General features: G+C 59.7%; 50 protein-coding genes (2 of these 50 cut by a window edge). 25 read left to right on the forward strand and 25 right to left on the reverse strand.

Going from position 1 to position 57,671, the window contains the following annotated elements; genetic code table 11:
• The 6 genes in view from NHU87_RS03910 to NHU87_RS03935 are tightly spaced (at most 3 nt apart) and all read right to left on the reverse strand, a layout consistent with a single transcriptional unit that may run on beyond the window.
• Positions 1-594 carry the 5' end (the start) of a glycosyltransferase family 4 protein gene (locus tag NHU87_RS03910; protein ID WP_253545813.1) on the reverse strand. Its footprint begins 774 nt before the window's first position, so only the first 594 of its 1,368 coding nucleotides appear in the window; it begins with the start codon at positions 592-594; the stop codon falls past the left edge of the window.
• Entirely contained in the window at positions 591-1,844 is a 1,254-nt protein-coding gene (locus NHU87_RS03915) for an ABC transporter ATP-binding protein (protein ID WP_253545815.1), read from the reverse strand. Before NHU87_RS03915 ends, NHU87_RS03910 begins: the two co-directional genes overlap by 4 nt.
• On the reverse strand, positions 1,844-2,641 hold the full coding sequence (locus NHU87_RS03920) for an ABC transporter permease (protein WP_253545817.1): 798 nt from the start codon (positions 2,639-2,641) through the stop codon (positions 1,844-1,846). Before NHU87_RS03920 ends, NHU87_RS03915 begins: the two co-directional genes overlap by 1 nt.
• The gene (locus tag NHU87_RS03925) at positions 2,642-4,084 is read right to left on the reverse strand and encodes a mannose-1-phosphate guanylyltransferase/mannose-6-phosphate isomerase (RefSeq protein WP_253545819.1); all 1,443 of its coding nucleotides are present in this window, start codon (positions 4,082-4,084) and stop codon (positions 2,642-2,644) included.
• Between the two features lie 3 nt (positions 4,085-4,087).
• A complete protein-coding gene (gmd, locus tag NHU87_RS03930; RefSeq protein ID WP_253545821.1) occupies positions 4,088-5,059 on the reverse strand; it encodes a GDP-mannose 4,6-dehydratase in 972 nt (323 codons plus the stop codon).
• A complete protein-coding gene (locus NHU87_RS03935; RefSeq protein ID WP_253545822.1) occupies positions 5,056-5,970 on the reverse strand; it encodes a GDP-mannose 4,6-dehydratase in 915 nt (304 codons plus the stop codon). The genes gmd and NHU87_RS03935 overlap by 4 nt, the downstream gene beginning before the upstream one ends.
• 428 nt (positions 5,971-6,398) lie before the next feature.
• Between NHU87_RS03935 and NHU87_RS03940 the strand changes: the two genes are divergently transcribed.
• The 7 genes from NHU87_RS03940 (at position 6,399) to NHU87_RS03970 (ending at position 15,741) form a co-directional block, all read left to right on the forward strand.
• Positions 6,399-7,964, forward strand: a complete 1,566-nt coding sequence (locus tag NHU87_RS03940) for a glycosyltransferase (protein ID WP_253545824.1) — start codon at positions 6,399-6,401, stop codon at positions 7,962-7,964.
• Entirely contained in the window at positions 7,958-9,262 is a 1,305-nt protein-coding gene (locus NHU87_RS03945; protein ID WP_253545826.1) for a glycosyltransferase, read from the forward strand. Before NHU87_RS03940 ends, NHU87_RS03945 begins: the two co-directional genes overlap by 7 nt.
• Positions 9,259-10,152, forward strand: coding sequence for a class I SAM-dependent methyltransferase (locus NHU87_RS03950; RefSeq protein WP_253545828.1), 894 nt, complete (start codon positions 9,259-9,261; stop codon positions 10,150-10,152). Before NHU87_RS03945 ends, NHU87_RS03950 begins: the two co-directional genes overlap by 4 nt.
• The gene (locus NHU87_RS03955) at positions 10,149-11,303 is read left to right on the forward strand and encodes an acyltransferase family protein (RefSeq protein ID WP_253545830.1); all 1,155 of its coding nucleotides are present in this window, start codon (positions 10,149-10,151) and stop codon (positions 11,301-11,303) included. The genes NHU87_RS03950 and NHU87_RS03955 overlap by 4 nt, the downstream gene beginning before the upstream one ends.
• Complete coding sequence (locus tag NHU87_RS03960) at positions 11,297-12,133, forward strand: class I SAM-dependent methyltransferase (RefSeq protein ID WP_253545832.1); 837 nt, start codon at positions 11,297-11,299, stop codon at positions 12,131-12,133. The genes NHU87_RS03955 and NHU87_RS03960 overlap by 7 nt, the downstream gene beginning before the upstream one ends.
• Positions 12,134-12,422: 289 nt before the next feature.
• Positions 12,423-13,619 carry a DUF3142 domain-containing protein gene (locus NHU87_RS03965; protein WP_253545834.1) on the forward strand — a complete coding sequence of 399 codons (1,197 nt, stop codon included), beginning with the start codon at positions 12,423-12,425 and terminating at the stop codon, positions 13,617-13,619.
• Entirely contained in the window at positions 13,606-15,741 is a 2,136-nt protein-coding gene (locus NHU87_RS03970) for a hypothetical protein (RefSeq protein WP_253545836.1), read from the forward strand. The genes NHU87_RS03965 and NHU87_RS03970 overlap by 14 nt, the downstream gene beginning before the upstream one ends.
• On the opposite strand, the gene NHU87_RS03975 is transcribed toward NHU87_RS03970, so the two are convergent.
• On the reverse strand, positions 15,742-16,371 hold the full coding sequence (locus tag NHU87_RS03975; protein WP_253545838.1) for a LysE family translocator: 630 nt from the start codon (positions 16,369-16,371) through the stop codon (positions 15,742-15,744).
• Between the two features lie 145 nt (positions 16,372-16,516).
• Here NHU87_RS03975 and NHU87_RS03980 point away from each other — a divergent pair, with 145 nt between their 5' ends.
• On the forward strand, positions 16,517-16,990 hold the full coding sequence (locus tag NHU87_RS03980; protein WP_038980472.1) for an Lrp/AsnC family transcriptional regulator: 474 nt from the start codon (positions 16,517-16,519) through the stop codon (positions 16,988-16,990).
• A 74-nt stretch (positions 16,991-17,064) separates the two neighbouring features.
• On the opposite strand, the gene lpdA is transcribed toward NHU87_RS03980, so the two are convergent.
• Positions 17,065-18,465, reverse strand: coding sequence for a dihydrolipoyl dehydrogenase (gene lpdA, locus NHU87_RS03985; RefSeq protein WP_253545839.1), 1,401 nt, complete (start codon positions 18,463-18,465; stop codon positions 17,065-17,067).
• A gap of 202 nt (positions 18,466-18,667) precedes the next feature.
• Between lpdA and hflK (NHU87_RS03990) the strand changes: the two genes are divergently transcribed.
• From hflK (NHU87_RS03990) to cfaB, 5 genes are all read left to right on the forward strand, one after another.
• The gene (hflK, locus tag NHU87_RS03990; protein ID WP_253545841.1) at positions 18,668-20,632 is read left to right on the forward strand and encodes a protease modulator HflK; all 1,965 of its coding nucleotides are present in this window, start codon (positions 18,668-18,670) and stop codon (positions 20,630-20,632) included.
• Complete coding sequence (hflC, locus tag NHU87_RS03995; protein ID WP_253545843.1) at positions 20,629-21,678, forward strand: protease modulator HflC; 1,050 nt, start codon at positions 20,629-20,631, stop codon at positions 21,676-21,678. Before hflK (NHU87_RS03990) ends, hflC begins: the two co-directional genes overlap by 4 nt.
• Positions 21,675-22,733 (forward strand): protease modulator HflK, encoded by a 1,059-nt coding sequence (gene hflK / locus NHU87_RS04000; protein ID WP_253545845.1) that lies wholly within the window; start codon positions 21,675-21,677, stop codon positions 22,731-22,733. The genes hflC and hflK (NHU87_RS04000) overlap by 4 nt, the downstream gene beginning before the upstream one ends.
• A complete protein-coding gene (locus NHU87_RS04005; protein WP_253545847.1) occupies positions 22,730-24,640 on the forward strand; it encodes a heavy metal translocating P-type ATPase in 1,911 nt (636 codons plus the stop codon). Before hflK (NHU87_RS04000) ends, NHU87_RS04005 begins: the two co-directional genes overlap by 4 nt.
• Before the next feature lie 200 nt (positions 24,641-24,840).
• Positions 24,841-26,028 carry a C17 cyclopropane fatty acid synthase CfaB gene (gene cfaB, locus NHU87_RS04010; protein ID WP_253545849.1) on the forward strand — a complete coding sequence of 396 codons (1,188 nt, stop codon included), beginning with the start codon at positions 24,841-24,843 and terminating at the stop codon, positions 26,026-26,028.
• Here cfaB and cls read toward each other — a convergent pair.
• On the reverse strand, positions 26,025-27,464 hold the full coding sequence (gene cls / locus NHU87_RS04015) for a cardiolipin synthase (RefSeq protein ID WP_253545851.1): 1,440 nt from the start codon (positions 27,462-27,464) through the stop codon (positions 26,025-26,027). The two genes, cfaB and cls, sit on opposite strands and share 4 nt — an antisense overlap.
• Positions 27,465-27,595: 131 nt before the next feature.
• Here cls and NHU87_RS04020 point away from each other — a divergent pair, with 131 nt between their 5' ends.
• Entirely contained in the window at positions 27,596-28,117 is a 522-nt protein-coding gene (locus tag NHU87_RS04020) for a DUF3617 domain-containing protein (RefSeq protein WP_253545853.1), read from the forward strand.
• 98 nt (positions 28,118-28,215) lie between these two features.
• Here the strand turns inward: NHU87_RS04020 and NHU87_RS04025 are convergent, their stop codons facing one another.
• From NHU87_RS04025 to NHU87_RS04060, 8 genes are all read right to left on the reverse strand, one after another.
• Positions 28,216-29,118: a His/Gly/Thr/Pro-type tRNA ligase C-terminal domain-containing protein gene (locus tag NHU87_RS04025; RefSeq protein ID WP_253545855.1), complete on the reverse strand. Its 903-nt coding sequence runs from the start codon at positions 29,116-29,118 to the stop codon at positions 28,216-28,218.
• Between the two features lie 34 nt (positions 29,119-29,152).
• On the reverse strand, positions 29,153-30,490 hold the full coding sequence (locus NHU87_RS04030) for a dihydroorotase (RefSeq protein ID WP_253545858.1): 1,338 nt from the start codon (positions 30,488-30,490) through the stop codon (positions 29,153-29,155).
• 2 nt (positions 30,491-30,492) lie between these two features.
• Positions 30,493-31,053: a DapH/DapD/GlmU-related protein gene (locus NHU87_RS04035; protein WP_030132513.1), complete on the reverse strand. Its 561-nt coding sequence runs from the start codon at positions 31,051-31,053 to the stop codon at positions 30,493-30,495.
• Entirely contained in the window at positions 31,050-31,925 is an 876-nt protein-coding gene (locus tag NHU87_RS04040) for a metal ABC transporter substrate-binding protein (protein ID WP_253545860.1), read from the reverse strand. The genes NHU87_RS04035 and NHU87_RS04040 overlap by 4 nt, the downstream gene beginning before the upstream one ends.
• 11 nt (positions 31,926-31,936) lie before the next feature.
• Positions 31,937-32,803, reverse strand: coding sequence for a metal ABC transporter permease (locus NHU87_RS04045; protein ID WP_253545862.1), 867 nt, complete (start codon positions 32,801-32,803; stop codon positions 31,937-31,939).
• Positions 32,803-33,471, reverse strand: a complete 669-nt coding sequence (locus NHU87_RS04050; protein ID WP_253545864.1) for a metal ABC transporter ATP-binding protein — start codon at positions 33,469-33,471, stop codon at positions 32,803-32,805. Before NHU87_RS04050 ends, NHU87_RS04045 begins: the two co-directional genes overlap by 1 nt.
• Entirely contained in the window at positions 33,468-34,364 is an 897-nt protein-coding gene (gene folE2, locus NHU87_RS04055) for a GTP cyclohydrolase FolE2 (protein ID WP_253545866.1), read from the reverse strand. The genes NHU87_RS04050 and folE2 overlap by 4 nt, the downstream gene beginning before the upstream one ends.
• Before the next feature lie 163 nt (positions 34,365-34,527).
• Entirely contained in the window at positions 34,528-34,905 is a 378-nt protein-coding gene (locus NHU87_RS04060) for a glutamine synthetase (RefSeq protein ID WP_253545868.1), read from the reverse strand.
• A gap of 126 nt (positions 34,906-35,031) precedes the next feature.
• On the opposite strand from NHU87_RS04060, the gene dksA reads away from it, so the two are divergent.
• The 3 genes from dksA to NHU87_RS04075 are packed head-to-tail and all read left to right on the forward strand — an operon-like array spanning position 35,032 to position 37,323.
• Entirely contained in the window at positions 35,032-35,436 is a 405-nt protein-coding gene (gene dksA / locus NHU87_RS04065; protein ID WP_253545870.1) for an RNA polymerase-binding protein DksA, read from the forward strand.
• Positions 35,437-35,464: 28 nt separating this feature from the next.
• Entirely contained in the window at positions 35,465-36,673 is a 1,209-nt protein-coding gene (zigA, locus tag NHU87_RS04070; protein ID WP_253545872.1) for a zinc metallochaperone GTPase ZigA, read from the forward strand.
• Complete coding sequence (locus NHU87_RS04075) at positions 36,673-37,323, forward strand: DUF1826 domain-containing protein (protein ID WP_253545874.1); 651 nt, start codon at positions 36,673-36,675, stop codon at positions 37,321-37,323. The genes zigA and NHU87_RS04075 overlap by 1 nt, the downstream gene beginning before the upstream one ends.
• Positions 37,324-37,327: 4 nt before the next feature.
• On the opposite strand, the gene NHU87_RS04080 is transcribed toward NHU87_RS04075, so the two are convergent.
• Positions 37,328-37,684 carry an NADH:ubiquinone oxidoreductase gene (locus tag NHU87_RS04080; RefSeq protein ID WP_095052326.1) on the reverse strand — a complete coding sequence of 119 codons (357 nt, stop codon included), beginning with the start codon at positions 37,682-37,684 and terminating at the stop codon, positions 37,328-37,330.
• Positions 37,685-37,711: 27 nt separating this feature from the next.
• Between NHU87_RS04080 and NHU87_RS04085 the strand changes: the two genes are divergently transcribed.
• Positions 37,712-38,674 carry a CobW family GTP-binding protein gene (locus NHU87_RS04085; protein WP_253545876.1) on the forward strand — a complete coding sequence of 321 codons (963 nt, stop codon included), beginning with the start codon at positions 37,712-37,714 and terminating at the stop codon, positions 38,672-38,674.
• 127 nt (positions 38,675-38,801) lie between these two features.
• Here NHU87_RS04085 and NHU87_RS04090 read toward each other — a convergent pair whose 3' ends face one another.
• Complete coding sequence (locus NHU87_RS04090) at positions 38,802-39,215, reverse strand: DUF3301 domain-containing protein (RefSeq protein ID WP_095052328.1); 414 nt, start codon at positions 39,213-39,215, stop codon at positions 38,802-38,804.
• 120 nt (positions 39,216-39,335) lie between these two features.
• Here NHU87_RS04090 and pdxY point away from each other — a divergent pair, with 120 nt between their 5' ends.
• Positions 39,336-40,208: a pyridoxal kinase PdxY gene (gene pdxY / locus NHU87_RS04095; RefSeq protein ID WP_253545878.1), complete on the forward strand. Its 873-nt coding sequence runs from the start codon at positions 39,336-39,338 to the stop codon at positions 40,206-40,208.
• Between the two features lie 94 nt (positions 40,209-40,302).
• Here the strand turns inward: pdxY and NHU87_RS04100 are convergent, their stop codons facing one another.
• Positions 40,303-40,785, reverse strand: coding sequence for an acyl-CoA thioesterase (locus tag NHU87_RS04100; RefSeq protein ID WP_007896533.1), 483 nt, complete (start codon positions 40,783-40,785; stop codon positions 40,303-40,305).
• Between the two features lie 198 nt (positions 40,786-40,983).
• Between NHU87_RS04100 and NHU87_RS04105 the strand changes: the two genes are divergently transcribed.
• On the forward strand, positions 40,984-42,747 hold the full coding sequence (locus NHU87_RS04105; protein WP_253545880.1) for a cation:proton antiporter: 1,764 nt from the start codon (positions 40,984-40,986) through the stop codon (positions 42,745-42,747).
• Between the two features lie 153 nt (positions 42,748-42,900).
• Here the strand turns inward: NHU87_RS04105 and NHU87_RS04110 are convergent, their stop codons facing one another.
• The 3 genes from NHU87_RS04110 to uvrD all read right to left on the reverse strand — a co-directional run bounded on the left by NHU87_RS04110 (position 42,901) and on the right by uvrD (position 46,804).
• The gene (locus NHU87_RS04110) at positions 42,901-43,308 is read right to left on the reverse strand and encodes an SMI1/KNR4 family protein (RefSeq protein ID WP_008073570.1); all 408 of its coding nucleotides are present in this window, start codon (positions 43,306-43,308) and stop codon (positions 42,901-42,903) included.
• A 136-nt stretch (positions 43,309-43,444) separates the two neighbouring features.
• On the reverse strand, positions 43,445-44,320 hold the full coding sequence (locus NHU87_RS04115) for a Tim44 domain-containing protein (RefSeq protein WP_253545882.1): 876 nt from the start codon (positions 44,318-44,320) through the stop codon (positions 43,445-43,447).
• A gap of 300 nt (positions 44,321-44,620) precedes the next feature.
• Positions 44,621-46,804: a DNA helicase II gene (gene uvrD, locus NHU87_RS04120; protein ID WP_253545884.1), complete on the reverse strand. Its 2,184-nt coding sequence runs from the start codon at positions 46,802-46,804 to the stop codon at positions 44,621-44,623.
• A gap of 258 nt (positions 46,805-47,062) precedes the next feature.
• Here uvrD and NHU87_RS04125 point away from each other — a divergent pair, with 258 nt between their 5' ends.
• The 3 genes from NHU87_RS04125 to NHU87_RS04135 all read left to right on the forward strand — a co-directional run bounded on the left by NHU87_RS04125 (position 47,063) and on the right by NHU87_RS04135 (position 51,537).
• Entirely contained in the window at positions 47,063-49,936 is a 2,874-nt protein-coding gene (locus tag NHU87_RS04125; protein WP_253545886.1) for an EAL domain-containing protein, read from the forward strand.
• Positions 49,937-50,207: 271 nt separating this feature from the next.
• Complete coding sequence (hexR, locus tag NHU87_RS04130; RefSeq protein ID WP_038980535.1) at positions 50,208-51,074, forward strand: transcriptional regulator HexR; 867 nt, start codon at positions 50,208-50,210, stop codon at positions 51,072-51,074.
• Between the two features lie 250 nt (positions 51,075-51,324).
• Entirely contained in the window at positions 51,325-51,537 is a 213-nt protein-coding gene (locus tag NHU87_RS04135) for a PA3496 family putative envelope integrity protein (protein WP_253545888.1), read from the forward strand.
• Here NHU87_RS04135 and NHU87_RS04140 read toward each other — a convergent pair.
• Complete coding sequence (locus NHU87_RS04140; RefSeq protein ID WP_253545890.1) at positions 51,479-52,441, reverse strand: LysR family transcriptional regulator; 963 nt, start codon at positions 52,439-52,441, stop codon at positions 51,479-51,481. The two genes, NHU87_RS04135 and NHU87_RS04140, sit on opposite strands and share 59 nt — an antisense overlap.
• A gap of 190 nt (positions 52,442-52,631) precedes the next feature.
• Here NHU87_RS04140 and NHU87_RS04145 point away from each other — a divergent pair, with 190 nt between their 5' ends.
• Positions 52,632-54,047 carry an acetyl-CoA carboxylase biotin carboxylase subunit gene (locus NHU87_RS04145; RefSeq protein ID WP_253545892.1) on the forward strand — a complete coding sequence of 472 codons (1,416 nt, stop codon included), beginning with the start codon at positions 52,632-52,634 and terminating at the stop codon, positions 54,045-54,047.
• Between the two features lie 11 nt (positions 54,048-54,058).
• Positions 54,059-55,882, forward strand: coding sequence for a sodium-extruding oxaloacetate decarboxylase subunit alpha (gene oadA / locus NHU87_RS04150; RefSeq protein WP_253545894.1), 1,824 nt, complete (start codon positions 54,059-54,061; stop codon positions 55,880-55,882).
• 105 nt (positions 55,883-55,987) lie between these two features.
• On the opposite strand, the gene NHU87_RS04155 is transcribed toward oadA, so the two are convergent.
• Positions 55,988-57,671, reverse strand: partial view of an autotransporter outer membrane beta-barrel domain-containing protein gene (locus tag NHU87_RS04155; protein ID WP_253545896.1) — the 3' portion only. 368 nt of this gene lie beyond the right edge of the window; only the last 1,684 of its 2,052 coding nucleotides appear in the window; its start codon lies beyond the right edge, outside the window; the stop codon is at positions 55,988-55,990.

Below are 57,671 nucleotides of genomic sequence, written 5' to 3' on the forward strand. Positions count from 1 at the left end.
GTCGAACCATTCGTTGAAAATCTGCACCAGTCGCGTGTCGTAGAACTGCGGGTGGGTCAGGGGAATCAGGTCGTAGATCACCGAGACAATGCCCACGCCTTCGCGTTTGAGCTGTTCGGCCAACGGGAAAAAATCGGCGTGCCAGGACGAATCCAGCAACACCAATTGATCGCCCGGTTGATGCTGCAGCGGCGAGCAACGTTTGGGCAGGTGATATTGGTTGATCCGGTCGATCACACGCAACGGTACGCTGAAGCCCGCCAGTGCCGTAAGGCGGTAGGCTACATACAACGCACGCCGGGTCCATCGCGATGCGCAGCGCTTGTCGAGGCGCTGGTGCAGTTGCCAGCAACGATGGGCCAATCGCTCCAGGCGCCCACCGAACTCCATCAGCCCGTTGAAAAAAGGGATGCCCGAAGGGCTCAGTTTCAGAACCCGGTAGAGCTTGCCCTTAAGCATCACCACCGGGATGCACTCGACGCCGTCGACGCGTTCAGGCAACTGATTGATGACGTTGCGCACCACCCGTTGAATGCCCGAATTGACCTTGGGGTGCTGGAACACGTACGTGCATTCCACCAGCAGACGGGTCATGGCGTGTTCTCCGAAACAATCGATTCGGCTGTGCGAGTAATGGTGGTTTTTGCCCCCAGCCACGAGCAGCCAACGAAGTCTTCGTGTCGGTTGTTGATCACGTGGAACACCAGACCGTAATCGCGCCACTCGAAATTGCGGTCCAGGTGCGAGTCCAGCCGCGACAGGCTCAGGGCCACGGAGTAGTTGCCCTTGCCCAGGCCCATGACGAAGGCAAAGCGGTAAGTCACCCGCTCGCCGGCCTGCAGGTCAGTGAGGGCGAGGTCCTGGCGATGGGTATTGATGCCGTACATGGCCTGGCCCAGGCGATCCTTGATCATGAAACCCAGCACCAGGCGTTCGATGTCCTGGCGCACTTCGACTTGCACCTCAAGCACCACCGGCTGGCCGACTTCGGCGGCATCGATGGCGCGTTCGCGCTCATCGAGCATGCGCACGCTGAGGATCCCGGCTTCACCGGTGCCGGAAACGGTTTGCACTTGGCCGTCCGCGAGTATTTCCTGACGCACCGTCTGGCCTTCGCGCTCGGCGAGCAGGGCGTTGTAGTAATCCATGACGGCTTCGGGCTTGCCGTGCATGGCCATGCGGCCGTTTTCCAGGAGGATCGCCGAGTCGCAGATCGACTGGATCGCCGAGCGATCGTGGGACACGATCAGCAACGTGGTGCCGGCCTTGCGGAAGCTGCGGATGCGATCGAAGCTCTTGTGCTGAAAGTAGGCGTCGCCCACCGACAACGCTTCGTCGACGATAAGGATATCCGGGCGCCGCGCGGTGGCCACGCTGAACGCCAGGCGCATCTGCATGCCGCTGGAATAGGTGCGCACCGGGTGGTCGATGGCTTCGCCGATTTCCGCGAAGTGTTCGATTTGCGGCATCAGGGTTTCGATTTCTTCGACCTGCATGCCCAGCAATTGCCCGGCCATGACCGCGTTTTGCCGGCCGGTGAAATCGGGGTGAAAGCCCATGCCCAGTTCCAGCAGGGCGGCAACGCGGCCTTCGAGCTGGATCTGCCCACAGGTGGGTTGGGTGGTGCCGGTGATCATCTTCAGCAAGGTACTTTTGCCGGCACCGTTGACCCCGACGATGCCCACCGCTTCACCGGGAGCGATCTCGAATGCCACGCCTTGCAGCACCCAGTGCTGGCGATGGCGGATCGGTGCAAACGGGATCAGCCACTCGGCCAGTCGGCTCCAGCGTGTGGGGTATTGCTTGTAGGCCTTGCCCAGGCCGGTCACGCGTATGTGTCCCATCAGAGTTCATCCACCATTTCGCCGACCCGCTGACGAAACAGCCGCAGCCCGATCACGCAGAACAATAGACCGATCACGAAGACCGGCAGCAGGGAACTCCAGACCGGCCATTGGCCGTAGAGGAAAAGGTTCTGGTAACTGCCAATCAGGTTCGTCAGCGGGTTGAGTTGCAACAGCCGCTGGACCCACTCGGGCAGGATGCTCATCGGGTACACGATCGGCGTCAGCCAGAACCAGAATTGCAGGCAGATGCCGAAAAATTGCCCGACATCGCGAAAGAATACGTTCAGCACACCGAGGATCATTCCCAGCCCGGCGCAGAACATCACCTGCAGGGCCATCAGCGGCAGCAACGCGAGCAGGGCCATGCCCGGCAGGCGCCCGGTGATCAGCAGAAAGCCCAGGAACAGACCGATGATGATGGCGAAGTTGATGCCGGCATTGAACAGCACAATCACCGGCAGGCAGATTCTCGGGAAACTGATTTTCTTCAGCAGGTTGGCGTTTTCCAGAAACATGTTCTGGCTGCGCAGGGTGATTTCCGAGAAGAGGCCCCAGGTCAGCAACCCGGCGCAGAGGTAGATGCTGTAGGCCATGCCGTCGTCCACACCCGGCAAGCGTGCGCGCATGATGTGGGAAAAAATCACCGTGTAGACGACGATCATCGACAGCGGGTTGAGCACGGTCCACAAGGCACCGAACAGCGAATTGCGATAACGCGCTTGAAACTCTCGCTTGACGCTACCGAGGATGAAACCTCGATAGCCCCACAGCGAGCGATACAGGGAAAGCAGCATTCAAACCGTCCTGCCGTATTGGTCTTCGAAGCGAACGATATCGTCCTCCCCCAGATATTCGCCGCTTTGCACTTCGATGATCACCAGGTCGATCACGCCGGGGTTTTCCAGACGGTGCCTGTGCCCGGCGGCAATGAACGTCGACTCGTTCTTGGCCACCAGATGCGACCCGGAACCGTTGTTGGTGACTTTGGCCATGCCTTCGACCACCACCCAGTGTTCGTTGCGGTGGTGATGCATCTGCAACGACAACTTGGCCCCGGGCTTGACCACGATACGTTTGATTTTGAAGCGCGGACCTTCCTCGAGCACGGTGTAAGTGCCCCAAGGTCGGCTGACTGTGCGGTGCAGGCGATAGGCTTCGTGCTTTTCATCCTTGAGCTGCCGGGCCACCCGGCGCACATCCTGGGCGCGGTCGGCGTGGGCCACCAGCACCGCGTCGGCGGTGTCGATGATGATCAGGTTATCCACACCCACTGCGGCGACCAACCGGTCTTCGCTCTGGATGAAGTTGTTATGGCTGTCGATGAAGATCGCATCGCCGCTGGCGCGATTATTCTGCGCATCGGCCGGCACCAGTGCCGCCACGGCGCCCCAGGAACCGATGTCGCTCCAGTCGAAAGAGGCCGGCACCACGACCACTTTGTCGGAGCGCTCCATCAAGGCGTAGTCGATGGAGATGTCGGTGATTTCGGCGAAGTGCGTTGGCGACAGTTCCTGTTGTAGGCAACCACCGGTTTCCACCGGTGCACTGGCGGCCATGCAGACGCGGGCTTGTTCCAGCAGCGCGGGGGCGTGAAGGTGCAATTCAGCCAGCAGTGTGGCGATCGAGAAGCAGAACATCCCCGAATTCCACAGGAAATTACCGCTCTCCAGATAATGCGTGGCGGTTTGCAGGTCGGGTTTCTCGACGAAGCGCTGCACCTTGGCCGCGCCTTTGTCATCCAGCGGTGCACCGGTTTCGATGTAGCCGAAGCCGGTTTCCGGGGCTTTCGGTATTACGCCGAACGTCACCAGATGACCCGCTTTGGCCAGCGTCACGGCGTGCTCGACCGCGCTGTTCAAGGCGTCTTCGTTGAGAATCAGATGGTCGGCAGGCATCACCACCATGATCGCTTCGTCGCCGTGCAGGGCTTGTAGCGAAAGGGCGGCCGCCGCGATGGCCGGGGCTGTATTGCGGCCCGTCGGCTCGAGCAGAAAATGCCCGCGATGGCGCTCCAGGCGCGCGTCCTGATAGTGATCCTTGCTCTGGAAGTAGTAGTCGCGGTTGGTCACCGTGACGATATCGCCCCAGCCATCGAGCAAACCGGCCGCACGCCGATAGGTCTTGCCCAGCAGCGATTGACCGTCGGGCAGGGTCATGAACGGCTTGGGATGGCCTTCGCGGGACACCGGCCACAAACGGGTCCCGGCACCGCCGGAGAGAATCACAGGAATCAGCATGGCCTACTCCTTGGCAACGCGTTTCATGTCCGCATCCATCATCATGCGGATCAAAGTGTCCAGATCGGTTTTTGGCTTCCAGCCCAGTACGCGCTGGGCCTTGGCCGGGTTGCCAAGTAGCACCTCTACCTCGGCCGGGCGGAAAAACGCCGGGTCGATCTTCACGTAGTCGCGGTAGTTGAGGCCTATGTGATCGAAAGCGATGCGGCACATTTCGCGCACGGTGGTGGTCACGCCGGTGGCGACCACATAATCATCAGGCTTGTCTTGTTGCAGCATCAGCCACATGGCTTCGACGTAGTCGCCGGCAAATCCCCAATCGCGTTTCGCATCGATGTTGCCCAGGCGCAGCTCCTGCTGTTTGCCCTGCTTGATGCGAGCGGCGGCGTCGGTGACTTTACGGGTCACGAACTCGATGCCGCGCAGCGGTGATTCGTGGTTGAACAGGATGCCGCTGCTGGCGTGCAGGTTGAAGCTTTCGCGATAGTTCACCGTGATCCAGTGGCCATAGAGCTTGGCCACGCCGTAAGGGCTGCGCGGATAAAACGGTGTGTTTTCGTCTTGCTGCTCGGCCTGAATCAAGCCGAACATTTCGCTGGTGGACGCTTGATAGAAGCGGGTGTGCGGACTGAACTGGCGGATCGCTTCGAGCAGGTGAGTCACGCCCAGGCCGTCGACGATGCCGGTGGTCACCGGTTGATCCCAGGAGGCGGCGACAAAGCTTTGCGCCGCCAGGTTGTAAACCTCGTCCGGCGCCGATTTGATGACCGCGCGCTGCACCGAGCAGGCATCGGCCATATCGCCATCCAGATAGACAATATCGCCCTCGATCCCCGTCTCACGCAGTCGCCAACGTGAATCGCTGCTGCGCCGCGCCACCAGGCCGTAGACTTTATAACCTTTGTCGAGCAGCAACTTGGCCAGATAGGCGCCGTCCTGACCGGTGATCCCTGTGATCAATGCACTTTTTGTCATTCTTGTCGTACTCGCGTCTCCCAGTCGGACAGGATCGCCCGCAGGGATTGTTGTGTTGTGATTTCAGGCGTCCATCCTGTGGTCTGGGCAAGCTTGGCATGGCTGCCACAAACGCGACGCTGATCCGCGCGGCGAAGACGCGCCGGATCCTGAATCAGTTGCATACTGACCTGGGCGATGTCCCCCAGCTGTTCGATCAAACTGCGAATGCTCTGCTCGCGCCCCGAGCAAATGTTGTAGACCTGCCCCGGAGTGCCTTTTTCCAGCAATGCGAAGTAGGCCGACACCACGTCGCCCACATCGAGGAAATCGCGAGTGACATCGATGTCACCGACTTCCAGTTGCGGTGCTTGCAGGCCTTGCTTGATCCGGCTGATCTGCCGCGCAGCGCTGGCGATGACGAAGCTATCCTTCTGCCCGGTGCCGATGTGGTTGAACGGGCGCGCGACCAATACTGGCCAGCCCTCGCTCAGACCCCATTGCAGACTCAGGAACTCCGCCGACAGTTTGCTCACGGCATAAGGATTGCGCGGGCAGGGTGGCTGGAGTTCGGTGATGGGTAGATCGGTTTCGTTGACCTGACCATAGACGTCACCGGAGCTTACGTACAGGAACGTACCATTGAAGCCACGGGCCTTGAGGGCTTGAAGCAGGTTGAGGGTGCCGAGCAGGTTGATATTCAGCGTACGTGCCGGATCACGGAAGGCTTCGGGGACGAAGGTCTGGCCGGCCAGATGAATAACCGCATCGGGCATCTCCGGCCATAGGTCTTCAAGGCTTTGCGGGGATGCGAGATCGTACTGGGAGGGGACAGGCAGCAGCTCCCATTCCGAGGCATCGGCCTTCAGTCGGGATTGGATGTGTTGTCCCACGAATCCACTCAGACCCGTCACGAACAGATGCTTTTTCAAGCAGCGACCCCTTGATTCATAAAACCTCGTCCATTCCCCACAGGCTTGACGGAGATGTCTGACAGACCGGGTGGATTACGGGGTCGAAAGACAGGCGAAGTCGTTGTTGTAGTTATTTGGTAGCCAATCTGTGCCAATTGCGCAGCAATTTCAACAGGTCCTGCCGTGACTGGTCAGTTCTCGTTTTGCACGCCTATTTATTCTCGCCGAGCGGTTCACGAACCCTTAACGTATGTGTTTAGAATGCCCCTCGTCACGATCGCCCAAGGTTCGGCAGGGTTATTTTGAAACTCCGCGAAACTGACTACTAAAACAAGAACGTAGACGGACACGAAGACTATAGACGAGGGTGGTACACGCCGACTCGATCCGTGGCTTCGCCGTCATAGAGTGAGGTCGCCGGGATGGCGGCTTCATCGTGGGATGCCATGAATTTTATTCTTTACTCGGACGTCAACGACAGTTCCATCAGCCAGAGCCTCGGTCGCCCCGAATACAGTTATTACTTCGTGCTCAAGGCCTATCGCCCGGTGCTCGAAAGTCTTGGGCGGGTGCATGTGGTGTCCTCCACCACCGAGGTCGATCCTCTCTACAGGCAACTGCTTGCCGCCGGTGAAGACAGCCTGTTCCTGTCTTTCACCCCGCCGCAGAAAACCCCGAACGACCTTGAGTGCCCGACAATCTGCGTGGTGGCCTGGGAGTTCGATTCGATTCCCGATGAGCAGTGGGACAACGATCCCCAGCAGGACTGGACTCGCATGCTGGCGCGCCAGGGCCGGGTGATCACGCTTTCCAGCCATACCGCCCGGGCGATCCGTCGGGCCATGGGCGAAGACTTTCCGGTGTTGGTCTTGCCGACCCCGTTGTGGGAAAACTTCGCTGCCATCCGTAGTCGCCATACCAGCGTGCCGGTCAATGCTGGCTCGACCCTCGACATCAAGGGCTGCATCCTCGATACCCGCACGCTCGGGCTGTCCGCCGACTCGCTGATTCCACCGCCGCTGACCCCTGAGCAACAGGCGGAACTCGAGGCTTTGCGTCCGCCGCCGCTAACCCTGAAGCGGCGCTTCGTCATCGCCAGGCACTACTTGCGTTTGTGGGCGCTGGACTTGGGCAGGGCGCAACCGGTGCCGGTCCATCGCACTCATTTTCTGAGCCAGTGGTACTGGGAGGGGATTCGCGATCTGTTGTCTGACCCGGCTCACTCCAGGCTCGCAAAATACTTCCCGGCCATTGCCGGTCCACAGTCGCTGCCGGTCCACGTACCAGCACCCGTGGACCTTCCGGACACTACGGAGCAGGTTCAGACCCAGGTCGATGGCGTGGTCTATGTCACCGTGTTCAATCCCAGGGACGGGCGCAAGAATTGGCATCAACTGATCAGCGCATTCTGCTGGGCGTTCCGGGACACCGTGGACGCCACGCTGGTGCTGAAGATTACCCAGAGCGATCTGGCGTCCTATTACACCGAGCTGATGACCTTGCTGGCGCAACTGTCACCGTTCGCCTGTCGGGTGGTGGTGATGCACGGCTACCTGGACGATCCGCAATATGCACGGCTCTATGAGGCGGCGAGTTATTATGTCAATGCCTCGCGCTGCGAAGGCTTGTGTCTGCCGCTGATGGAGTTCATGGCCAGCGGCAAACCGGTGATCGCCCCGGATCACACAGCCATGGAGGATTACATCGATGAGCGCGTGGCGTTTGTGGTCAAGTCCAGCGAAGAGCTGACCATCTGGCCTCAGGACACCCGCATCATCTATCGGACCCTGCGTCATCGACCGGACTGGGGGTCGTTGAAAACGGCCTACGAAAACAGCTACCGCATCGCCAAGGAACAACCGCTGGAGTATCAGCAGATGTCTCACGCGGCGGTCGAGCGCATGCACGATTACTGCGCATTCGCTGCGGTGCAACAACGCTTGGCGGACTTTTTCGGGCTGGCGCCACACGGTGTGTCGGCAGCGACCGTCACGGATAACGCCTCATGCTGATCATCATTTATTCAGAAACCAACCAGCACACCATTGCGCAAAACCTGGGCCGTTCGGAGTACAGCTATTACTTCGTGCTCAAAGAGTATCGACCGGTGCTGGAGAGACTGGGGCGGGTAGTGGAGGTCAGCGATCCGCAGACCGAAGTCGACGCCCTGTACCTCGATTGTCTGTCACGTGGCGAAGACTGCGTGTTCCTGTCGTTCTCGCCGCCGCATCGCACGCCGGTGCATTTTGCCTGCCCGACCCTGGCAGTGTTTGCGTGGGAATTCAGCACCATTCCCAATGAGCCGTTCGCCGGTGAACCGCGTAATGACTGGCGCACGGTATTGCGCGCGAGCGGTGCGGCAATCACCCATTCCAGCTACACCGTCAATGCCGTGCGCGAAGCCATGGGCGCCGACTATCCGATTGTCGCGGTACCGGCACCAGTGTGGGATCGCTTTGCCGCACGCGGTGCGCAATTGCAGCGTCAGCCATTGGCCCGCCAGGTGCGCTTGAAAATCAAAGGCTTGCTCGCGGACAGTCGTCAACTTGATCTTCGGGCCTTCGGTCCTGCGCATTTGCGTGGCGGCAAGGGCATCGACTTTCAGGCGCCCGCTGGTGAACAGGAGTTGGTGCTCGACGGTGTGATCTACACCTCGGTGTTCAACCCCGGTGACGGGCGCAAGAATTGGGAAGACATGCTCAGTGCCTTTTGCGTGACTTTCCGCGAGGTAGAAGACGCCACGCTAGTGCTCAAGCTGACGCATCACAATGCCGAAGAAGCGCTGACCGATATCCTTCACCACTTGTACAAAAACCAGTCCTACCGCTGCCGTATCGTGTTGATTTACGGCTACCTCGCGGATGCGGACTACGAACGTCTGGTGCAGGCCACGAGTTACGTGGTGAATACGTCCTACGGCGAAGGCCAGTGCCTGCCCCTGATGGAATTCATGTCATGCGGCAAGCCGGCAGTGGCGCCGCGCACCACGGCGATGATCGATTATCTGGATGCGGACAATGCTTTCCTCATCGACTCCACGGATGAGCTGACGGCCTGGCCCCACGACCCGCGCAAGGCGTTTCGCACCCTGCGTTACATCACCAACTGGGCCTCGTTATGCACGGCCTATCGGGCCAGCTATGACGTGGCCCAAAACGACCCGCAACGCTACGCAGGAATGTCCGCCCACGCGGTGACCAGCCTGCAAAACTTCTGCAGCCAGGCAACCGCTGAACAGCGTCTGAAAGAATTCCTTGCACGGCTATTCGAAACCCGCGCTGCGTCAGCCGTGGAAACCCCTCAGGGATGATCCGCGCATTGATGAGGCGGCTGCGTCCAGTGGCGGAACCCAAACCTGTGCCTGCACCGGTTGCGCAAGCCAGCGTGTCACCGCGCGATGTCGGCTTGCACGACGCCATGCTCGATGGCTGGTTTTCGGGCGACAGCGGCGAATTGCTCAAGGGCTTTGCAATTACCGCGGACGACACCTTGCTGGATGTCGGTTGCGGTGAGGGTGTTGCGACGCTGTTTGCGGTGCGTCAGGGTGCCTCAGTGATTTTCACTGACAGTGAACACGACAAGGTCCGAGACCTGGCCCGGCAGGTGGACGCGCAGACGGACAAGCCAAGCCTGGGGCTGGTCAGCAATAGCCTGCCGTTGCCGCTGGCCGATGGCTGCGCGAGCAAAGTTGTGTGCATGGAAGTGCTCGAACACATCGATCAGCCCGAGCTGTTCATGGCCGAGTTGGTGCGCATGGGCCGTCCGGGTGCGCAGTATCTGCTGAGCGTGCCGGCGCCGGTGGGCGAGCATTTGCAACAGGGCATCGCCCCGGCCAGTTATTTCCAGTCGCCCAATCACGTACAGATTTTTACCCCGGAACGCTTCGCCGCGCTGGTGGAGGACGCCGGTCTGGTGATCGAGCATCGCCAGGCCAGCGGGTTTTTCTGGGTGATGGGCATGATTTTCTTCTGGGCCAGCGAGCGCGCGGCCGGGCGCGATCTGGGCGGCGCGGTGCGTGACCGGATTCAGGCGCCGTACCCGCCGCTGATGGAGAGTTGGGCGAAAACCTGGCAAGACCTGCTGGCGCAACCCAATGGGCTGGCGATCAAGCAAATGCTCGATCAGTTCATGCCCAAGAGCCAGGTGATCATTGCGCGCAAACCAATGACCAGCGGCTCAAAGGCCGGGACTGCGCAATGAGTAGTCGACGGATTCTCGACATCGAGTTGTTGCGCGGGATCGCTGTGCTTGGCGTGCTGGTGCATCACCTGCAAACCATGCCATTTCCGGGTGGGCTGCCGGGTTTCGAATCGGGCACGGCCCACGGGCAATTCTGGTGGGGTGTGGACCTGTTTTTTGTCATCTCCGGGTTTGTCATCGCCCGAGGCTTGATTCCGCTGCTGCGTGGTTGCCAGACACCGCAAGCCTTCTGGCAGGAAACCCGCGATTTCTGGATTCGCCGGGCCTTTCGTCTATTGCCCTCCGCGTGGTTATGGCTGCTGCTGATGTTGTCGGGCGCACTGTTTTTCAATCATTCAGGCGCCTTTGGCACGGTGCAGGCCAATCTGCAGGCGACGCTGGCGGGCTTTCTGCAGTTTGCCAATTTCCGCTTTGCCGAAAGCTTCATGCGCTTCGAATACGGTGCCAGCTTCGTTTACTGGAGCCTGTCCCTTGAAGAGCAGTTCTACCTGTTGCTGCCGTTACTGATCCTCGTCTGCCGCAAGCGGTTGGTGTGGGTGTTGCTGGCCTTGGTTGCCGTGCAGCTGTTCACTTGGCGTTCAGCGCTGTTGATGAGTATCAGGACCGACGCACTGGCACTGGGCGTGTTGCTGGCGATGTGGAGCTCGAGGCCGAGCTTTCTGGCCTGGGAGCCGCGATTGTTGTGCCGTCGTTGGTCAGGCCCGTTGATACTGATCAGCCTGGGGGCTGCATTGAGTGTCCTGGCGAGCGCCCCGTTCAATCTGGCGAACTATCGGATCGGGGCGATTGGGATGTTGTGTGCGGTGCTGGTCTGGATCGCTTCCTACAATCGCGATTATCTGCTGCCCAAAGGCAAGCTCAAGCAAACACTGGTTTGGCTGGGCGCCCGCTCTTACGGGATTTACCTGATACACATCCCTGCGTTTTTTGTCATACGCGAAGGCTGGTTTCGTTTCGCGCCTGCCGGTTCGCAGGACGTGGCGATGCAGCCGGCACTGGCGCTGTTTTGCGCCATGACCCTGATCGTGCTGCTGAGCGAACTCAACTACCGATTCATCGAGCTGCCCATGCGCAACCGGGGTGCCCATCTGGTGCAACGCTTGCGTATGTCCCGATCAGCCCTTCCATCCTCTGGAGCCACCTCATGCTGAGCCTTTTGAAGAAACTCACGACGGGCACGTCCGTTGCCGCGAAGCCGCTGACGCCGGCACCCTCGGTTGCCGACAAAGTCGACCCGTACATGCTCGGCCTGCACGATGCGATGCTCAGCGGCTGGTTCAATCAGCAAACCGGCGAGCTGTTCACCGGGTTCCCGGTCAGCCCTGAGGACACGCTGCTGGACGTGGGCTGCGGTGACGGTGGCAACGTGCATTTCTGCGGCATGCGCGGGGCGAAGATCATCATTGCCGACATTGACGCCGCCAAGGTCGAAGCGACTCGTCAGCGCCTGAGCGACACGCCGGCGCGGGGCGTCGAGTGCCACGTCACGGACTGTAATCCGCTGCCGATTGCCGATGCGACCGCGACCCGGGTGGTGTCCACTGAAGTTATCGAACACGTCGACGATCCGGCGCAATTTCTAGCCGAACTGGTGCGGGTCGGCAAGCCTGGGGCGCTGTATTTGCTCAGCGTTCCGCACCCGAGTTCCGAAGACCTGCAAAAAGACATCGCCGCGCCGGAGTATTTCCAGAAGCCCAACCACATTCGTATCATCAGCGAAGAGCAGTTCAAGGCAATGGTCAGCGACGCCGGCCTGGAAGTCATCAGCCATAGCCAGTACGGATTCTATTGGTCGATGTGGATGCTGTTGTTCTGGGAAGCCAAGGTCGATTTCAGCAACGCCGACCACCCGTTGCTCAACCATTGGGCCGACACCTGGCAGGCCGTTCTGTCCTCGCCACGGGGTGCGCAGATCAAACAGGCGCTGGATGCAGTGGTGGCGAAAAGTCAGGTGATCATTGCCCGCAAGCCGATTATGTAGGAGCCAGCGGTGCGGCGATCCGACTTACCGGCGAAGGCGTCCTTAAGTGCGCTTTCGCCGGCAAGCCTCAATGCCGGTCAGTTAAGCGAAATTTCTGTAGGAGCGAGGCTTGCCCGCGAAGAATGCACCGCGGTTTTTCAGGTATTACGCGTCATCGTTCTTCGCGGGCAAGCCTCGCTCCTACAGATTTCGCCTTAACTGACAGGCATTACGGCAAGCCTGGCTCCTACGCAAAGCAGTTCACTCTGCATTACCCTGTAGCCCTGTGTTTTTAGGGATCAGGGATGTCATGTCGTTCTTCATTCGCCTCTCGGCCTTGCTCGCCGCATTGCTGCTGCTCAACGGTTGCGAGCGACCGGACGCACCGCCGCTCGATCAGCAACTCTATGTCTGGCAACGCCAATGGACATCGGCCCATGACGCCGCGCTACGCGACAGCCGCGCCGATTTCTCGACCTTGCGCGTGCTGGCCTTGCAGGCATTTGCGCAGGCCGGCTGGAGCCGGGCGCGAATCGATTCGGCGCTGCTCAAGCGTGATGGCCGGCCGCTGATTGCAGTGATTCGTCTGGATGGCCAGCTCCCGGGGCTGGATCAGGACGAGGTCACGGCGCACATCCAGCAGGTGCTCAGCGATTGGCAAGGGCAGGGGCTGATTCTCTCCGGCGTGGAAATCGACCACGATGCGGGCAACGCCCGGCTACCGGCCTACCGCGAATTCCTCACGCATTTACGTGCTGTTCTGCCGGCGTCCTTGCCACTGAGCATCACCGCGTTGCCGGCTTGGCTCGACAGCCCCGAATTGCCGGCGCTGCTGACGGCGGTCGACAGCAGCGTATTGCAGGTGCACGCGGTGAGCGATCCACGGCGTGGGCTGTTCGACGCGGATCAGGCCCGGCAATGGGCCAAGGCCTGGAGTCGCATTACCCCGAAACCGTTTTATCTGGCGCTGCCGGCTTATGGCGTGGCGCTGTTGCCGGGGGGCGATGGCGCGCCGGTCGTGGAAAGCGAAGTGTCTATCGACCGGGGGGGCGATCGTCGGGAATTACTGGCGGATCCGCTGCAACTGAGCAAACTCGGCGCCGAGTTACGCGCTGATCCTCCGGCTCATCTGGCCGGGCTGATCTGGTTTCGCCTGCCGCTGGCCAATGATCGCAGGGCCTGGAGCCTGACGACGCTAATCGCTGTGGCGCGTGGCGATACGCTCGATAGCCTCGTGGGGCTGAAGCTCTCGGCGCAGGACGGCCTCTACGACATCAGCGTCAACAATCAAGGCAACCTCGACAGCGCCTGGCCCGAACGCCTGACCTTGGCGGTGCGGGGCTGCGACGGCGCCGATGCATTGGCCGGTTATGCATTGCAACAGCACCCGGATCTGCTTACCTTCACCCGCCTGCGCGAGGGTCGAATCCCCGCCGGCGGGCAGCGCGCCATCGGTTGGGCACGCTGCGCACATATTGATCAAGGAGGTTCGAATGTTCACCCGTAACTGGCCCCGCCATGTGCTTTGCCTGAGCCTCAGCCTGCCGTTGGGTTCGGCGCTGGCCTGCGGGCCGGACTTCCCCATGCGCCTGCTGGACAACCGTGGCCAATCGCTGGCGGAACTGCCGGAAGGCAACTTCAACGTCGAGATCAACCGCCTCGGGCATGCCATCGCGGGACTGAAAAATGTCACCGCAGCCACCAACATTCCGGGCGACGGTTACGGCGATGCGCCCGATTACGCAGGTCAGCGCAACACCGCCGAACAGGCCGGTCTGACGCCTGAGCAGCAAGCGCTGGTGCAACAGCTGCGCAGCCTGACCGATGCCCATCAGGTTGAAGAGCAAGGCGCAAGCCTGCCGGCCGAGCACAGGTTCTATTTGGCGGGCGCTGTGGCGTTCAACGCCGGTGACCATGGCTTGGCCGCCGAGTACTTTCAGAAGGTGCTGGCGTTGCCGGCGGATCAACGTGCGTTGCGCAGTACCTGGGCGGCTTACTCGTTGGGACGGGCACTGTTTGCCATGAGTTCAGAGGCGGGTGCCGGTCCTGACCTGTTGGCTCAATCCCGAAAGGCTTTCGAGCAGACGCGCCAATTGAGCATCGATGGCTACAGCGACCCGCTGGAGCTGGGTGTTGCCAGCCTCGGCGAAGAAGCGCGAGTGGCCCGCACCGCTGGCGATTGGGACAGCGCTATCGAACTCTACGCCACGCAGAACCTCCACGGTTCAGCGGTGGGCTACAGCTCGTTGAAGTTGTTGATGGCTGATCTGATGACAATGCCCGACGATCAACTGGCCGTATTGCTCAAAGGCAAAGCGGTGCAGCAATTGGTGACGGCGTCATTGATCAGTCGATTGGGCTGGTCATTCGGTGATCAACCGCCGAACGAACAGAAACTGATCAAGCTGCTGCAAAACAGCACTCGCGGCAGCCTGGATAACGCGGATCGTCTGGCGGCGATGAATTATCAGCAGGGCGATTACGCCAGTGCCAAAGCCTTCCTCGAACACGCCGGTGACGGTGGTCTCGCGTGGTGGCTGCGGGCGAAACTGGCGTTGCGTGATGGCGACAAAATCGCTGCCGCCGCGGCGTATGCCAAGGCAGCCCAGGCCTTCCCGCAAAATGAGTCCTGGGGCGAACGTCGGACTCCGGACTGGGACTACGAAACAGTGCAGCCCAAGTGCCGGGTCGACGGCGAAAGCGCGATTCTGGCCCTGCAACGCGGCGATTATCTGCAAGCCTTTGATCAGCTCTATCGCAGCCAAAGCATTTACTGGTACGACGCGGCCACCATTGCCGAGCGGGTGCTGACCCTCGATGAACTCAAGCAGTACGTCGACACTCAGGTGCCTGCGCCGCCGGCTCTCAGCCAACAGGATCGCGACAATTATGTGCCGTTGCCGGTAGCCGCGAACCTGCGCAATTTGCTCGGGCGGCGCCTGCTGCGTGAAGAACGTTACGACGAAGCGCCGGCTTACTTCGATAATATCGATCTGCAAAACAAGGCTAAGGCGTATGGGCAGTTACGTCAGGAGGCGGACGCGGCTTGGTGGCCGACCAAACGTGCCGCGGCGTTGTTCAATGCCGCTGAGATGGCACGCCGATGGGGAATGGAGCTTCTCGGCTACGAAATGGCGCCGGATTACGTCACGTTCGGCGGTAATTACAGCCTTGAGAGCCATGAGCTAAAGGTCGGCCCGTTAGTGGCTGAAGATGAAGTCCTGCGTCAGCAAGCCAGCGCCGCTCAACCCGATGAGCGCTATCACTATCGTTATGTCGCAACGGCTTTGGCCAGTCGTGCTGCCGATAATCTGCCTCATACCAGCCATGCTTTTGCGGCGGTGTTGTGTGCGGCGGCGGGGTGGAACACCAGCCTTGAAGAAGAAAGTGCCTTCTATCAACGCTATGTAAAAGAAGGGCCATACGTGGATTGGGCGGTGAACTTCGGTCATCAATGCCCTTATCCGGACTTTCAGAATGCCGACAAACGTTACGTTACCCAGGTGTTGAGTCCGGTCCGCTCGGTATTGCGACCCTACAAGAAATCGCTGCAAGTGGGCGGTGTGGTGGTGTTTACAGCGCTGGCGCTGGTGCTGATCAACCGCCGGCAGCGCCAGGCACGACAGTAATTACGCCTGCTGCACAAAGGTCAGCCGCACCGCGAAGCCGATCAGCAGGCTGCCGAACAACCACTGCTGCACCCGCTGGGCCGATGGACTGCGTTGCAGCCAGCGGCCCAGTGCGGCGCCGACCAGCGCGTAGGCGCTGTCGAACAACAACCCGACACCGACCAGCATCACGCCCAGCGTCGCAAATTGCATGAGCACCGGCCCGGCATGCGGATCAATGAACTGCGGCAGCAGCACCGAGCAGAACAGCAGCGCCTTGGGGTTGAGCAGGTTGGTCAGCAAACCGCGCTGGATCGCCTCGCGCCAATGCGGTTTTTCAGTCGTGGCGCCTGCATCGTTCAAGCTCGGCAGCATCGTGGTGCGCAGGCAGTGAATGCCGATCCACAGCAGGTACGCCGCCCCTATCAGGCGTACCACGTCAAAGGTCCAGGGCGCCGTCTTGAACAGCGCCGCCAAACCCAACGCCGCCAAGGCCACATGACAACCACGCGCCACACCCAGCCCCAACGCCGTGGCCAGCGCGGCGCCTTTGCCCTGACGCGCGCCGGTCTGCAATAGCAGAATCATGTCCGGGCCGGGCAACAGGTACACCACCGTAAGAGCCATGAAAAACAGCCAGAGTCCTGCCATGTTGCAACCCATTCGTTGTCGATTTGGTGAGGTCAGTCTACGGCTGAGGTGCAGGGCAGGTGGTTGCGTAGTCAGCTTCTAAAGACTCGATATTTGGCATAACCTGCCATTTTGTGATGAACGAACCATCGGGATCTGCCAAACCATGAAACTGGACGCCTACGACCGCAAGATTCTCGCCGCGCTGCAACGGGACGGTCGCCTGAGCAACGTGCAATTGGCGGACGAGATTGGCCTGTCTGCCTCGCCCTGTTTGCGTCGGGTACGGATGCTGGAAGAGGCGGGAGTGATTCGCGGCTATCAGGCTAATCTGGATCGAGATGAAGTGGGCCTTGGGCTGACGGTGTTTGTCGGGGTCAAGGTTGAACGACACAACGATGAACAGGCCGAAGCGTTTCGCCTGGCCGTGACGGCATTGCCTGAGGTGATTTCGGCGTTCCTGGTGTCAGGAGAATCGGATTTTCTGCTGCAAGTGGTGGTGCCGGATTTGCGCGCCTATGACCGTTTTCTCACCGGGCGACTGCTGAAGTTGCCGGGCGTGAGCGACATCCGCAGCAACTTTGCGATTCATACGGTGAAGACGCCGGGGGCGCTGCCGTTGGAGCATTTGCCGCTTTAGACCGAGTTAGGATCGTTCCCATGCTCTGCGTGGGAACGATCAAGCGATAGACCAGCTGCCGCCAATCTCCGGCCCTACATCTGCGTCGCCATCCCCTCCACATCCATTGCCGCCTGGCGCAAGGCCTCGGAGCGGGTCGGGTGTGGATGACAGGTCAGGGCGATGTCTTCGGCCGAGGCGCTGAACTCCATGGCCACGCAATATTCGCCAATCATTTCACTGACGCTCGGGCCCACAAGGTGCACGCCGAGGACTTCGTCGGTGCGCTCATCGGCCAATACTTTGGCGAAGCCTTCGGTTTCGTGATTGATCTTCGCCCGGCTGTTGGCGGTGAAGGGAAATTTGCCGACCTTATAGGTGCGCCCTTCGGCCTTCAGCTGTTCTTCGGTCTTGCCGACGCTGGCCAGCTCCGGTTTGGTGTAGATCACGCTGGGGATCAGGTCGTAATTGACCTCGCCGGCCTTGCCAACGATTTGCTCGATGCACGCCATGGCTTCGTCTTCGGCCTTGTGAGCGAGCATCGGCCCTGACGTCACATCACCGATCACCCAGACGCCAGCGGCCTCGGTGCGGTGGCCCTTATTGGCGAGCATGCCGCGTTTGTCCGTGGCGAGACCGACGTTTTCCAGCCCCAGGCCTTGGGTATAAGGGCGTCGACCAATGGCCACCAACACGTAATCGGCTTCAAGTAACTCGGCGGTGCCACCCGCGGCTGGTTCGACGCTGAGCTGAACACCGCTCGCCGACGTCGTGGCGCTGGTGACTTTCGAACTCAACTTGAAGCTGATGCCTTGCTTGCTCAATGAGCGCTGAAGGGTTTTGCCCGCCTCGCCATCCACACCGGGGCAGATCCGATCGAGAAATTCGACCACCGTCACCTGAGCACCCAGGCGCCGCCATACCGAGCCCAGCTCCAGGCCGATCACCCCGGCACCGATCACCACCAGGTGCTTCGGTACTTCGTTCAGCGACAGGGCGCCCGTGGAGTCGAGAATGCGTTTGTTATCGATGTCCACGCCGGGCAGGGGAGTGGGTTCGGAACCGGTGGCGATAACGATGTCCTTGGCGCTCAGCTCGGTCTTGACGCCCTGGCTGTCGGTCACCGTGACTTTGCCCGGTCCGTCGATGTGGCCCCAGCCCCTGATCCAGTCGACTTTGTTTTTGCGAAACAGAAACTCGATGCCTTTGGTCAGCCCGGTAACGCTTTCATCCTTCTGTTTCATCATTTGAGCAAGGTTGAGGACGGGTTTGACCTCAATCCCCAGGTTGGCGAATTCCGCCCCCATGGCCGCGTCGTAAAGTTCGGAGGCATGCAGCAGCGCTTTGGACGGCATGCAGCCGACATTCAGACAGGTCCCGCCCAGAGTGGCGCGGCCTTCCACGCACGCCGCTTTCAGACCCAGCTGGCCGGCGCGGATCGCTGCGTTATAACCGCCGGGGCCTGCGCCCAGAATCACGACGTCATAGGTGCTCATAGTGTTACTCCTGGTGAAAGGGACGGGATCGATAAAAGAAGCCTTCGATAAAAATTACGAGCGTAATATGTGCGTTTCGCGCCATTTCGGTCAAGGCTTCAGCGTGGCGACAGGTTTTGCGCTTTTAGATAGAACGATTTAGCACGAAAATTTCACCACTTTCGTTATATCGTAACGAATTGCGATGTGAGGCTGAGATGGTATGCAGGTCGATCTCGATGGGGATGGGGCACAGATAGCAGGATTTCCGCGTTTTCAGCAGGCGGTCATTCAAGGACGTCGATTGCGGCAGTTGGCAATCGGTTTGGGGGCCTTGGCGGCAACAGGCTTGGTGCTGGCGTTTTTTGTCGGTCTGTTTGCGCCGCAGTCGCTTTGGCCGGCGTTGCTGGTCAATCAGAGCGCTGGTTTGCTGGTGCTGGTTGCCGGCCTGCAATCGGCCTGGTGGGTAACTCGGTGGCGCGCACGGGCGATGAATCCGGATGTGCTGGTGCCGGTGGTTGTCGCTGAAGAAGTTCTTGTCGCCGAAGGCTGGTATGAGCGGTTGCTGGACCGGATCAGCCAACGTTGGTTGCGCTTGCTGGGGCAGATTGGTGCCCCGACGCTTTGGCTTGGCGGTTGGGCGTTATTGACGTTGTACAGCATCGAGCAAGTCTGGAATCTGACCTTGCCACCCGCTGCGTTGGGGTTGTCGGCCAGCGTCGGCGCTGCGCTGTCGTTGCTGCTGGCTTTCGGTTTGCTGGTGCTGGAACGGCAACTGGCGCAGGAAAACGTCGCCCAGTGGCCCGAAGCAGGACCGTTGGCGCAGCTGACGCGGGTCGCGATTATTTGCCTGGTGCTCAGCGCACTGTGTTTGTTGTTCGGTAATGAAACGTCGGTCTGGCCGGTGCGTCTGGCGGTCCTGATCGGCTTGCTGCCGGGACTGGTCGCCGTCGAGTTACTGCTGCGCGCCGTGTTGTCACTGTTCAGTCCTCGCCGTGAACAGCTGGAACCAGCCTTGCTGGCGCGAAGCTTCGTCGCCGACATGCAGCGTTGGCCGCCGCAACCCTTGCTCGCATTGCAGCACGAATTGCACAACCGCTTCGGTATCGACCTGCGACAAATCTGGGCCTTCACCTACATGCGCCGGGCGTCCTTACCGGTGCTGGCGGTGGTGACAATCGTCGGTTGGTCGCTCACCGGCATTCACGAAATTCCGCTGCAAGGGCGCGGTATCTACGAGCGTTTCGGCAAACCAGTGGAAGTTTTCGGTCCCGGTTTGCACGCCGGTTTGCCATGGCCGCTGGGACGCGTACTGAGCGTCGAGAACGGCGTGGTCCACGAGTTGGCCACCAGTGTGGGCGAAACATCGGCACCGGTCGCGGCCGAACCTGCCGAAGGACCGGCACCGGCAATTGCCAATCGCTTGTGGGATGCCAGCCATGTGAACGACAAATCCCAGGTTATCGCCAGCAGCCGTGCCGACAAACAGAGCTTCCAGATCGTCAACATGGATGTGCGCTTCGTCTATCGCATCGGCCTGAGCGATCAAGCGGCGCTGGCAGCAACGTACAACAGCGCTGACGTGCCGACGCTGATCCGCAGCACCGCCAGCCGGATTCTGGTTCACGATTTCGCCTCGCGAACTCTCGATGGTTTGCTCGGCGAGGACAGGGTAGGGCTCGCCCAAGAGATCGGTCGCGCCGTGCAGGCTGACCTGCAAAAACTCGACAGCGGCGTGGAAATTCTCGCCACGGTGGTCGAGGCCATCCACCCGCCGGCGGGGGCGGCTAACGCCTATCACGGCGTGCAAGCTGCTCAGATTGGTGCTCAGGCGTTGATTTCCCGTGAGCGCGGTGCAGCGGCAGAGGCGACCAACCAGGCGCAATTGCAAGCCAGCATCGCTCACGATCAAGCCACAGCCAGTGCTCATGAAATCAACTCGACGGCTCAGGCCGCCGACCTGAAATTTGCCGCCGAGCGAAAGGCTTATTCCAGCGCCGGCCAGGCTTTTGTACTGGAGCAATACCTCAGTCAACTGACTCAAGGTTTGGCCAACGCCAAGCTGCTGGTTCTCGATCATCGTCTGGGCGGCAGCAGTAATGCACCGACCATCGACCTACGTACATTCACGCTGCCGGCTGACCCCGCGCCGCCGCGTAATACCGCTCAGCCAGGAGCCGTTCATTGAACCAGCCGACGCCTACACACAATCGCGATCACGATGACCACACCGGCCACGATCATGGCCATGGCGGGCATCACCACGGTCATCACCATCATCACCACGGCGATTCACACGAAGCTGGCCCTTTCCCGTGGCGACGAATGGGGTGGGCGGCGCTGCTGGTGGCGTTTGCCATTGCGGCGGCGAGCCTGGTGCAAGTGCGTTCGGGAGAGGCCACGGTCATCACGCGCTTCGGTAATCCATCCCGGGTGTTGCTGGAACCCGGTCTTGGCTGGCGCTGGCCGGCGCCATTCGAGGCGGCGATTCCGGTGGACCTGCGGCTGCGCACCACCTCCAGCGGTTTGCAGGATGTGGGCACGCGCGATGGTCTACGCATCATCGTGCAAGCCTACGTGGCCTGGCAGGTGCAGGGTGATCCGGATAACGTGCAACGCTTTATGCGTGCCGTACAGAACCAGCCGGACGAAGCCGCGCGGCAGATCCGCACTTTTGTCGGCTCAGCGCTGGAAACCACCGCCAGCAGTTTCGATCTGGCCAACTTGGTGAACACCGATGCCAACCAGGTGCGCATCGCCGATTTTGAAGCGCAGTTGCGTCAGCAGATCGATCAACAGTTGCTCACCACCTATGGCGTGCGAGTGCTGCAAGTCGGTATCGAGCGTTTGACCCTGCCGTCGGTGACGCTCACCGCGACTGTCGATCGTATGCGCGCCGAGCGTGAAACAATTGCCACTGAACGCACCGCCATCGGCAAGCGTGAAGCCGCGCAAATTCGCTCCGCGGCCGAGCGTGATGCGCGAATCGTGCAAGCCGATGCGACAGTGAAAGCCGCGGACATCGAAGCCCAATCCCGTGTCGAAGCCGCGCAGATTTACGGTCGTGCCTACGCCGGTTCGCCGCAGCTCTACAATTTGCTGCGTTCTCTCGACACCTTGGGCACCATCGTCACGCCGGGCACCAAATTGATTTTGCGCACCGATGCCGCACCATTCCGGGTGTTGGTTGACGGCCCGCCGACGCTCGATAACAAGTCCGGGTCGCAGCCATGAGTTTAGTTCCACGTGGAACACATGAGTTGAGCAGCCCCTGGATTCAGGCCGGGCGCTTGGCTTTTTTAGCGCTGTACGCCGTGACTGTGTTGGCTGCTTTGGCGTGGGCATTCTCCAATGTGCGACAGATCGACCCGCAAAGTCGTGCCGTCGTGCTGCACTTCGGCGCACTGGATCGCATTCAAAATGCCGGTTTGCTGTTGGCATGGCCGCGCCCGTTCGAGCAGGTAATCTTGTTGCCGGCGGCGGATCGGGTGATCGAACGGCGGGTGGAAAATCTGCTGCGCACGGATGCTGCATTGCAAGCCGATCGAGTGGCCAGTTTCGCCACGCCGATCAGCGATGCGCTCGCCGGCTCCGGCTATTTGTTGACCGGTGATGCGGGCGTCGTGCAACTGGATGTGCGGGTGTTCTACAAAGTGACCGAGCCCTATGCCTTCGTTCTACAGGCTGAACATGTGCTGCCGGCACTGGATCGGCTGGTGACCCGCAGTGCCGTGGCGCTCACTGCTGCGCGAGATCTGGACACCATTCTGGTGGCTCGACCGGAACTGATCGGCGCCGACAATCAGGCCGCTGAGCGCCGCGAACGTCTACGTGGCGATCTGGTGCGGGGCATCAATCAACGCTTGGCCGAACTGACGGCGACCGGGCAGGGGATGGGCATTGAAGTGGCGCGAGTCGATGTGCAATCGAGTTTGCCCGGCCCGGCGGTGAATGCGTTCAACGCAGTATTAACCGCCAGCCAGCAGGCCGACAAAGCCGTGGCCAACGCGCGCACTGAAGCCGAGAAGCTGACTCAGTCCGCCAACGAACAAGCCGACCGCACGCTGCAAGTGGCTCACGCCCAAGCCAGCGAACGCCTGGCCAAAGCTTCTGCCGACACTGCCACGGTGCTGGGTTTGGCCAAGGCGCAACAGCAGGGCACCGACCCGCAAATGCTGCTGCGTATTTACCGTGAGCGCATGCCGAAAATTCTCGGGCAAGCCGGCTCGGTGACCACGGTTGATCCGAAAGACGATTCCCGCCTGATCATTCAGGGAGCTGCGCAATGACTGTCCAAACCGCCGCCGCGCCGAGCCTGTTGTCCTCGGCTGAACAACGTAGCGCCGCGCGTCAGTTGACCCTGGCCATGCTTGCATTGGGCTTGCTTGCGCTCGGCTTGATCTGGCGCTGGTTGTCGCCGGAGCAAATCGGTGTCAGCCAATTGCTGCTGGGGTTCGCATCGTTGCTGGTGGCCGTGCCGGTCATGCGTTCGGCGTGGTACAGCCTGCGTTATCCGAGCCTGCACGGGATCACCGATCAGTTGATTGCCCTGGCCATGCTCGGCGCTTGGGCCACGGGCGATCTGCTCACCGCGGCGTTGCTGCCGATCATCATGATCTTCGGTCACGTGCTGGAAGAGCGCAGCGTGATCGGTTCCCAGGAAGCGATTCATGCGCTCGGCAAACTGACTCGCAGCCATGCGCGCAAGATTCAGGCTGACGGTTCCGTCGTTGAAGTCGACAACGGAACACTCAAGGCCGGTGACCTCGTGGAGGTGCGTGCCGGTGATCGAGTGCCGGCGGATGGCATAGTGCTGTCCGGTCAGGCGAGTCTCGACACCGCCTCGATTACCGGTGAGTCGGTGCCAATAGAAGCTGGCGTGGGCATGCTGGTGTTCGGCGGGGCGATCAATCTTGATGGCCTGCTGCGCATTGAAGTGACCCGCACCGGTAACGAATCGACCCTGGGTAAAGTCATTGCACTGATGCAAAGCGCCGAACGTTCCAAGCCGCCGATCACGCGTTTGCTCGAACGCTACGCCGGCAGCTACATGGTGCTGGTGTTGTTGCTGGCCTCCGTGACCTGGTTCGTGACCAACGATGCTCAAGCGATGCTCGCGGTGTTGGTCGCGGCTTGCCCTTGCGCACTGGTGTTGTCAGCACCGGCCACGGCGATTGCCGGGGTGGCGGTGGCGGCTCGGCACGGGATTCTGATTCGCAGCTCGGCGTTCCTTGAAGAGTTGGCTGACCTGACGTCGTTGGTGGTCGACAAGACTGGAACCCTGACGTTCGGCACCTTGCGCCTGCAATCCATCGACAGTCCGCTGGAAGATCGCAGCCACTTACTGAAACTCGCCGCCAGCCTCGGTTCCGCCAGCAGCCACCCGGTCAGCCGCGCCTTGGCCGGGTTGGTCACTCAGGAACACTTTCTGCTGCTCTCTGACATTCACGAGCGTCAGGGGCTGGGTGTTGTGGCGATGACCGAGCAGGGCGAGGCGGCTCTCGGTCGTCCGGAGCTGTTCGCGCAATTGGGCATCGACACTTCAGCTGTTCCCGAACACGACGGCCCGATTGCCGGGCTGGCACTCAATGGTGAATTTCTTGCCTGGCTGTTGCTCGCCGACAGTGTCAAACCCGAGGCGCGGTTTGCCCTGAGTGAGTTGCGTGAATTGGGTTTGGGTCGTCAGCTGTTGCTCACCGGGGACCGGCAAAGCGTTGCACACACGCTGGCCCTGGATGTGGGCATCAGCGATGTCGAGGCCCAGGCCTTGCCCGAGGACAAACTCAATCGTGTACTGAAAGAAATCGGCAGCGGATTCCGGCCGATGGTGGTGGGAGACGGCATCAACGATTCCCTGGCGCTCAAGGCCGGTGTAGTCGGCGTGGCGATGGGCGCGGGCGGCGCGGACATCGCGTTGGCTTCGGCCGATATCGTGCTGATCGGCAGCGACCTGCGCCGGCTCGGAACCTGCGTGCGCTTGAGTCGCCAATGCCGCCAGACCTTGCAGGTCAACGTGATTATCGGTTTAGGCTGGACCCTGGCCATCGTCGCGTTTGCCGCATTCGGCTGGCTCGGCGCGGCGGGAGCGATGATTGCCGCGCTGTTGCACAACTTGAGCACGTTATTGGTGTTGGGTAATGCCGGGCGTTTGCTACGCTTTCAGGAACCCCTACTCAAGCTTAAGGATGAGGTGTGAGCGTCTACAACTTTTTCAGAACTGTGTGCCGGATTTGTAGTCATCTAGGGTAAGGCGATCATTTTCACCGGTCGCACGCTTGGCTGGCTTCACTGTTGGAAGCAATACCGGGAATAGAAAAAGGCTATTAATTCGATAGCCTGCTATTTTTCAAGGATGGTCTACCCTCAGATTTGTCGTCTGAAAAAGGGGGGCTTTTCATGCTCGCGCAACTTCCACCGGCCTTACAGAATCTGCAATTGCCGCTTCGCTTGCGACTCTGGGATGGCCATGAGTTCAATCTGGGGCCGACGCCCAGCGTCACCATTGTGGTCAAGGACCCCCACATGGTTACCCAGTTCACCCATCCCAGCCTCGACGCGTTGGGGGCGGCGTTTGTCGAAGGCAAGCTGGAACTGGAAGGCTCTATCAGCGACGTGATACGAGTCTGCGATGAATGGAGTCAGGCGCTGATCGACGAAGACGAAGATGCGCAACCGGTGCGCACGGTTCATGACAAAGAAACCGATGCCAAAGCTATCTCCTACCACTACGACCTTTCCAACGCGTTTTACCAACTGTGGCTCGACAGCGACATGGCGTATTCCTGCGCCTATTTCGAGACCGGCAGTGAAACCCTCGAGCAAGCCCAACAAGCCAAGTTTCGCCACCTGTGCCGCAAGCTGCGGTTGCAGCCAGGCGAATATCTCCTGGATGTCGGTTGCGGCTGGGGCGGGTTGGCGCGGTATGCGGCTCGGGAGTTTGGCGCGAAAGTGTTCGGGATAACGCTGAGTAAAGAGCAATTGGCACTGGCCCGCGAACGGGTGAAAGCCGAAGGCCTGGAGGATCAGATCGAACTGCAACTGCTTGATTACCGCGATCTGCCGCAGGATGGTCGCTTCGACAAGGTGGTCAGCGTGGGCATGTTCGAACACGTCGGCCACGCCAATCTGGCCGAGTACTGCAAAATCTTGTTCGATGCGGTGAAAGAGGGCGGTCTGGTGATGAACCACGGGATCACCGCCAGGCACACCGACGGTCGCCCGGTTGGGCGCGGCGCCGGTGAATTCATCGAGAAGTATGTGTTCCCCAACGGCGAGCTGCCGCATTTGGCGATGATCTCGGCCGAGATCAGCGAAGCGGGGCTGGAGATCGTCGATGTCGAGAGTCTGCGCCTGCATTACGCGCGAACCCTGGACCACTGGAGCGAACGCCTGGAAGACAATCTGGAGGCTGCGGGCAAACTTGTGCCAGAACAGACTCTACGCATCTGGCGGTTGTACCTGGCGGGATGCGCTTATGCCTTCGCCAGAGGCTGGATCAACCTGCATCAAATCCTCGCGGTGAAAGCCCATCCCGATGGCAGCCATGAACTGCCCTGGACCCGCGACGACATTTACAACCCTTAAAGAATCGGTGAAATAAGCCGGGCGATCCGCATGCCGATCTGTTGCAGGCGGTGGGTCTCCCGGCTTTCTTCTTTGGCGATTTCGTGAGCCTGGGCGAAGTCATCGTTGAGCATCTGTTCAACTTCGGCGGCAAATACGCTGTCGACTGTCAATAACATCACTTCGAAATTCAGGCGGAACGAACGGTTGTCCATGTTGGCGCTGCCAATGGCGCTGATTTCATTGTCGATCAGCACCACTTTCTGATGCATGAACCCTGGCTGGTAACGGAACAAGCGCACGCCAGCCCGTACCGCTTCGAAGGCGTAAAGGCTGGAAGCGGCGTAAACGATCCGGTGATCCGCCCGCGATGGCAACAAAATCCGTACATCCACACCACGCAATACTGCCAGTCGTAACGCGGCGAACACCGCTTCGTCGGGAATAAAGTAAGGGGTGGTGATCCACACCCGTTCCGTCGCCGCATGGATGGCTTCGACGAAGAATAGCGAACAGGTTTCGTAGGAATCCGCCGGGCCGGTGGCCAGCAATTGGCAGAGCACGCCGTCATCCGGATAAACTTCCGGCAGGATCAACGGCGGCAGCGAACGGGCCGCCCAGAACCAGTCTTCGGCAAAGGACTCCTGCATGCAGGCCACCACCGGCCCGCGTACTTGCACGTGGGTGTCACGCCATGGCGCCAGGGGTGGTTTCTCGCCCATGTATTCGTCGCCGACGTTGAGCCCGCCGACAAAACCGACAATCCCATCGACCACGACGATCTTGCGATGATTGCGGAAATTGACCTGAAAGCGGTTGAGCCAGCCACTGCGGGTGGCGAAGACTTTGACCTCGATACCGGCATCACGCAACGGTTGCACATAACCGTGGGGCAGGGAGTGGCTGCCGATGCGGTCGTAGAGCAGGTAAATCGCCACGCCTTCGGCAGCTTTCTTCGTCAGCAAGGCGTGCAGGCGTTGGCCGAGGCGGTCATCATGGATGATGAAGAACTGGATCAGCACCGCTTGCCGGGCGTTGCTGATGGCGTCGAAAATCGCATCGAAAGTGGCTTGTCCGTCGATCAGCAAGCGCACTTCGTTATTCGCCAGACACGGCATGCGTCCCAGTTTTGGCATGGCCCTCAAAGACGCGTAGGCGCTGGAGGCACGCGCAGCCAGCGCCTCTTCTACCCAGGGGCGCCAGTTCAACTCGGAGATGGCCTTGCGCATTTCCTCGTTGGCTTGCCGCCGGGCGTTGATGTAGCCATCGAAGGTGCTGCGGCCGAAAACCAGATAAGGGATAAGCGTGAGGTAGGGAATGAACAGCAGTGACAGAGCCCAGGCGATCGAGCCTTGGGCGGTCCGAACGGTCAATACGGCATGGATGGCGGCAATCGAGCCCAGCGCATGCAGCAGAGCGATTAGATAACCGAAAACATGCGGTCCAAAATAATCCATGGGGCAGCCTTGCTCCTGAAGATTCAATGCTTAACAGACCATGTTCCGGGCAGAATGTCGCTATTTAATTGGCCCATGAACCGAAGCCGGTGGCTGACGTCTAACGGCCACTAATGATCAGGAGTTACTCGATGAACGTTCGTCTGCTGGGTTTGGCCATTGCGTTTGGTTTGGCACTTCCTGTGGCTGCTCAGGCGCAGATGTTGCAACCGGGCTTGTGGGAAATGACTTCAAGCAACATGAAGGTCGATGACCAGAACCTGCCCGATCTGCAGCTGATCCTCGGCCAGATACAGAGTCAGATGACCCCTGAACAGCGCGCGCAGCTGGAGAAGCAGGGCATCACCATGGGCGGCAAAGGGATTCGGGCGTGCCTGACACCTGAGCAGGTGAAGACCGACAACATTCCACTGACGGACCCACAATCGGGCTGCAAGCAGGAAATCACCGAGCGTACCGGTAACCAGTGGAAATTCCGTTTCAGCTGTCCGAAAGCGCAAGGTGCGGGTGTCGCCACATTCCTCAGCGATCGTGAGTTCACCACCAAGGTCAACGGCACCTTCAACGCCACCGGCATTCAGCAGAAGGGGAGCCTCGATACTCGCGCGGTGTGGTTGGGCCAGAATTGCGGGACCGTTAAACCCAGAGCTTAAAAGCTTCGCGGGCAAGCCTCGCTCCTACAATGTCGTATCGTGATCGTGCGAACGACACGAATCCTGTAGGAGCGAGGCTTGCCCGCGAAGGCGTCCGCTTAGTCACTTCGAATCTTCGGTTGATGCAACAATTCACACACCGCCTCAATCCCTTGCTCTCCGAAATCCTCTCCGCTGCCGCTGCGCATGCTGACAAACCCACCATGCTTTTCCTTCTCACCCACCACTAACAGATACGGCACTTTCTGGCTGTGCTGGCGAATCTTGTGGCTGATTTTCTCGTTACGCAGATCTGAGTTGGCCCGCAGTCCGCGGCGGCGCAGCGTCTCGGTTACCGAATGCGCATAAGCGTTCTGACGTTCATCGATGTTCACGACCATCACCTGCGACGGCGCTCGCCAGGTGTCCAGTTCCTGCTGGCTGGACCAGCACGTACCGTAGATCCGTTGCTCAGAGGTGCCACCAATATGATCCACCGCGAAGTACTTCAATACCTTGGTGGTGGGAACATGCGGACCTGCGGCAAAACTTTCAAAATCTCCCAATCGATACAGCGATAACCGTTCGGTTGGCGTCGCCTGGGGAGCTGTTTCCCTGCGGATCGAATGGTTAGTTGCCGCCAGTGCACGCATGCGCGCTTCGATCATTGGCAGCTCGACCAGGCCTAAGGATCGCTGAAAAGCGAACTCATAAAAGAAACCATCACCCAGCGCCGATCCGGCCCGCAACTGCGCGTTCGGATGGAGCTGTTTGACGGCCATGGCCAGCATCAGTGCACAGGAACGGCGAAGGATCTCCAGACCGTCGGGCTCCTGGGGCGTGACAATACTGACCCGCGCATCGCCCTCGATCAGGAATCCACAGTCCACCAATACACCGTCGACCCGACCGGCCACCGCCGCGTTAGCCAACCCGAGACTGATACTTGCGGCAACTTCATACACAGTCAGCGGCTGATCGTACTCACGCAATGAACCACTGGGCAGAGTGATGTGGATCATGATCGGTGTTCTCGAATGTTTTCGATAACGGGCGCTAGCGCATAAACCGTAGGGCTAAACCCTGGCAGCTGTCATTTAGACGTTGGTCGTGCCAGGCAATTTGCCCCGACACGACCGTGGTGCTGACGCTGTGGCGAAAACGACGGTGGGCAAAGGGCGTCCAGCCGCATTGCGAGAGGATCGGTTGCCCGGAAACCGCAACGCCATCCGGCTCGGGTTTGATCAATACCAGGTCGGCCCAGTAGCCTTCGCGCAGGTAGCCGCGGTCAGGGATGGCAAACAGATCGGCGACCCGGTGACTGGTCTTGGCCACAAGAGTAGTGATCGGCAAGACCTCATCGGCCACCAGTTCCAGCAGCGCGGGCAGGGCATGTTGCACCAACGGCAAACCGGACGGCGCCTGGCTGTAGGGCCGCTGTTTCTCGGCCCAGGTGTGAGGCGCGTGATCGCTGCCGATCACGTCCAGTAGATTGCTCAACAGTGCTTTGCGCAAGGCGTCACGGTCGGCCTGGGTCTTGATCGCCGGGTTGCACTTGATCAGGTTGCCAAGGCACGGGTAGTCGCGATCATCGAACAGCAAGTGATGCAGACAAACCTCGGCGGTGATGTGTTTCTGCGCCAGCGGTTTGTCTTCGAACAGCGCCAGTTCGCGGGCGGTAGTCAGATGCAAAACGTGCAACCGGGTGCCGTGTCGTTTGGCCAGATCAACGGCCATTGAGGAGGAACGAAAGCACGCTTCGGCATTGCGGATCAGCGGGTGAGCGGCTGGCGGAAGGTGCTCGCCGAACAGTTCTCGCAGGTTCGCGGCATTGGCCTCGATGCTGGGCGTGTGTTCGCAGTGGGCCAACAAAATCGTCGGCACCTCGGCGAAGAGCCGCTCGAGAATCCGTGGATCGTCTACCAGCATACTGCCGGTGGAGGCGCCCATGAACACTTTGACCCCGGCCACCTCGCAAGGGTTGAGCGCGGCAACCGTGTCGAGATTGTCGTTGCTCACGCCGAAATGAAAACCGTAATTGGCCACTGAACTCGTCGCCGCTCGACGCTTCTTGTCGGCCAGCGCGGTGAGGGTCAGGGTGGCTGGGGACGTGTTGGGCATGTCCATGAAACTGGTGATGCCGCCGGCCACCGCCGCTCGAGATTCGGTATGGAAGCTGCCCTTGTCCGGCGCTCCGGGATCGCGGAAATGCACCTGGTCATCGATCATGCCTGGCAGCAGCCACTGGCCGTTGGCGTCAATTTCGACGGTGGCCGTTTCACCTTCGATACTGCTGGCGATCTTGATGATGCGACCGTGGTTTACCAGCAAATCACCGTCACATTCACGACCTTCATTGACCAGCCGGGCATTGCGAATCAGCACGCTGCTCATGGTCAGAACTCGTTCTGCAGGGCTTTGTAACCGCGCACCAAATCGACGTTGGTGCGCGCCACGTCTTCGGAAAACTCCGAAGCGCTGACGCTCACCGGTGGGAACTGCGACAGATCGGTGTTGGGGCCGATGCGCGTGGTGGAAGGCACGTAGAAGTCTTCAGGCAAGTCGCGACCGTCGACCACCGAGTTGTGCCGCACCACGCAACCGTCGCCCACCGCGCAGTTGAACAGCACGCTGTTGAATCCGATGAACACACGGTTACCGACGGTGCAGGGGCCATGCACGATGGAGCGGTGGGCAATGGAGCTGAACTCGCCGATGGTCACCGCCGCGCCGGACTTGGAGTGGATCACCACGCCGTCCTGAATGTTCGAATTGGCGCCGATGGTGATGGGCTCCATCTCGCCTGAGTCATCCACTTCATCGGCGCGAATCACCGCGTACGGACCGACGAACACGTTCTCGCCAATCACTACTTTGCCGCAGATGATCGCGGTTTTATCCACATATGCCGACTCCGCAATCGACGGCAGATCGCCTGAAGGATTCTTGCGGATCATGGCTTGCTCAACGCCTCATACAAGGTGTTGAGGTTGTATTCGAACAACCCGACGAACGTGCTGGCCGGGCCGGTCACGGCGAGGGCATCGGAGTACAGCGTGCCACCGATATGCGCGCCGCTTTCATCGGCGATTTGCTTGAGCAAGCGTGCGTCCTTGATGTTTTCCATGAACACCGCTTTGACCTTGGCCTGACGGATCTGCGTGATCAGCGCGGCGACTTCGGCGGCCGACGGTTCGCGCTCGGTGGACAGACCTTGTGGCGCCATGAAGTCGATGCCGTAAGCCTGACCGAGATAGCCGAAGGCATCATGGGAGGTCACGATTTTGCGATTACCCGGCGGCAGCGAAGCGAGCTTGGCTTTGGCCTCGGCGAGCAAGACGTAGATTTTTTTCAGGTAGGCCTGGCTGTTGTGTTCGTAGTCGGTTTTGTTGGCGGGGTCGGCGGCGATCAGCGCTTTGGTGATGTTGCTGATGTACAGCTCGGTGTTCGCCAGGTTGTGCCAGGCATGTGGGTCGGGAATGGTTTCGCCGTCTTCATCCAGCGAGCGTGGAATGACACCGCGGCTGGCGCTGATGACCGCAGCTTTGGTCTCGGTACTGATCACCAGACGGTCCAGCCACGGCTCGAAACCTAGCCCGTTCTTGATGATCAGTCTGGCCTTGAGCAATGCCTTTGCATCGTCCGGCGTCGGCTCGTAAGTGTGGGCATCGGCGTCCGGGCCGACCATGTTGGTGATCTGAATATGGTCGCCGCCGACCTGATGAGTCATGTCGGCGAGGATGCTGAAGCTGGTGACTACCTGGAGTTTTTCCGCGGCAGACAGCGACATCGACAGCATCAAACTGAACAGCACGAGTAAAGCGCGCATCGGGTAACACCTCATTGGGATGTAAGCAAAGGCGGGCGGCGCAGCAAACCGTGCACCGGCCCGAACACCACGGACAGCAGATACAAACCGCCAGCCACCAGCACGATCGCCGGGCCGCTGGGCAGTGAGTAATAAAACGACAGCAACAATCCGAGCCAGACCGAGAGACAGCCGAGCAGGGCGGCAATCGCGATGAGTACCGGCAAGCGGCGACTCCAGAAGCGAGAAGCAGCGGCTGGCAACATCATCAAACCAACCACCATCAGGGCGCCGATGGCCTGGAAACCGATCACCAGGTTCAGCACCACCAGCGTCAGAAATACCCCATGAGCCAATGGCCCGAGACGGCTGACGGTTTGCAGAAAGAGTGGATCGAGGGTGTCCAGCAACAGGGGTTTGTAGATAAGGGCCATGGCGATCAGGCTGAAGCCCGAAACCCAAATCATGCCGGTCAAAGTCGGCCCGTCGACCGCGAGTGCCGAACCAAACAAGAGGTGCAACAGGTCCAGCCGCTTGCCGGCGATACCGAGGATCAGCACGCCGCTGGCCAGCGATATCGGGTAGATCGCGGCCAGGCTCGCGTCTTCCCGCAGGCCGGTGCGGCGGGTGATCCAGGCGGCGAGTCCAGCCATGCTCAGGCCGGCACCGAGGCCGCCGATCGTCAGCGCGGGCAAGCTCAAACCAGCGAACCAGAAACCCAATGCGGCGCCCGGCAAGATGCCGTGAGCTACCGCGTCGCCGATCAGGCTCATGCGCCGCAGGATCAGAAACACCCCAAGAGGAGCGGTGCTGCATGCCAGAACGAGACCACCGAGCAACGCCCGGCGCATGAATACGAATTCGTGGAATGGTTGCCAAAGCTGAGCGGCAGCGATCATCAAGCCACCTGCGTCTGGGGTTGTTGGCGAATCAGGTCGGTACTAAGTCCGAGCACGCAGCCGCTGCTTTTGATCAGTAGGGCTTGTGGGATGTGTTGGCGTACGGCGGCCAGGTCATGACACACCACGACCAGGGTTCGACCCTCGGCATGCCAGGCATGGATGTGTTTCCAGAGCAGTGCCTGACCGAGTTCGTCGAGGGCGGCGTGGGGTTCGTCGAGCAGCAGCAAGGGAGCTTCGGCGAGACTCAGCCGGGCGAGCAGGGCACGCTGCAATTCGCCTCCGGAGAGGGCCATCAATGGGCGATGTTCCAGGCCAGTCAGGCACCAGTCTTCCAGAGCAGACCTGAGGCGTTGGCTGCGAATCTCTGGAGCTTGTTTGCTGCCCCAGAAACCGGCGGCCACCAACTCTTGCAGACTGATGGGGAATTGCCGGTCCAGGTGTTGTTGCTGAGGCAGGAATGAAAGGCCGCCTTTACGTGGAACATCAATGATGACTTTGCCGGTCAGTGGCTTTTGCAGACCGGCGATGACTTTCAGTAGGCTGCTTTTACCCGAACCGTTGGCACCGATAACGGCGGTCAGGCTGCCCATAGGTAATTGGAAATCCACCGGCGGGGTGAGCGGTTGGCCGGGGGCACCCCAGCGCAAGGCTTGGCATTGGATCATGCAGCCTCCCAATTCCAACGACTTTCGGCGACAGCATCGTGGGCGTGAAGACTTTCAGCGTGAACGACTCGCACGTGAAAAGCGTTGATGCCCGGGGAGCGTTTCAGGGCCAGGTTCAAGCGTCGGGCGGCGTCTTCGCAGAACATCAGGTTCTGTCCATTGGCGAGGGCGAAGGCTTGTTCGTCGGCGCGTTTCACGGCGGTTTGCACCGCGGTGCCCAAAGCTGCTTCCGCATCGTTGATCGCGGCGATCAGCGGCAGGTCATCCAGATAGTCGTCCAGACGCAGCTGCAATTGCGCATTGCTGCGTTGGCTATGTGGCGTGGCGACGATGCCTTTCGTGGAGCCAAGCCAAGCCAGAACGTCGGCATGTTGCAGCGACTTGTTGGCAAAATCATCCACGAATTGCTGCTGAATCAACTGCCGCGACAGCGCTGCTGAGCACGGGCAAGTTGAGGAATAAGGAATGTCGATTTTTAGTTCCACGTGGAACATCGCGTTTTTCAAACTCGCTTCTATGCTCACCGGATAAGTTTTCCAACCGGCTAGCGGACTGATGAGCGCGGGTCTTTTGAGCAATAGTTCGGTATGAATTTTTAAGTAAGCGTTGTGGGAAAGTCCTTCATGGCTCTCAAGAAAACTCTGCAAAACTCGCCGCAACAAGGTGGACGAAAGGTTTTCCCGCTCAAGCATTTCCAACGCCAGGTACAGCCGCGACATATGGATGCCGCGCGCCTCTCCATCGTCGAGGCTAACGCCAGCGTCGATCTTTGCGCTCAGTCGCTGGCCATCGAATAAAACAGGAAGAGCAATGCCGCACATGCCCACCCAATCGAGTGGCAAGGCTTGGCGTGAGGCCTGCGCGGCGATATCCGGCAGAGTCAGCGCATTCATGAGCAGGTCCATCGTGGGAGTTGATTTGGCATGTTATATTATAACAATCAAATCGACGATGCCTTTTTCGTGAGCGGGCTTTCACCCTGCACAGCTATTTTCAGAAGAACCCACCGATGAACAGCTGCATCGTCTGGCAGCAGGAACAGAAAAAGGCGCAGGCCTAGCAACCGGTCATTCGGCTACACGTGAACTTGCCGCTGCTGCCGCCGGAACTTGAAAACCGATTGATGGTGGTCCAGCCAACCCGGCGGTTGTAGCCGACCCAGGCTTCGCCATCGGATGCGACGCCCGTGAAGAATGTCAGTTGCCCATAGCGGCTGTTGGTTTGCGCCCATTGGCGTTTGCCGGCCACTTCGAAGCCGCGCAAATAGATCGTGCTACCCACGGTGTTAACGCTGTAGGCATTGCCGTCGGCATCCACGCAGGCCAGCAGATTGGCGCTACGGGTGCATTTGGCCAGGCTCGGGACTTGTCCCCAGGCCTCGATCGCGATCAGCAGCGAAAGGCTCAACAGCGAGAATTTCAGGGCGTTTCCCATAGCATTTCTCAACGGGTGGACGGGTTAAAGCATCGTGCCCTTTATCGTGGCGAGCAAGAGGGGTGTGGCTTATTTGTGCTGTTATACTATAACATAAAAATACACCCGATCTTGTGATCCACCGCCATGACTGAACAAGAACTCCTCGCTCAACCCACCGCCGATTACATGAATGACACCCAGCAAGGCTTCTTTCGCGACCTGTTGCGGGCTCAGCGCAGCGAGCTGCAGGAGCGCATTGCCGGCGAATTCGACGCGTTACGCGAGCAGGAACCCCACAGCGATCCCGCCGACATCGGCAGCGCCGAAGAACAGCGCCAATGGCAACTGCGCCTGCTGGAGCGGGAAAAGAAGCTCCTGGACAAGATCGATGAAGCCCTCGAACACCTGGCTCGCGGCGAGTACGGCTGGTGTCGCGAAACCGGTGAGCCGATCGGCCTCAAACGCCTGCTGCTGCGGCCCACCGCCACTCTGTGCGTTGAAGCCAAAGAACGTGAAGAGCTGCGCGAACGCCATCAACGGGCGATTTGACCGGCCACATCCTGATGAGGAATACCTGATGCCCAATCGTCTCCCCGTGACCGTCCTGTCGGGCTTTCTCGGCGCCGGAAAAAGTACACTTCTTAATTACGTACTACGTAATCGCGAAAATTTGCGAGTGGCAGTAATCGTCAATGACATGAGTGAGATCAACATTGATGGCAGCGAAGTTCAACGCGATGTGAGCTTGAACCGTGCCGAAGAAAAACTCGTGGAAATGAGTAACGGCTGCATCTGCTGCACCTTGCGAGAAGACTTGCTCGAAGAAGTCAGCAAACTCGCCAAGGACGGTCGTTTCGATTACCTGTTGATCGAGTCCACAGGCATTTCCGAGCCTTTGCCCGTGGCGGAAACCTTCACGTTTCGCGATGAAGAAGGGCAGAGTCTGGCCGACATTGCACGGCTCGACACCATGGTAACCGTGGTCGACGGCATGAACTTCCTGCTCGACTATCAGGCCGCCGAAAGCCTCGCTTCCCGTGGCGAAACCCTGGGGGAAGAGGACGAACGCTCGATCACCGACCTGCTGATCGAGCAGATCGAATTCGCCGACGTGATCCTGATCAGCAAGATCGATTTAATCAGCAGTAGCGAGCGCCAGGAATTGATCGCGATCCTTGAGCGGCTCAATTCCCAAGCCGAAATCATTCCGATGGTCATGGGCGAAGTGCCGCTCAAGAAAATCCTCAACACCGGACGCTTCGACTTCGAAAAAGCCGCTCAGGCGCCGGGATGGTTACAGGAACTGCGCGGTGAACACGTGCCGGAAACCGAGGAGTACGGTATCGCTTCCACGGCATATCGGGCGCGGCGACCATTTCATCCGCAACGCTTCTTCAGCTTCATCGACCGTCCGTGGGTGAACGGCAAATTGCTGCGTTCCAAGGGCTTTTTCTGGTTGGCCAGCAAACACCAGGACGCTGGTAGCTGGTCCCAGGCTGGCGGTTTGATGCGTCACGGTTTTGCCGGGCGCTGGTGGCGTTTCGTGCCGAAAAACCAGTGGCCGCAAGATGAAGAAAGCACCGTCGGGATCATGGAAAACTGGACGGCCGCCACCGGCGATTGCCGCCAGGAACTGGTGTTCATCGGCCAGAACATCGACTTCGCGCAACTCACCGCCGAACTCGATAACTGCCTGCTGACGGATGCTGAAATGGCCTTGGGTGTCGAGGGCTGGCAGTTACTGCCCGATCCGTTCGGCCCTTGGCACGAAGAGGCGGCTGCTTGATGTTGGCGCCCAGTCTGAAGCTGCGCCCGGTCATTCGTCAGGTTCAAGGTGATACGCCAAACGCGCTGACCGGAATTCTGGACGACGGCGTGAACCTGGCCGTCTGGCAACGCCAACTCCCGGCGCACATTGCCGATTTCGGTCGTTTGTTGTTGTCCCTGAACGAGCCACTGGCCGAGTCGCTGTCCCTGGAGATGCCCAATGATGACGCCGAACCCAATCTCCACGGTCTAGCCTCGGGCTTCAGCGACCTGGAAGGCTACGAAGGTTTTATCGCTGACGTTTCCTGGCTGGTCAGCGCTTTCGCCTGCCTGTTGGGCGCCCGGCGTGTCGGCCTGCGTCTGCGGGTTCTGGACACAGCCATGTGCCCGCGTTTCCACGTCGATCATGTGCCGGTGCGGTTGATTACCACCTACGCGGGTATCGGCAGCCAATGGCTGAAAGAAAGGGCGATGGATCGCCGGCAATTAGGCAAACCTGACGCCGAACCGCAGGACGATTCGCTGATCCAGCAAATCATCAGCGGCGAAGTGGCGTTGCTTAAGGGGGAGAAGTGGCACGGCAACGAAGGCTTCGGCCTGATCCACCGCTCGCCGCAGCCGGCGCCGGGCGAGCGTCGTTTGATTCTGACCCTGGACTGGCTGAGTTAGCGGCTCAAGGTTTGAGCCAGGTTCCCTGGCTCTGGGCTTCGCAAAATGGCTTCAAATACGCCGCGTCGGTGGCCACGCCGTAATAGTGAATATCCTGCCGGTAAGGCATATTGGCGACTTGAGCGTTGCTGCACACCCCAAACGCGCCGGTGGGGCATTGGTCGACGTACTGCACCTCGACTTTCTGCCCGGGCAGATTCGGCTGGCAGAAACCATCGGCGAACAGTTTTTCCGGGATGTTGCGGTTTTGCTGGCAGACCTTCACGTCGAGCCGTGCAGCCGTGCTGTGGACCACGCAGGCCTGAGCCAGCGCTTCGCCCGATGTGAGCGCCAGAAGCAACGACCATCCCATCAACCGCATCTTTTACCTCCTCAGAAAACCTCGACCATGTTGCAGAACATTCCCACCCACGTCATTGCCGGCCCGCTGGGTGCCGGCAAGACCAGCCTGATCAAGCACCTGCTGGCGCAACGGCCCATGGGTGAGCGCTGGGCGGTATTGATCAACGAGTTCGGGCAGATCGGTCTGGATGCCGCGCTGTTGACCCAAGACGCCGATGGTATCGCACTGGGGGAAGTGGCTGGAGGCTGTTTATGTTGCGTCAATGGTGCACCGTTTCAGATCGGCCTCGGGCGGTTGCTGCGCAAGGCACGACCGGATCGACTGTTCATCGAACCCTCGGGGCTAGGACATCCGGCGCAATTGCTCAGGCAACTGAGTGAGGCGCCGTGGCAAGGCGTCCTGGCGGTGCAGCCATGCGTGTTGGTGCTGGATGCCCAGGCGCTCGCGGCCGGAAAACCGTTGCCTGAAGCGCAACAGCAAGCTTTGAACAGTGCCGGGTTGCTGTTGCTGAACAAGTCGGAAGGCCTCGACGACAGTGATCGCCAGCGAATCGCCGCACAGTTGCCGACGCGTCCCTTGTTCTGGACGCAGCAAGCGGTCTTGCCGTTGAGTGAGTTGCCGGGGCTCGGGGCTCAGGCTGTCGGGGGTGTGGATAACTTTGTCATACCCAAGGGATTGGCGCAGATGTCGGCTATCTGGACCGACCCGACGCTGCCGATTTGCTTGAGTCAGGCGCAGGAGGGCGGCTGGAGTGTTGGGTGGCGGTGGCATCCGAGTCAGATATTCGATGCCGTACTGATCGGGGAGTGGCTTGAACGCCTTGAATGGCGGCGGGCGAAGTTGGTTATCCACAGCGTCGAGGGGTGGGTGTCGGCCAATGCGCTGGATAACTCGTTATTGGATTGGCAGTCCAGTGAATGGCGTCGGGATTCGCGTATTGAGTTGATTTTCAGTGAGTCGCAGGCTGTCCCGGAACTGCAGGAAGGTTTGGCGGGGTGCCGCACTTAGGCACATTAGCGAGTTTTTGTGCAGTTTTTGAAGACCTCATCGCGGGCAAGCCCGCTCCCACAGGTACAGTGTGAACCTTGTGGGAGCGGGCTTGCCCGCGATTGGTTTTAATAGACTTACATCCGACTCAAGGCCGCCACTTCGTGTGTTCTTGCCGCCACTGACTCAATTCAATCACCTCAGCTCTGGGCTTTGCGATATCAACCACTGGCGGTGTGTCGTCGAACGGCATCGGGTAAGGCGCGAGTTCGATCTGTGCGCTATGGGCGCCGAACTGGGTGATGGTGCCGGTGTGTCGGGTTTCGCCGGTCACGGTGAATTCGAAGTTATACACACGGGCCAGGCGCCGACGGCCATTGGCGTCTTTAATGAAAGCGATCTTCTTCAAGGCTACGTTGCCGTCCAGCAGCTCGATTCGCAGCTTGGCGCAATGCTGCATGACCCGCTCCAGCGCGCGTTCGCGCAAGCCGTGGTTGTGCCACAACCACGCGCCACCAGTGGCGAGCAGCATCAGCACGAGGATATTTCCGAGGGTTAGCATCAACAGGGTGCTCCAACAAGATAGTGCCAGCTTAACTGCGTCGCCGGTCTGTCGTACAGGCTGCGTTTAGTCGCATACTGCGCGGCTTGAATTTCAATCGTTTGACGGAAAACTCACCGCATGAAACGTACGCCCCATGTGCTCGCCATCCAGTCCCACGTGGTGTTCGGCCACGCTGGCAACAGCGCCGCGGTTTTCCCGATGCAGCGGGTCGGGGTGAACGTGTGGCCGCTCAATACCGTGCAGTTCTCCAACCACACGCAATATGGCCAGTGGGCCGGAGAAGTGCTGGCCCCGCATCAGATTCCGGAACTGGTGGAAGGTATCGCAGCGATCGGCGAGCTCGGCAATTGCGACGCTGTGTTGTCTGGCTACCTCGGTAGCGCGGCCCAGGGCCGGGCGATCCTCGCGGGCGTGGAACGAATCAAATCGATCAATCCCAAAGCGCTATACCTCTGCGACCCGGTGATGGGCCATCCGGAGAAGGGCTGCACCGTTCCAGCCGAGGTCAGCGATTTTCTGCTGGAAGAGGCGGCTGCGGTGGCCGACTTCATGTGCCCGAACCAGTTGGAACTGAACAGCTTCTCGGGGCACAAGGCGCAGTCACTGTTCGATTGTCTGGCCATGGCGCGGGCGCTGCTGGCGCGTGGTCCAAAGGCAGTGGTGGTCAAGCATCTCGACTATCCCGGAAAACCGGCGGAGGGCTTCGAGATGTTGCTGGTGACCGCTGAAGGCAGCTGGCACCTGCGTCGGCCGCTGCTGGCGTTTCCGCGTCGGCCGGTGGGCGTTGGCGATCTGACCGCCGGGCTGTTCCTGGCGCGTGTGCTGCAGGGTGACAATCTGGTGAGCGCCTTCGAATTCACCGCGGCGGCGGTGCATGAAGTGCTGCTGGAAACCCAGGCTTGCGCCAGCTATGAGCTGGAACTGGTGCGGGCGCAGGACCGGATCGCTCATCCTCGGGTGCGGTTCGAAGCGACAGCGATCAGCCTTTAAAAGCTTCGCGGGCAAGCCTCGCTCCTACACAGGGATGGCGCATTACCCGTAGGAGCGAGGCTTGCCCGCGAAAGCGATCTAAAGACCGAACACGTCAGGCATCGCCCTTGATGTCCTGATAACGCTTTTCCAGTTCCTGACGAATCTGCCGACGCTGCTGGGCCTGCATGTACCGACGCTTGTCTTCACTGTTCTGCGGTTGCAGCGGCGGGACTGCGGCCGGTTTGCGCTGGTCATCCACCGCGACCATGGTGAAGAAGCAGCTGTTGGTGTGACGCACCGAGCGCTCGCGGATGTTCTCGGTCACGACCTTGATGCCCACCTCCATCGAGGTGTTGCCGGTGTAGTTGACCGAGGCCAGAAAGGTCACCAGTTCACCGACGTGAATCGGTTCGCGGAAAATCACCTGATCAACCGACAGGGTCACCACATAGCGGCCGGCATACCGGCTGGCGCAGGCGTAGGCCACTTCATCGAGGTATTTGAGCAGGGTGCCACCGTGGACATTGCCAGAGAAGTTGGCCATGTCGGGGGTCATCAATACCGTCATCGACAGCTGGGCGTTTCCGGGTTCCATAACGTACTCACGGGTTCAAGGCAGGATTTCGGGGTGCACCTCTGGTGGGTGCTTGGCTTTTCAAACCAACAGTTATCGGGACGTCGAGCGGGGGGCCGCCGTCACGCCGGAATCTATCTGTTTCCATATATTGCACCCTCTTCCCGCCGGAAGTCGCGATGTTACCCTTCAAAAGCCCACCCCAAGGAGCCACACGCCATGCACGCCATCAGTTTCATTCAGGATCTGGCAGTGATCATGTTGATCGCGGGTGTGGTGACCGTGCTCTTTCATCGCCTCAAACAACCGGTGGTGCTCGGCTACATCGTCGCCGGCTTCATCATCGGCCCGCATACGCCGCCGTTCAGCCTGATCCACGACGAAGCAACCATCAAAACCCTCGCCGAGCTCGGGGTGATTTTCCTGATGTTCTGCTTGGGCCTGGAGTTCAGCCTGCGCAAGCTGTTCAAGGTTGGCGCCACGGCGTTTATAGCGGCCTTCCTGGAAATCGTCCTGATGATCTGGATCGGCTACGAAATCGGCCGTTGGTTCGACTGGAATACCATGGACTCGCTGTTCCTCGGCGCGATCCTGGCGATCTCCTCGACCACCATCATCGTCAAGGCGCTCAACGACCTGAAGATGAAGAACGAGCGTTTTGCCCAGCTGATCTTCGGTGTGTTGATCGTCGAAGACATCCTCGGCATCGGCATCATCGCCTTGCTATCGAGCATCGCGGTCAGCGGCACGGTCAGCTCTGGCGAAGTGTTTTCCACGGTCGGCAAGCTTTCACTGTTCATGATTGTCGCACTGGTTATTGGCATTCTGCTGGTGCCGCGACTGCTGGCTTACGTGGCCAAATTCGACAGCAACGAGATGCTGCTGATCACCGTGCTGGGTCTGTGTTTCGGTTTCTGCCTGCTGGTGGTCAAACTTGAATACAGCATGGTCCTCGGCGCGTTCCTGATTGGCGCGATCATGGCTGAATCGCGGCAACTGCTGAAGATCGAGCAGTTGATCGAGCCGGTTCGCGACCTGTTCAGTGCCATTTTCTTTGTCGCCATCGGCCTGATGCTCGACCCGATGATCCTGCTGCAATATGCCTGGCCGATCGCGGTGATCACCGTGGCTGTGGTGCTGGGCAAGATGTTGTCCTGTGGCCTTGGTGCCTTTATCGCCGGCAATGACGGACGCACCTCACTGCGCGTGGGGATGGGGCTTTCACAGATTGGCGAATTTTCTTTCATCATCGCCGCGCTGGGCATGACGCTGCAGGTCACCAGCAACTTTCTCTACCCGGTGGCGGTGGCCGTCTCGGTGATCACCACGCTGTTGACGCCGTATCTGATTCGCGCGGCCGATCCGCTGTCGATCAAGCTTGCTGCGGTGATGCCGCAGCGTCTGGGCCGTGTGCTGGGGATGTATGGCGAATGGCTGCGCAGCATCCAGCCTCAGGGCGAGGGTGCACTGTTGGCGTCGATGATTCGGCGGATTCTATTGCAGGTAGGGGTGAATCTGGCGTTGGTGATTGCGATCTTTTTCTCAGGCGCGTTCTTTGCCGAGCGCATGTCCGTATACCTGCAAGACTGGATCAGCGACCCGAGCTGGCAGAAAGCGTTGATATGGGGCGGGGCATTGCTGTTGTCACTGCCGTTCCTGATCGCCGCTTATCGCAAGCTCAAGGCGCTGTCGATGTTGCTGGCAGAGATGGGTGTGAAGCCGGAAATGGCCGGCCGCCACACACAGCGAGTGCGTCGGGTGATCGCCGAAGTGATCCCGATCCTCTCGCTGTTAGTGATTTTCCTGCTGCTGGCAGCCTTGTCGGCCAGCATTCTGCCGACCAACAAGTTGCTGGTGCTGATCGTCATAGTCGCGGCCGCGGTGGCGGCGCTGCTCTGGCGCTGGTTCATCCGTGTGCATACGCGGATGCAGGTGGCCTTGCTGGAAACGCTGGACAATCACAACGATGCTTCTGGCCACTGACGTTGCACCTGTAGCAGCTACCGAAGGCTGCGTTCGGCTGCGAAGCAGTCGCAAATCGGGCAGTGAGATTTCCAGGTAAACCGAGTTTTCAGGGTTTACGACTGCTGCGCAGCCGGACGCAGGCTACGCTAGCTGCTACAACGTCGCGCTTGCTCAGCTTTCCAGCCAGACGTCCCGCGCCCAGTGCCATACCGATTCCCAGGTTTCTTCGGCAAGCAGCTCTTCTTCGGCCAACCACAGCACCACGGTGCCGTCTTCTTCGACCAGGTAGTAATTGTCACCGTCCTGGCAGATCGGAATCATGCTGCGATCGACGCCAGCGTCCCAGGCGTTAGCGGCAACGTCCGGTAGGTAGGTGTGGGATTGCGGGTCGGTGACAGTCACCGGCTCCAGGCTGCCGTAGACCACGTCGCTTACGGTCAGCAAAAATTCTCTGAAGACGAATGGGATGTCGATGAACAGTTGCTCTTCGATTTCCACAATCTGATCTTCGTCAGGCAATTCCAAGGGGACCGGTACCGGTTCGTTGGCTTCACGCAGTTGTTCGATGATTTCTTCCACGTCCGGGATCCTCTTGCTTGATGGCGCGGTTTAGTTGGGGCGGTTTATACAGTAGCTCGCTATAGATGCAACCGCGAAATAGAAAACCCCGGCCGAGGCCGGGGTTTTATTACAACAGGTGAAACGCGGGAAGTGATCAGCCGTTCTGGCGGATACCGGCCACCAGCCAAGGCTGGTTTTCGCCCTGTGCACGTTCCATGTTCCAGCTTTCGCTGAACACTTCGCCCTGGTCGAAACGCGAGGACTTCGACACGCCGCTGAAGGTCAGGGTGGCGATGGTCTTGTCCGCACGGTCATCGACGCCGTCCAGTTGTACCTGGAGGTTATCGATGTAGGTCGACTGGAAGCCGTCGCCCAGATCGGCACGTTCGCGCTTGAGGAACTCCAGCAGTTGCGGAGTCACGAACTCGGCGATCTTGTCCATTTCGTTGGCGTCCCAGTGTTGCTGCAGGGACTGGAAGTGGTTGCGGGCCGCTTCAATGAAGTTGTTTTCATTGAACCAGGCCGGAGCATTGATCACCGGACGAGCGGCAGCAGGTGCGGCCGAGCCACCGAAGATCGAACCCATGGCTGTTGGTTTCTGTTCGAACACTTCACGCTGCATCGGCGCGCCGGCTGGAGCCATGTGCTCCTGCTGCTTGCGACGACGAGCGGCGATGAAACGGAAGACCAGGAAGGCGATGACCGCCATGATCAGGATGTCGAAGATCTGCATGCCCTGGAAGCCGTCGCCCATGAACATGGAGGCCAGCAGGCCACCGGCAGCGATACCGGCCAGAGGGCCGAGCCAGCGCGAAGCACCGCTGGCCTTGGTAGCGGCGCCAGCAGCACCGGCCGCGCCCGCAGTGGCGGCAGCGCCGCCTGCAGCAGAAGAAGGAGCCATTTGGCTGGTCTGGTGAGTCGGCGCAGCGCCGGAGCTCTTGCCGCCACCAAAGCGCTTGGCGGCATTGGCGTCGAGGCTCATCGTCAGGCCAATGCACAACGCCATGGCGATGCTAAGAAAACGTTTCATAAAGGGAATTCCCATTTGTGGAAGGCACGCGCGCCATGTTGCACAGCTGAAGTGTTGCTGGCTAGCGGCAGAGTGTTTCGGGCTTTTGCCTGACAGGTTGTGTTCAGCTTCAGCCAGCGCAATAAGACCTGTCAACTTTGGTCTGTAGGACCAGTGGATAAGTTCTGTAGGAAGGATGCCTAGTGTTGCTGCGCAAGCTGACTATTGAGGCGGCTGGAAAAAGATCGCAGCCTTCGGCAGCTCCTACAGGGTATGCGAATTCCTTGTAGGAGCTGGCGAAGCCTGCGATCTTTTCAGCCTTTAAATGGCTTCCAGCTTGGCGTAACCCAGCATCAACCACTTGCTGCCTTCGCTGAAGTTCACCTGCACCCGCGCCTGAGCGCCGGCGCCTTCGAAATTCAGTATCACGCCATCGCCGAACACCGAATGCCGCACCGTCTGACCAAGGCTGAACCCGGTGTCCGGGATCTCGCTGCCGCCAAACAGGCTGCTGGAGCTCTGCTGCTGGCCACCGCCGAACGGACGGCTGACGCTGTTGGACAGCCGCACTTCCTGGATCAGGCCTTTCGGCACTTCACGTACGAAACGCGACACCTTGTTGTAGGTCTCGCTGCCGTACAGGCGTCGGGTTTCAGCATAGGTCAGCACCAGATTCTGCATCGCCCGGGTGATCCCGACGTAGGCCAGACGGCGTTCCTCTTCAAGACGGCCGGGTTCTTCCAGGCTCATCTTGTGCGGAAACAGGCCTTCTTCCATGCCCACCAGGAACACGTAAGGGAATTCCAGGCCCTTGGCGCTGTGCAAGGTCATCAACTGAATGCTGTCTTCATGCTCGTCGGCCTGTGTGTCTCCGGCCTCCAGCGAGGCGTGCCCGAGGAACGCTGACAGTGGCGACTGCTCTTCATCCTCTTCCGGATTTTCAAAATTGCGCGCGGCGCTGACCAGTTCCTCAAGGTTTTCTACCCGGGCCTGGCCTTTCTCGCCTTTTTCCGCCTGATGGTAGGCAATCAGGCCCGACTGCTCGATCACGGTTTGGGTCATCAAGTGCAGCGGCATTTCCAGGCACTTGGCGGCGAGGTCGTCGATCAGCTCCATAAACGCCCCCAAGGCGCCGGCAGCACGGCCAGTCAGGCCTTTGTTGGCCACCAGCTGACGCATGGCTTCCCACATTGACACATGGCTGTGGCGCGCATGATCGCGGATGGCTTCGACGGTTTTTTCGCCAATGCCACGGGCCGGAACGTTGATCACCCGCTCCAGCGCCGCATCGTTGCCACGGCCTTCCAGCAAACGCAGGTACGCCATGGCGTTCTTGATTTCTGCCCGTTCGAAGAAGCGCTGACCGCCATAAATACGGTACGGAATGCGCTCACGGAGCAAGGCTTCTTCCAAAACGCGCGATTGGGCGTTGGAGCGATACAAAATCGCGATATCGCTACGAGCCAAGCCGGTTTTCAGCGCGCTTTCAATGGTTTCAACCACGTAGCGGGCTTCATCATGTTCGTTGAAGGCGGCGTACAGATTGATCGCTTCGCCTTCGCCGCCATCGGTCCACAACTCTTTGCCCATGCGCCCGGTGTTGTTGGCGATCAGGGCGTTGGCGGCCTTGAGGATCCCGGCGGTGGAGCGATAGTTTTGCTCCAGACGAATGATCTGGGCATCCGGGAAGTCGTCGGAATACTGATAAATGTTCTCGATTTTCGCGCCACGCCAGCCATAGATCGACTGATCGTCGTCGCCGACCACCATCAGGCTGTCGCCACCCTTGGCCAGCAGACGCAACCAGGCGTACTGCACGGCGTTGGTGTCCTGGAACTCGTCCACCAGAATGTGCCGGAAGCGCTTCTGATAATGGGCGAGCAGGCCCGGATTATCGCGCCACAGATCGAGGGCGCGCAGCAGCAGTTCAGAAAAGTCGATGACGCCGGCGCGCAGGCAAGCAGCCTCATAGGCTTCATAAATGCTGCGCATGGTTGTCAGGAACAGATCGCCGCTGGCTTGAATGTGTTGCGGACGCAGACCTTCGTCTTTCTGCCCGTTGATGAACCATTGGGCCTGCCGGACCGGCCAGCGTTGTTCGTCCAGGCCCAGCTCGCGGATCACCCGCTTGACCAGCCGTTGCTGGTCGTCGCTGTCGAGAATCTGGAAGGTCTGGCTCAGGCCGGCTTCCTGCCAGTGCGCCCGCAGCAAGCGGTGCGCCAGGCCGTGGAAGGTACCGACCCACATGCCGGCCGGGTTGATACCCATCAGCTGCTCGATGCGATGACGCATCTCGGCAGCGGCCTTGTTGGTGAAGGTCACCGACAGAATGGAGTGGGGCGAGGCGTTTTCGACCTGGATCAACCAGGCGATACGGTGCACCAGCACTCGGGTTTTACCGGAGCCAGCACCGGCCAGGACCAACTGACGACCCACGGAGGCAGCTACGGCCTGACGTTGGGCATCGTTGAGGGAGTTCAGCAGAAGGGAGAGATCATCGCGCATCGGGGCATTCTAGGGTGCGCCGTCACACCGGGCAAACCGAGCTTTGCATTAGCCGATAAAAGACGCACCAATGACGACTGGTCGGTCACTTGCCGCAAGCGTTGGCGGGGGCTCGTCTGGCTGCTTTTATGCCCATGCGGGTGGCCGATATTTTGTCTATTTTATGATCTGGGGCAGTTTGGTCCGGGCATTGGCTTGTGTATGCTCCGTTCACAATTCGGGCTCGCATGCTCACTAATAAGAACAAGAACATTGCCTATGACCCTCAGCTCCGACCTGTCGGGCCCCTCTGTGGAGCCCCGGGTTATCCGCAAACAGTACGCCATGGAAATGGCGGTCGAACGCACGCGACTGCTGTATCAGGGCTCGCTATTGCCTACGCTGTTCATGCTGATCAACGGTCTGGTGTGCGCCGGGTTGCTCTGGAGCCCGCAGCGTTACTTCGTGGTGAGCGTCTGGCTGATCTGGTTATTGTCGCTGGTGGCGTTGCGGGTGATTCAGGTCGCGGCCTTCGATTCGGCGATTCCCAACCGTCAGGCCCATCCGGTCTGGCGTCGCATGTTCTTGCTTGGCTCTGCCATGACTGGCCTGACCCTGGCCGGTGCCGGCATCGCGTTGGTGCCCGCTGACAATTTCATGCAACAAGCCTGGGTGTTCGGCCTGATCGGTGCCGCGGCACTCTCGGCCAGCGTTGCTTATGCCGTCAGCCTGCCGGCTTTTCTGTCCTTTACCTTGCCCTGTCTGTTGCCGGCCATCGGCTATCTGTTCTGGGGCGGGGATGAACAAGAACAGGGCTGGGGCTGGTTTGGGTTGATTTTACTGGGCTCATTGAGCGTGGTCGCCTGGCAGGTCAATCGGCTGATTAACCAAGGGCTGCTGCGACGCTTTCAAAATCAGGCCCTGATAGAACACTTGCAGCAGGCGCAAAGTCGCAGCGATCAGCTCAACCACGAACTGGCCAAGGAAGTCGACCAGCGCCGACGAGCCGAAGACGAATTGCGCGAAACTCAGGTCGACCTGGAAAATCGAGTCGCCCAACGCAGCCTGGAGCTGGACGCCGCCAACCAGGCCTTGAGCAAGAGCGAAGCGCGGCTGGCGCTGGCGTTGAAGGCGAGTGAACTCGGGTTGTGGGACTGGAACCTGCAGACCGACGAAGTCCATCACACCCAACTGCAAGAGCTGTTCGGCCTGGAGCCGGAATACGTGACAGCGATGCTCCGCCACCTCAAGCCCAGGCTGCACCCCGACGACTTGCCATCGCTGAAACGGGCGCTGGTCGAGCATTTGAAGGGCCGCAGCGAGGATTATCAGATCGAGTATCGGGTACGGCATGGCGATGGCCATTGGGTCTGGATTGAAGACCGTGGTCGAGCGGTTGAGCGCGCCGAAAACGGCCGGGTGATCCGCATGGTCGGTACCCGCCGCGATATCAGCGCCAGCAAGGGCCTGGAAGAACAGCGCCAACTGGCGGCAACAGTGTTCGAGGCAGCCAGCGAAGGCATTGTAATTTTTGACCCGAATTACGCGCTGATCGCCGTCAATCAAGCCTTCAGCCGGGTGACCGGTTACGACATCGACGACATGCTCGGGCGCAACGTGGTCGATTTGCCCTGCAGCCGCGACGCTCGCCGACATTACGCCGCGATTCATCAGGCGCTGGAGCAACACGGTAGCTGGCAAGGCGAATTGGTCGAAACGCGCAAGAATGGTGAGTTGTATCCGCAATGGCTGCAATTGAATGCCGTGCGCGATGCACGGGGAAATGTGAGTCATATTGTCGGCTTCTTCGCCGATCTGTCGGCTCGGCGTGAATCCGAAGAGCGCATGCGCTACCTCACCCATTACGACGAACTCACAGGATTGGCCAACCGTTCATTATTCCGCGAACGGTTGCGCGAGGCTCATCAGCGGGTGCGTCAGGGCGGTCGGCGCAGCCTGGCGTTGCTGCATATCAATCTGGACCGTTTCAAGCTGCTCAACGATAGCCTCGGCCACGAAATCGCTGATCAACTGTTGCAGAAAATGGCCCGGCGCCTGGTCAATGCGCTGCCGGAAGCGGACACCATCGCCCGGTTGTCCGGCGATGAATTTGCGGTGCTGTTCGATGCCTACGGCAACTTGTCGAGCCTGGCGCGCGTGGCCACCCGATTGTCGACCAAGCTGCGACTGCCAATCACCGTCGAGGGTCACGAATTGGTGGTGAGCGCGTCCATGGGCATCAGCCTGTTGCCCGACACCGCGCGGGAGATTTCCGCGCTGGTCAGCCAGTCGAACATGGCCATGCAGCATGCCAAACACTTGGGCGGCAATAATTTCCAGTTTTACACCGACAGCCTGCAAGCCAGCACGCTCGAGCGTTTGCAGCTCGAGAACCAGTTGCGCAAAGCCATCGAAGAAAAGCAGCTGAAAGTGTTTTATCAACCGAAACTCTGCCTCGCCACCGGCCGGCTGAATGCCGCCGAGGCGTTGGTACGCTGGAATCACCCGACCCTGGGACAAGTGCCGCCGGGGGATTTCATCGGTCTGGCCGAGGAAACCGGGTTGATCGGTGCTATTGGCGAGTTCGTTTTACGCCAAGCCTGCTGGCAAGCGTGTGAGTGGCAGCGTCAGGGCCTGGAGCCGATTCGGGTATCGGTCAACCTGTCGGTGCATCAGTTGCGTCAGGGAAAACTGGTCAGCCTGGTACGCCAGGTGCTGGAGGAAACCGGTCTGGCGCCGCATTACCTGGAACTGGAACTCACCGAAAGCCAGTTGCTGGACAGCGTCGAGCACATCATTGCGACCTTCCAGCAGTTGCGCGACCTTGGGGTGAAACTGGCCATCGACGATTTTGGCACTGGCTATTCATCTCTGAGCTACCTCAAGCGCATCCCCGTGGACTACGTGAAAATCGATCAGGCATTTATCCGCGGTCTGGGGCAGAGCACTGAGGATGCGGCGATCACCCGGGCGATCATCGCCATGGCCCACGGCCTGTCACTGAAAGTGGTGGCTGAAGGCGTCGAGCGGCCGGAGCAGCTGGAGTTTCTGAAAGCCGAGCGCTGCGATGAAGTTCAGGGCTATTGGGTTAGCCGTCCTGTTGAAGCCGCCGACCTGGCCGAGCTTTTACGTCGCGACGCCAACCCTTTGTAGCAGCTGCCGAAGGCTGCGTTCGAGTGCGAAGCAGTCGTGAAGGTAGATGCTGTTCAACAGGAAAAATCCGCTACGCAGGTTTTACGACTGCTTCGCAGCCGAACGCAGGCTTCGCCAGCTGCTACACGGACCGAGAGGGCTACATGGAGCGCATGTCGCATGAAATGGGGACATTGAGTTACGCATTGAACAGGCAAAAAGCCAAATCATGTAGTATAACTACAAGCGTGCTACATCCCCGGCACCTGCCAATAACAAAGAGTCCGCCCCTTTGAATCTGCTGCAACACATCGCCCAGTCACGCCACCTGTTACGCAAGTCGGAGCTCAAGGTCGCCGACCACGTGCTGCTTGACCCTGCGGCGGTGATGCACAGCTCCATGGCCGACCTGGCCCACAACGTGGGCATCAGCGAGCCGACCATCGTGCGGTTTTGTCGCGCCATCGGTTGCTCCGGGTTTCAGGATTTGAAGCTGAAGCTGGCGCAGAGCCTGGCGGCTGGCGCGAGCTTCGGGCAGTTTGCGATCCATGAAGACGATTCGGTCGCCGACTACAGCCTGAAAATCTTCGACACTACCTTGCATACGCTGATGGAGGTTCGCGAGAAACTCGATCCGGTGGAGTTGCAGAGGGCGGTATCGCTGATGTCTCAGGCCCAGCGTGTCGAATTCTATGGATTCGGTGCTTCAGGCGCAGTGGCGGCGGATGCTCAGCACAAGTTCTTCCGTTTACTGCTGACCGCGGCGGCGTATTCCGATCCGCACATGCAGGCGATGTCGGCGGTTACCTTGAAGCCGAGCGACGTGGCGATCTGTATTTCCCAGTCCGGGCGTTCCAAGGACCTGTTGATCACGGCCAATCTAGTGCGTGAGAGCGGTGCTTCGTTGATCACTTTGTGCCCGAGCCAGACGCCTTTGGCTGAATTGTCGACCGTTAACCTGGCGATCGATGTGCATGAAGACACCGAAATCTATACGCCGCTGACATCGCGCATTGCGCACCTGGTAGTGATCGATGTGCTGGCGATGGGCGTGGCCATGGCCCGTGGTCCGAGCCTGGTCAATCACCTCAAGAGCGTCAAACGCAGCCTTCGCAGCTTGCGGTTGTCGCCCAAGTCAGTAAAAGCCCTCGACGATTGAGCCCGATCTGACACTGCCGGAAGGTCGTTCCGACCTTTTCGCGGGCAAGCCCGCTCCCACAAGGATCGGCTGTGTTGCACAGAATGAGTGAACACCACCAATCCCTGTGGGAGCGGGCTTGCTCGCGAAGGCGTCCTCAAAAATACCCCTGTCATCTGCCAATGTTCACACCTCTGTAACCCTCCCGCCGCCAAACCGTCATCCCTCGCACCTATCGTGTAACTCCCGTACTCGCCTTGGGAGACTCGAAATGGCTCAGCCCTACGAAGAACGCAACAGCGCCGTCAAAACCCGACGTCAGCAAGAAGATCAGCGCCGCATGGAATTTCGTCGCGCCATCGAAGATCGCTGCGAACGCCGCCAGCTACTGGCCGAAATTGGCGATTTTCCTGACGATCTCGAACTCAACTATTGGCAGGCAGCACCGGTAGCTTCCCGTCGAAACGCTCAACCAGCGCGCTGATCTGCGCCCGTTCGCTGCGGATAAATGCAAGGAATGCGTGGGCCACCGGCGATAGCCGTTTGGCCTTGGCCTGCACCAGGCACCAGCTACGGAACAGCGGCAGCTCTTCGACCGGCAGCTCAATCAGGGCGCCGGTCGCCAACTCAAGGTTCAGGGCGTGACGCGTCAACAGCGCCAGGCCCAGACCCGCCAATACACATTCACGCTGAGCTTCCGCCGAGGCCACCTCCTGGGTCTGGGTGAAGTGCACGCGCTTCTCTTTGAAGTACTCTTCGCACGCCAATCGGGTACCGGAACCGGGTTCGCGCAACAGCAGCGTGTAAGGCTCCAGATCCTGCAAGCGCAACGGCCCCATGTGGCACAGCGGATGATTTGGCGGGGCTACAGCGACAATCGGATTGTTGAGGAACGGCAGGAATTCCAGCCCCATGTCCTGTGGGACCATCGACATGATCACCAAGTCATCACGGTTATCCGACAGGCGCCGAATAACCTGGCCACGGTTGACCACCGTCAGGTGCAGATTCACTTCGGGATGTTGGCGCTTGAAGGCGGCAAACAGGTGCGGTACGAAATACTTGGCGCTGGATTCCACCGCCAGTTTCAGCTGGCCCTGCAATGAGCCTTGCATGTCCGACAGCTGCATATCGAGGTTTTCCAGGCGCCCGAAAATATCCCGGCTGGCGCGCTGCAGTGCTTCGGCTGCCTCGGTCATGTAGAGTTTTTTGCCGACATAATCGAACAAGGGTTGGCCGATCAGCTCTTCGAGTTGACGAATCTGTAGGCTCACGGCAGGTTGTGTGAGAGACATTTCGTCGGCCGCGCGGCTGTAGGACCTTAAGTCGCACACCTCATTGAAGATCTGTAATTGACGCAATGTCATACGCATCAATGACTTACGCATTTTCTAGAGACCTTGGGCGGAGGCTGATGCTTCAACTATAAGTCTTTGCTTATGTGTAACCCAATTATTATTCATTTTTGTTAATCCCTTGCGAAGGCTAGTGTGGAGCTGCGACTGAATGGAAACATTTAGTCACGCGCCGACCTGGTTTGACAGGTCGTGGGTACCACCGGCTCAAGGGAACCTCCAAGTGATAAAAAAGATCCTGATCGCCAACCGTGGTGAGATTGCCGTACGAATCGTGCGTGCCTGCGCCGAAATGGGCATTCGCTCGGTCGCGATCTATTCCGACGCCGACCGCCATGCCTTGCATGTGAAGCGTGCGGATGAGGCCCACAGCATCGGTGCCGAGCCACTGGCCGGCTATCTGAACCCGCGCAAGCTGGTGAACCTGGCGGTGGAAACCGGTTGCGATGCGTTGCACCCTGGCTACGGCTTCCTTTCGGAAAATGCCGAGCTGGCAGACATTTGCGCCGAACGCGGTATCAAATTCATTGGTCCATCGGCTGAAGTGATTCGCCGCATGGGCGACAAGACCGAAGCTCGCCGCAGCATGATCAAGGCTGGCGTACCGGTCACCCCGGGGACCGAAGGCAACGTGTCGGGCATCGAAGAAGCCCTGACCGAAGGCGAGCGCATCGGTTACCCGGTAATGCTCAAGGCTACATCCGGTGGCGGCGGCCGCGGCATTCGTCGCTGCAACAGTCGCGAAGAACTCGAACAAGCCTTTCCGCGGGTCATTTCCGAAGCCACCAAGGCGTTCGGTTCGGCGGAAGTGTTCCTGGAAAAATGCATCGTCAATCCGAAACACATCGAAGCACAGATTCTCGGCGACAGCTTTGGCAACGTGGTGCACCTGTTCGAACGTGATTGCTCGATCCAGCGTCGTAACCAGAAGCTGATCGAAATCGCTCCGAGCCCGCAACTGACCCCGGAACAGCGCGCCTACATCGGCGACCTGTCGGTGCGTGCGGCCAAGGCTGTGGGTTACGAGAACGCCGGCACTGTGGAGTTCCTGCTCGCCGAGGGCGAGGTGTACTTCATGGAGATGAATACCCGGGTGCAGGTGGAGCACACCATCACCGAAGAAATCACCGGCATCGACATCGTTCGCGAGCAGATTCGCATCGCATCCGGCCTGCCGCTTTCGGTGAAACAGGAAGACATCCAGCACCGCGGTTTCGCGTTGCAGTTCCGGATTAACGCCGAAGACCCGAAAAACAACTTCCTGCCGAGCTTCGGCAAGATCACCCGTTACTACGCGCCCGGCGGTCCTGGCGTGCGCACCGACACAGCGATCTATACCGGCTACACCATTCCGCCGTTCTACGATTCCATGTGCCTGAAACTGGTGGTCTGGGCGCTGACCTGGGAAGAGGCGATGGACCGTGGCTTGCGTGCCCTTGACGACATGCGTCTGCAAGGGGTCAAGACCACCGCCGCGTACTACCAGGAAATCCTGCGTAACCCGGAATTCCGTAGCGGCCAGTTCAATACCAGCTTCGTTGAAAGCCATCCTGAACTGACCAACTACTCGATCAAGCGCAAACCCGAAGAGCTGGCCCTGGCCATCGCCGCCGCCATCGCCGCCCACGCAGGCCTGTGAGGAATATTCCAATGACTAACTCTTTACCTACAAAGCGTATCCACGTTACCGACACAATCCTGCGCGACGCCCACCAATCGCTGCTCGCCACCCGCATGCGCACCGAAGACATGCTGCCGATCTGCGACAAGCTCGACAAAGTCGGCTACTGGTCGTTGGAATGCTGGGGCGGTGCGACCTTCGACGCTTGCGTGCGCTTCCTGAAAGAAGACCCGTGGGAGCGTCTGCGCCAACTGCGCGCGGCCTTGCCTAACACGCGTCTGCAAATGCTCCTGCGTGGCCAGAACCTGCTGGGCTATCGCCATTACAGCGACGACGTGGTCAAAGCCTTCGTTGCCAAGGCCGCGGTCAACGGCATCGACGTGTTCCGCATCTTCGACGCGATGAACGACGTGCGTAACCTGCGAGTCGCCATTGAAGCCGTGAAAGCGGCCGGCAAACACGCTCAAGGCACGATCGCTTACACCACCAGCCCGGTGCACACCATTGACGCATTCGTGGCGCAAGCCAGGCAAATGGAAGCCATGGGATGTGATTCCGTGGCGATCAAGGACATGGCCGGCCTGCTGACCCCGTACGCCACTGGCGAACTGGTCAAGGCATTGAAATCCGAGCAATCGCTGCCCGTGTTCATTCACTCGCACGACACCGCTGGCATGGCCACCATGTGCCAACTCAAGGCCATCGAAAACGGTGCTGATCACATCGACACCGCGATTTCCAGCTTCGCTTCCGGTACCAGCCATCCAGGCACCGAATCGATGGTCGCTGCGCTTAAAGGCAGCGAATACGACACTGGCCTGAACCTGGAGTTGCTGCAGGAGATCGGCTTGTACTTCTACGCTGTGCGCAAGAAGTACCACCAGTTTGAAAGCGAATTCACCGCCGTCGACACCCGCGTTCAAGTCAACCAGGTGCCGGGCGGGATGATTTCCAACCTGGCCAACCAGTTGAAAGAGCAGGGTGCCCTGAATCGCATGAGCGAAGTGCTGGCGGAAATCCCGCGCGTTCGCGAAGACCTCGGCTTCCCGCCGCTGGTGACGCCGACCTCGCAGATCGTTGGCACCCAGGCGTTCTTCAACGTGCTGGCTGGCGAGCGCTACAAGACCATCACCAACGAAGTGAAGCTCTACCTGCAAGGCGGCTACGGCAAAGCGCCGGGCACCGTGAACGAAAAACTGCGACGTCAGGCGATCGGCAGCGAAGAAGTCATCGACGTCCGTCCGGCTGACCTGCTCAAGCCGGAAATGACCAAGCTGCGTGCCGAAATCGGCGCCGTGGCCAAGTCTGAAGAAGACGTGCTGACCTACGCCATGTTCCCGGACATCGGCCGCAAGTTCCTCGAAGAACGCGCAGCCGGCACCCTCACGCCAGAGGTGCTGTTGCCAATTCCGGAAGCGGGCGGCGTGGCGGCGGTCGGCGGCGAAGGCGTGCCGACCGAGTTCGTCATCGACGTTCACGGCGAAACCTACCGCGTCGACATCACCGGTGTCGGCGTCAAGTCGGAAGGCAAGCGCCACTTCTATCTATCCATCGACGGCATGCCGGAAGAAGTGGTGTTCGAACCGCTCAACGAATTCGTCAGTGGCGGCAGCAGCAAGCGCAAGCAAGCCACTGCACCGGGCCACGTCAGCACCACCATGCCGGGCAACATCGTCGATGTGCTAGTCAAGGAAGGCGACACCGTGAAAGCCGGCCAAGCCGTGCTGATCACCGAAGCGATGAAGATGGAAACCGAAGTCCAATCGGCCATCGCCGGCAAAGTCACCGCCATCCACGTGGTCAAGGGCGACCGGGTGAACCCGGGCGAGATCCTGATCGAGATCGAAGGCTGAGTTAACAGCCTCGATAGACCGTTTTAAACCTCGGGGGGGCATGTGCTCCCCTTTTTTTTGCCCGATATTCCGCCTATCAAAATGTGGCAGGGAGCTGTGGCTTTATCAGAATGCCATCCGCCACTGCCCCATTACGCCATGACTGCGGCTATCATTGCCGATCTCGCCGTTGTAACCGACACCCAACGTTTGCCGAGTCGAAACCGCCAGATCCAGCCCTGCATCAAGCATCAGGTTGTCGCGATCCAGAGCGGCGCCTTCGATGATGTAATTCTTGCCGCCGGTAGCCAGTCGCTGTTGAGTCTTGCTGTCGACATCACCGTAGATGTGTTTCCAGCCAGCGCTGAATCGCGGCGTCAGTTGCATACCGTTATCCAGCGTATTGAACTGTGCCAGGCGCAGGCCGAAGGTGCTGCTGAAATTGTTCTGCATTTGCCCATGGACCTGCAGTGCCGCCGCCCCACCTTTCTCGGTATAGCTGTCGCGCTGATAACGCTGGTATCCGAAACTGGCAAAAGGCTCGGCACTGATAGTTCCGCTGCCTAGGTTGTAACCGAGCTCTGCAAAGGCTTGTTGAGTGTTGGCGTCGTAGCGGCCTTTCGGGCGGTCGCTGAAACCATTAAAGGCCACCCGACGTTTGGTGCTGCCATCGTGGTTGCTGTGACTCGCGCCCAAGCGCAATGCCAGCGGACCACTTTGCCGCAGGGCGTAGGCGCCCAAGTGCCAACTGTCCAGATCGCCGTCCAGTTGGCTTCCGTCCAGACGCGTCTGCGATTGTCCGCCTATGACACCCACACGCCATTGCTCATCGAGTGCCCAATCCGCGCCCAGCACCAGACCTTTGGTGGAGTGTTGCAGAGTGCTGCTGCCCCGGCTGCGGTCCAGAGTGCCTCCGCTGCCCAGCGCCTGAAGCCAGACTCTGCCATTGGCTTCGCTGTCGGTGGCCAGTCGTGGTGTTCTGTTTTGTCCGATAAGGTCGGCGTTATCCAATTGGCGCATAGCCGACAGCATGCTGTTGCTCACCGGGTTGACGCTGCTCAGGGTGGCATTGGCCAGATTGGCATTGCTGCCGCCGGCCAGTTGTTCGATGGCGTAAGTGGCGGTGGCTTTGCTTGAGCCGAGCAGGGCGGTGACGGCGGCGTTCAATGGGGTGGAGGGGATGGTGGCAGGAGATGGTGTCGGGGCGGAGACCGTGGCGTCTGCTGCTTTAGAGGGTGCCGGTGTTTGTGAAATGCGTTCTGGCTCGACAATGCTATGAGCGAGTTCCCGACCGTTTTCGGTGATTGCGATGCTCTCAAGAGCCACATCGTTACGGGCGTAGGTCAGGCTGACATATTCTTCTTCGTAATGCGGGGTAGGGGTCATGAAGGCCAAGTCATTGAGCACCTTATCGAACCGGCCCTCGACCTTGCCGGCTTCGATGACACGGTATTCGCTGGTAATCGGGTATTCGCCCGGTACCGCGACGATTTTCAGGGTGGCATCGCCGAGACTGGCCGTGCCGATGACTTTAATCGTTTCACTGCGTCCATCGGCATTAACTTCATAAGCCAGTTCGGCACTGTTGTGCAGCTCAAGATTGCCAGTCACTTGTGGCGCTCCGTGCAGCGCATTGACCTCAAGGCGACCTGCTACCAGCAGGTGGCCGACGTGACCATTGCCACGAAAGGTTGCTCGCTTATCAACTGACACTGGGCCGACGATACGCCCGCGATTGGTCAACGCTGCATTGCCCATCACCACGGCACCATCCCGGAAATCATCAGTCCCCGTCAGTGTCCACTGGCCT

The sequence above is a fragment of the Pseudomonas mandelii genome (assembly GCF_024138395.1).
In the GTDB taxonomy this organism is placed as follows: domain Bacteria; phylum Pseudomonadota; class Gammaproteobacteria; order Pseudomonadales; family Pseudomonadaceae; genus Aquipseudomonas; species Aquipseudomonas mandelii_E.

Bases quoted from the DNA above. Each gene is read 5' to 3' on its own strand.
- hflK (WP_253545841.1), top strand. From the start codon at position 18,668: ATGCAGGTCGATCTCGATGGGGATGGGGCACAGATAGCAGGATTTCCG.
- NHU87_RS04005 (WP_253545847.1), top strand. From the start codon at position 22,730: ATGACTGTCCAAACCGCCGCCGCGCCGAGCCTGTTGTCCTCGGCTGAA.
- NHU87_RS04075 (WP_253545874.1), top strand. From the start codon at position 36,673: ATGTTGGCGCCCAGTCTGAAGCTGCGCCCGGTCATTCGTCAGGTTCAA.
- cfaB (WP_253545849.1), top strand. From the start codon at position 24,841: ATGCTCGCGCAACTTCCACCGGCCTTACAGAATCTGCAATTGCCGCTT.
- cls (WP_253545851.1), bottom strand. From the start codon at position 27,464: ATGGATTATTTTGGACCGCATGTTTTCGGTTATCTAATCGCTCTGCTG.
- NHU87_RS04040 (WP_253545860.1), bottom strand. From the start codon at position 31,925: ATGCGCGCTTTACTCGTGCTGTTCAGTTTGATGCTGTCGATGTCGCTG.
- NHU87_RS03925 (WP_253545819.1), bottom strand. From the start codon at position 4,084: ATGCTGATTCCTGTGATTCTCTCCGGCGGTGCCGGGACCCGTTTGTGG.
- NHU87_RS04080 (WP_095052326.1), bottom strand. From the start codon at position 37,684: ATGCGGTTGATGGGATGGTCGTTGCTTCTGGCGCTCACATCGGGCGAA.
- NHU87_RS03975 (WP_253545838.1), bottom strand. From the start codon at position 16,371: ATGGCAGGACTCTGGCTGTTTTTCATGGCTCTTACGGTGGTGTACCTG.
- NHU87_RS03915 (WP_253545815.1), bottom strand. From the start codon at position 1,844: ATGGGACACATACGCGTGACCGGCCTGGGCAAGGCCTACAAGCAATAC.
- folE2 (WP_253545866.1), bottom strand. From the start codon at position 34,364: ATGAATGCGCTGACTCTGCCGGATATCGCCGCGCAGGCCTCACGCCAA.
- NHU87_RS04025 (WP_253545855.1), bottom strand. From the start codon at position 29,118: ATGATCCACATCACTCTGCCCAGTGGTTCATTGCGTGAGTACGATCAG.
- NHU87_RS04085 (WP_253545876.1), top strand. From the start codon at position 37,712: ATGTTGCAGAACATTCCCACCCACGTCATTGCCGGCCCGCTGGGTGCC.
- zigA (WP_253545872.1), top strand. From the start codon at position 35,465: ATGCCCAATCGTCTCCCCGTGACCGTCCTGTCGGGCTTTCTCGGCGCC.
- NHU87_RS04045 (WP_253545862.1), bottom strand. From the start codon at position 32,803: ATGATCGCTGCCGCTCAGCTTTGGCAACCATTCCACGAATTCGTATTC.
- NHU87_RS04135 (WP_253545888.1), top strand. From the start codon at position 51,325: ATGGCTCAGCCCTACGAAGAACGCAACAGCGCCGTCAAAACCCGACGT.
- NHU87_RS04090 (WP_095052328.1), bottom strand. From the start codon at position 39,215: ATGCTAACCCTCGGAAATATCCTCGTGCTGATGCTGCTCGCCACTGGT.
- NHU87_RS04125 (WP_253545886.1), top strand. From the start codon at position 47,063: ATGACCCTCAGCTCCGACCTGTCGGGCCCCTCTGTGGAGCCCCGGGTT.
- NHU87_RS03950 (WP_253545828.1), top strand. From the start codon at position 9,259: ATGATCCGCGCATTGATGAGGCGGCTGCGTCCAGTGGCGGAACCCAAA.
- gmd (WP_253545821.1), bottom strand. From the start codon at position 5,059: ATGACAAAAAGTGCATTGATCACAGGGATCACCGGTCAGGACGGCGCC.
- NHU87_RS04115 (WP_253545882.1), bottom strand. From the start codon at position 44,320: ATGAAACGTTTTCTTAGCATCGCCATGGCGTTGTGCATTGGCCTGACG.
- NHU87_RS03970 (WP_253545836.1), top strand. From the start codon at position 13,606: ATGTTCACCCGTAACTGGCCCCGCCATGTGCTTTGCCTGAGCCTCAGC.
- dksA (WP_253545870.1), top strand. From the start codon at position 35,032: ATGACTGAACAAGAACTCCTCGCTCAACCCACCGCCGATTACATGAAT.
- NHU87_RS04020 (WP_253545853.1), top strand. From the start codon at position 27,596: ATGAACGTTCGTCTGCTGGGTTTGGCCATTGCGTTTGGTTTGGCACTT.
- NHU87_RS03960 (WP_253545832.1), top strand. From the start codon at position 11,297: ATGCTGAGCCTTTTGAAGAAACTCACGACGGGCACGTCCGTTGCCGCG.
- NHU87_RS04050 (WP_253545864.1), bottom strand. From the start codon at position 33,471: ATGATCCAATGCCAAGCCTTGCGCTGGGGTGCCCCCGGCCAACCGCTC.
- oadA (WP_253545894.1), top strand. From the start codon at position 54,059: ATGACTAACTCTTTACCTACAAAGCGTATCCACGTTACCGACACAATC.
- NHU87_RS04100 (WP_007896533.1), bottom strand. From the start codon at position 40,785: ATGGAACCCGGAAACGCCCAGCTGTCGATGACGGTATTGATGACCCCC.
- NHU87_RS04105 (WP_253545880.1), top strand. From the start codon at position 40,984: ATGCACGCCATCAGTTTCATTCAGGATCTGGCAGTGATCATGTTGATC.
- NHU87_RS03940 (WP_253545824.1), top strand. From the start codon at position 6,399: ATGAATTTTATTCTTTACTCGGACGTCAACGACAGTTCCATCAGCCAG.
- NHU87_RS03945 (WP_253545826.1), top strand. From the start codon at position 7,958: ATGCTGATCATCATTTATTCAGAAACCAACCAGCACACCATTGCGCAA.
- lpdA (WP_253545839.1), bottom strand. From the start codon at position 18,465: ATGAGCACCTATGACGTCGTGATTCTGGGCGCAGGCCCCGGCGGTTAT.
- NHU87_RS04140 (WP_253545890.1), bottom strand. From the start codon at position 52,441: ATGCGTAAGTCATTGATGCGTATGACATTGCGTCAATTACAGATCTTC.
- uvrD (WP_253545884.1), bottom strand. From the start codon at position 46,804: ATGCGCGATGATCTCTCCCTTCTGCTGAACTCCCTCAACGATGCCCAA.
- NHU87_RS03955 (WP_253545830.1), top strand. From the start codon at position 10,149: ATGAGTAGTCGACGGATTCTCGACATCGAGTTGTTGCGCGGGATCGCT.
- NHU87_RS04030 (WP_253545858.1), bottom strand. From the start codon at position 30,490: ATGAGCAGCGTGCTGATTCGCAATGCCCGGCTGGTCAATGAAGGTCGT.
- NHU87_RS03920 (WP_253545817.1), bottom strand. From the start codon at position 2,641: ATGCTGCTTTCCCTGTATCGCTCGCTGTGGGGCTATCGAGGTTTCATC.
- NHU87_RS04035 (WP_030132513.1), bottom strand. From the start codon at position 31,053: ATGATCCGCAAGAATCCTTCAGGCGATCTGCCGTCGATTGCGGAGTCG.
- NHU87_RS03965 (WP_253545834.1), top strand. From the start codon at position 12,423: ATGTCGTTCTTCATTCGCCTCTCGGCCTTGCTCGCCGCATTGCTGCTG.
- NHU87_RS04060 (WP_253545868.1), bottom strand. From the start codon at position 34,905: ATGGGAAACGCCCTGAAATTCTCGCTGTTGAGCCTTTCGCTGCTGATC.
- NHU87_RS03980 (WP_038980472.1), top strand. From the start codon at position 16,517: ATGAAACTGGACGCCTACGACCGCAAGATTCTCGCCGCGCTGCAACGG.
- hflK (WP_253545845.1), top strand. From the start codon at position 21,675: ATGAGTTTAGTTCCACGTGGAACACATGAGTTGAGCAGCCCCTGGATT.
- pdxY (WP_253545878.1), top strand. From the start codon at position 39,336: ATGAAACGTACGCCCCATGTGCTCGCCATCCAGTCCCACGTGGTGTTC.